The 57,671-nt window shown below is 75.2% G+C and carries 51 protein-coding genes and 1 tRNA gene (1 of these 52 running past the window's edge); 22 read left to right on the top strand and 30 right to left on the bottom strand.

Annotation, left to right across the window (positions count from 1 at the left end):
• From ACK586_RS05870 to ACK586_RS05850, 5 genes are all read right to left on the bottom strand, one after another.
• A protein-coding gene (locus ACK586_RS05870) for a hypothetical protein (protein ID WP_409329520.1) crosses the window boundary here: on the bottom strand, positions 1-351 show its 5' portion. Its footprint begins 279 nt before the window's first position; the window shows 351 of its 630 coding nt (coding positions 1-351); the start codon lies at positions 349-351; its stop codon lies off the left edge, out of view.
• Positions 344-2,104: a hypothetical protein gene (locus ACK586_RS05865; protein ID WP_409329519.1), complete on the bottom strand. Its 1,761-nt coding sequence runs from the start codon at positions 2,102-2,104 to the stop codon at positions 344-346. The genes ACK586_RS05870 and ACK586_RS05865 overlap by 8 nt, the downstream gene beginning before the upstream one ends.
• Positions 2,105-2,422: 318 nt before the next feature.
• Positions 2,423-3,577 (bottom strand): acyl-CoA dehydrogenase family protein, encoded by a 1,155-nt coding sequence (locus tag ACK586_RS05860; RefSeq protein WP_409329518.1) that lies wholly within the window; start codon positions 3,575-3,577, stop codon positions 2,423-2,425.
• Positions 3,578-3,582: 5 nt separating this feature from the next.
• A complete protein-coding gene (locus tag ACK586_RS05855; protein WP_409329517.1) occupies positions 3,583-5,595 on the bottom strand; it encodes an ATP-binding protein in 2,013 nt (670 codons plus the stop codon).
• A gap of 93 nt (positions 5,596-5,688) precedes the next feature.
• Entirely contained in the window at positions 5,689-7,302 is a 1,614-nt protein-coding gene (locus ACK586_RS05850; RefSeq protein WP_409329516.1) for a carboxyl transferase domain-containing protein, read from the bottom strand.
• A gap of 57 nt (positions 7,303-7,359) precedes the next feature.
• Here ACK586_RS05850 and ACK586_RS05845 point away from each other — a divergent pair, with 57 nt between their 5' ends.
• Complete coding sequence (locus ACK586_RS05845) at positions 7,360-8,010, top strand: SACE_7040 family transcriptional regulator (protein WP_409329515.1); 651 nt, start codon at positions 7,360-7,362, stop codon at positions 8,008-8,010.
• A 13-nt stretch (positions 8,011-8,023) separates the two neighbouring features.
• Here ACK586_RS05845 and ACK586_RS05840 read toward each other — a convergent pair whose 3' ends face one another.
• Together ACK586_RS05840 and ACK586_RS05835 are read right to left on the bottom strand one after the other, a co-directional pair.
• Positions 8,024-9,919 carry a hypothetical protein gene (locus ACK586_RS05840; RefSeq protein WP_409329514.1) on the bottom strand — a complete coding sequence of 632 codons (1,896 nt, stop codon included), beginning with the start codon at positions 9,917-9,919 and terminating at the stop codon, positions 8,024-8,026.
• Between the two features lie 122 nt (positions 9,920-10,041).
• Entirely contained in the window at positions 10,042-11,241 is a 1,200-nt protein-coding gene (locus tag ACK586_RS05835) for a hypothetical protein (protein ID WP_409329513.1), read from the bottom strand.
• Positions 11,242-11,393: 152 nt separating this feature from the next.
• Between ACK586_RS05835 and orn the strand changes: the two genes are divergently transcribed.
• The 6 genes from orn to ACK586_RS05805 all read left to right on the top strand — a co-directional run bounded on the left by orn (position 11,394) and on the right by ACK586_RS05805 (position 17,200).
• Positions 11,394-12,059, top strand: a complete 666-nt coding sequence (gene orn, locus ACK586_RS05830) for an oligoribonuclease (protein ID WP_409329512.1) — start codon at positions 11,394-11,396, stop codon at positions 12,057-12,059.
• Positions 12,060-12,115: 56 nt separating this feature from the next.
• Positions 12,116-12,191: transfer RNA gene (locus ACK586_RS05825), tRNA-His, on the top strand.
• 430 nt (positions 12,192-12,621) lie between these two features.
• Positions 12,622-14,892 carry a heavy metal translocating P-type ATPase gene (locus ACK586_RS05820; RefSeq protein ID WP_409329511.1) on the top strand — a complete coding sequence of 757 codons (2,271 nt, stop codon included), beginning with the start codon at positions 12,622-12,624 and terminating at the stop codon, positions 14,890-14,892.
• Between the two features lie 78 nt (positions 14,893-14,970).
• The gene (locus ACK586_RS05815; RefSeq protein ID WP_409329510.1) at positions 14,971-15,468 is read left to right on the top strand and encodes a hypothetical protein; all 498 of its coding nucleotides are present in this window, start codon (positions 14,971-14,973) and stop codon (positions 15,466-15,468) included.
• Positions 15,469-15,567: 99 nt separating this feature from the next.
• Entirely contained in the window at positions 15,568-16,230 is a 663-nt protein-coding gene (locus tag ACK586_RS05810) for a DUF305 domain-containing protein (protein ID WP_409329509.1), read from the top strand.
• Positions 16,231-16,312: 82 nt separating this feature from the next.
• The gene (locus tag ACK586_RS05805) at positions 16,313-17,200 is read left to right on the top strand and encodes a F510_1955 family glycosylhydrolase (RefSeq protein ID WP_409329508.1); all 888 of its coding nucleotides are present in this window, start codon (positions 16,313-16,315) and stop codon (positions 17,198-17,200) included.
• Between the two features lie 71 nt (positions 17,201-17,271).
• On the opposite strand, the gene ACK586_RS05800 is transcribed toward ACK586_RS05805, so the two are convergent.
• The 11 genes from ACK586_RS05800 to ACK586_RS05750 form a co-directional block, all read right to left on the bottom strand.
• Entirely contained in the window at positions 17,272-17,910 is a 639-nt protein-coding gene (locus ACK586_RS05800) for a DUF305 domain-containing protein (RefSeq protein WP_409329507.1), read from the bottom strand.
• A gap of 130 nt (positions 17,911-18,040) precedes the next feature.
• On the bottom strand, positions 18,041-18,448 hold the full coding sequence (locus ACK586_RS05795; protein WP_409329506.1) for a four-helix bundle copper-binding protein: 408 nt from the start codon (positions 18,446-18,448) through the stop codon (positions 18,041-18,043).
• A 743-nt stretch (positions 18,449-19,191) separates the two neighbouring features.
• Positions 19,192-20,286 (bottom strand): ArsO family NAD(P)H-dependent flavin-containing monooxygenase, encoded by a 1,095-nt coding sequence (locus ACK586_RS05790; RefSeq protein WP_409329505.1) that lies wholly within the window; start codon positions 20,284-20,286, stop codon positions 19,192-19,194.
• Positions 20,287-20,323: 37 nt separating this feature from the next.
• The gene (locus tag ACK586_RS05785; protein ID WP_409329504.1) at positions 20,324-20,536 is read right to left on the bottom strand and encodes a hypothetical protein; all 213 of its coding nucleotides are present in this window, start codon (positions 20,534-20,536) and stop codon (positions 20,324-20,326) included.
• A gap of 153 nt (positions 20,537-20,689) precedes the next feature.
• A complete protein-coding gene (locus ACK586_RS05780; protein ID WP_409329503.1) occupies positions 20,690-21,169 on the bottom strand; it encodes an arsenate-mycothiol transferase ArsC in 480 nt (159 codons plus the stop codon).
• Between the two features lie 5 nt (positions 21,170-21,174).
• Entirely contained in the window at positions 21,175-22,626 is a 1,452-nt protein-coding gene (locus tag ACK586_RS05775; RefSeq protein ID WP_409329502.1) for an FAD-dependent oxidoreductase, read from the bottom strand.
• Positions 22,623-23,312, bottom strand: coding sequence for an arsenate reductase ArsC (locus tag ACK586_RS05770; protein WP_409329501.1), 690 nt, complete (start codon positions 23,310-23,312; stop codon positions 22,623-22,625). The genes ACK586_RS05775 and ACK586_RS05770 overlap by 4 nt, the downstream gene beginning before the upstream one ends.
• Positions 23,309-24,115 carry an aquaporin gene (locus tag ACK586_RS05765; protein ID WP_409329500.1) on the bottom strand — a complete coding sequence of 269 codons (807 nt, stop codon included), beginning with the start codon at positions 24,113-24,115 and terminating at the stop codon, positions 23,309-23,311. The genes ACK586_RS05770 and ACK586_RS05765 overlap by 4 nt, the downstream gene beginning before the upstream one ends.
• On the bottom strand, positions 24,106-24,402 hold the full coding sequence (locus tag ACK586_RS05760) for an ArsR/SmtB family transcription factor (protein ID WP_409329499.1): 297 nt from the start codon (positions 24,400-24,402) through the stop codon (positions 24,106-24,108). Before ACK586_RS05760 ends, ACK586_RS05765 begins: the two co-directional genes overlap by 10 nt.
• A gap of 403 nt (positions 24,403-24,805) precedes the next feature.
• Complete coding sequence (locus tag ACK586_RS05755) at positions 24,806-26,473, bottom strand: potassium/proton antiporter (protein ID WP_409329498.1); 1,668 nt, start codon at positions 26,471-26,473, stop codon at positions 24,806-24,808.
• A gap of 413 nt (positions 26,474-26,886) precedes the next feature.
• A complete protein-coding gene (locus ACK586_RS05750) occupies positions 26,887-27,354 on the bottom strand; it encodes a winged helix-turn-helix transcriptional regulator (RefSeq protein WP_409329497.1) in 468 nt (155 codons plus the stop codon).
• Positions 27,355-27,459: 105 nt separating this feature from the next.
• On the opposite strand from ACK586_RS05750, the gene ACK586_RS05745 reads away from it, so the two are divergent.
• The 4 genes from ACK586_RS05745 (at position 27,460) to ACK586_RS05730 (ending at position 33,856) form a co-directional block, all read left to right on the top strand.
• On the top strand, positions 27,460-28,998 hold the full coding sequence (locus ACK586_RS05745; protein WP_409329496.1) for an MFS transporter: 1,539 nt from the start codon (positions 27,460-27,462) through the stop codon (positions 28,996-28,998).
• Positions 28,995-29,852 (top strand): SDR family NAD(P)-dependent oxidoreductase, encoded by an 858-nt coding sequence (locus ACK586_RS05740; protein WP_409329495.1) that lies wholly within the window; start codon positions 28,995-28,997, stop codon positions 29,850-29,852. Before ACK586_RS05745 ends, ACK586_RS05740 begins: the two co-directional genes overlap by 4 nt.
• A gap of 128 nt (positions 29,853-29,980) precedes the next feature.
• Entirely contained in the window at positions 29,981-31,882 is a 1,902-nt protein-coding gene (locus ACK586_RS05735) for a GAF domain-containing SpoIIE family protein phosphatase (RefSeq protein WP_409329494.1), read from the top strand.
• Between the two features lie 174 nt (positions 31,883-32,056).
• Entirely contained in the window at positions 32,057-33,856 is a 1,800-nt protein-coding gene (locus tag ACK586_RS05730; RefSeq protein ID WP_409329493.1) for a BCCT family transporter, read from the top strand.
• A gap of 93 nt (positions 33,857-33,949) precedes the next feature.
• Here the strand turns inward: ACK586_RS05730 and ACK586_RS05725 are convergent, their stop codons facing one another.
• From ACK586_RS05725 to ACK586_RS05710, 4 genes are read right to left on the bottom strand one after another with little or no spacing between them, the layout of a single operon-like run.
• Positions 33,950-34,756: a cysteine hydrolase family protein gene (locus tag ACK586_RS05725; protein ID WP_409329492.1), complete on the bottom strand. Its 807-nt coding sequence runs from the start codon at positions 34,754-34,756 to the stop codon at positions 33,950-33,952.
• A gap of 14 nt (positions 34,757-34,770) precedes the next feature.
• Positions 34,771-36,420 (bottom strand): gamma-glutamyltransferase, encoded by a 1,650-nt coding sequence (gene ggt, locus ACK586_RS05720; protein ID WP_409329491.1) that lies wholly within the window; start codon positions 36,418-36,420, stop codon positions 34,771-34,773.
• A complete protein-coding gene (locus ACK586_RS05715) occupies positions 36,420-36,596 on the bottom strand; it encodes a hypothetical protein (protein ID WP_409329490.1) in 177 nt (58 codons plus the stop codon). The genes ggt and ACK586_RS05715 overlap by 1 nt, the downstream gene beginning before the upstream one ends.
• Positions 36,597-36,605: 9 nt before the next feature.
• Positions 36,606-38,249 (bottom strand): L-lactate permease, encoded by a 1,644-nt coding sequence (locus ACK586_RS05710; RefSeq protein WP_409329489.1) that lies wholly within the window; start codon positions 38,247-38,249, stop codon positions 36,606-36,608.
• A 153-nt stretch (positions 38,250-38,402) separates the two neighbouring features.
• On the opposite strand from ACK586_RS05710, the gene ACK586_RS05705 reads away from it, so the two are divergent.
• Positions 38,403-38,585 carry a PspC domain-containing protein gene (locus ACK586_RS05705; RefSeq protein WP_409329488.1) on the top strand — a complete coding sequence of 61 codons (183 nt, stop codon included), beginning with the start codon at positions 38,403-38,405 and terminating at the stop codon, positions 38,583-38,585.
• 7 nt (positions 38,586-38,592) lie between these two features.
• Here the strand turns inward: ACK586_RS05705 and ACK586_RS05700 are convergent, their stop codons facing one another.
• Positions 38,593-39,519, bottom strand: a complete 927-nt coding sequence (locus ACK586_RS05700) for a glutaminase (RefSeq protein WP_409329487.1) — start codon at positions 39,517-39,519, stop codon at positions 38,593-38,595.
• Positions 39,516-41,060 (bottom strand): DUF885 family protein, encoded by a 1,545-nt coding sequence (locus tag ACK586_RS05695; RefSeq protein ID WP_409329486.1) that lies wholly within the window; start codon positions 41,058-41,060, stop codon positions 39,516-39,518. The genes ACK586_RS05700 and ACK586_RS05695 overlap by 4 nt, the downstream gene beginning before the upstream one ends.
• Positions 41,061-41,135: 75 nt before the next feature.
• Between ACK586_RS05695 and ACK586_RS05690 the strand changes: the two genes are divergently transcribed.
• Positions 41,136-42,035, top strand: a complete 900-nt coding sequence (locus ACK586_RS05690) for a DUF1028 domain-containing protein (RefSeq protein WP_409329485.1) — start codon at positions 41,136-41,138, stop codon at positions 42,033-42,035.
• Between the two features lie 360 nt (positions 42,036-42,395).
• On the top strand, positions 42,396-43,757 hold the full coding sequence (gene mgtE, locus ACK586_RS05685; protein ID WP_409329484.1) for a magnesium transporter: 1,362 nt from the start codon (positions 42,396-42,398) through the stop codon (positions 43,755-43,757).
• Positions 43,758-43,795: 38 nt separating this feature from the next.
• On the opposite strand, the gene ACK586_RS05680 is transcribed toward mgtE, so the two are convergent.
• The gene (locus ACK586_RS05680; RefSeq protein WP_409329483.1) at positions 43,796-45,133 is read right to left on the bottom strand and encodes a cytochrome P450; all 1,338 of its coding nucleotides are present in this window, start codon (positions 45,131-45,133) and stop codon (positions 43,796-43,798) included.
• Positions 45,130-45,309, bottom strand: a complete 180-nt coding sequence (locus ACK586_RS05675; protein WP_409329482.1) for a hypothetical protein — start codon at positions 45,307-45,309, stop codon at positions 45,130-45,132. Before ACK586_RS05675 ends, ACK586_RS05680 begins: the two co-directional genes overlap by 4 nt.
• A gap of 467 nt (positions 45,310-45,776) precedes the next feature.
• Here ACK586_RS05675 and ACK586_RS05670 point away from each other — a divergent pair, with 467 nt between their 5' ends.
• Entirely contained in the window at positions 45,777-46,256 is a 480-nt protein-coding gene (locus ACK586_RS05670; RefSeq protein ID WP_409329481.1) for an SRPBCC family protein, read from the top strand.
• A 150-nt stretch (positions 46,257-46,406) separates the two neighbouring features.
• Here the strand turns inward: ACK586_RS05670 and ACK586_RS05665 are convergent, their stop codons facing one another.
• Positions 46,407-47,729: a ferredoxin reductase family protein gene (locus ACK586_RS05665; RefSeq protein WP_409329480.1), complete on the bottom strand. Its 1,323-nt coding sequence runs from the start codon at positions 47,727-47,729 to the stop codon at positions 46,407-46,409.
• Between the two features lie 207 nt (positions 47,730-47,936).
• Between ACK586_RS05665 and ACK586_RS05660 the strand changes: the two genes are divergently transcribed.
• From ACK586_RS05660 to ACK586_RS05635, 6 genes are all read left to right on the top strand, one after another.
• A complete protein-coding gene (locus tag ACK586_RS05660) occupies positions 47,937-48,467 on the top strand; it encodes a DUF421 domain-containing protein (RefSeq protein WP_409329479.1) in 531 nt (176 codons plus the stop codon).
• Between the two features lie 101 nt (positions 48,468-48,568).
• On the top strand, positions 48,569-49,876 hold the full coding sequence (locus tag ACK586_RS05655; protein WP_409329478.1) for an AI-2E family transporter: 1,308 nt from the start codon (positions 48,569-48,571) through the stop codon (positions 49,874-49,876).
• Positions 49,877-50,009: 133 nt separating this feature from the next.
• A complete protein-coding gene (locus tag ACK586_RS05650; RefSeq protein ID WP_409329477.1) occupies positions 50,010-50,285 on the top strand; it encodes a GlsB/YeaQ/YmgE family stress response membrane protein in 276 nt (91 codons plus the stop codon).
• Between the two features lie 8 nt (positions 50,286-50,293).
• Positions 50,294-52,147 carry a glycoside hydrolase family 15 protein gene (locus ACK586_RS05645; RefSeq protein ID WP_409329476.1) on the top strand — a complete coding sequence of 618 codons (1,854 nt, stop codon included), beginning with the start codon at positions 50,294-50,296 and terminating at the stop codon, positions 52,145-52,147.
• Positions 52,144-53,523 carry a glucose-6-phosphate dehydrogenase gene (locus ACK586_RS05640; protein WP_409329475.1) on the top strand — a complete coding sequence of 460 codons (1,380 nt, stop codon included), beginning with the start codon at positions 52,144-52,146 and terminating at the stop codon, positions 53,521-53,523. Before ACK586_RS05645 ends, ACK586_RS05640 begins: the two co-directional genes overlap by 4 nt.
• 155 nt (positions 53,524-53,678) lie before the next feature.
• Positions 53,679-55,301: a peptide chain release factor 3 gene (locus tag ACK586_RS05635; RefSeq protein WP_409329474.1), complete on the top strand. Its 1,623-nt coding sequence runs from the start codon at positions 53,679-53,681 to the stop codon at positions 55,299-55,301.
• Between the two features lie 37 nt (positions 55,302-55,338).
• Here the strand turns inward: ACK586_RS05635 and ACK586_RS05630 are convergent, their stop codons facing one another.
• Complete coding sequence (locus tag ACK586_RS05630; protein ID WP_409329473.1) at positions 55,339-55,725, bottom strand: hypothetical protein; 387 nt, start codon at positions 55,723-55,725, stop codon at positions 55,339-55,341.
• A 209-nt stretch (positions 55,726-55,934) separates the two neighbouring features.
• On the opposite strand from ACK586_RS05630, the gene ACK586_RS05625 reads away from it, so the two are divergent.
• Positions 55,935-56,180, top strand: coding sequence for a hypothetical protein (locus ACK586_RS05625; protein WP_409329472.1), 246 nt, complete (start codon positions 55,935-55,937; stop codon positions 56,178-56,180).
• A gap of 7 nt (positions 56,181-56,187) precedes the next feature.
• On the opposite strand, the gene ACK586_RS05620 is transcribed toward ACK586_RS05625, so the two are convergent.
• Positions 56,188-56,466, bottom strand: coding sequence for a MoaD/ThiS family protein (locus ACK586_RS05620; RefSeq protein ID WP_409329471.1), 279 nt, complete (start codon positions 56,464-56,466; stop codon positions 56,188-56,190).
• Complete coding sequence (locus ACK586_RS05615) at positions 56,463-57,545, bottom strand: WD40/YVTN/BNR-like repeat-containing protein (RefSeq protein WP_409329470.1); 1,083 nt, start codon at positions 57,543-57,545, stop codon at positions 56,463-56,465. Before ACK586_RS05615 ends, ACK586_RS05620 begins: the two co-directional genes overlap by 4 nt.
• Positions 57,546-57,671 lie beyond the last annotated feature (126 nt).

Raw genomic sequence — 57,671 nt, 5'->3', positions numbered from 1 at the left:
GGCGGCCCGGGCCTCGGCGGCCGTCAGCACGGTCCCCTCCGGGAAGCGGTGGTCCGAGAAGGCGACCAGGGTGGTCGCCGGGAGTGCGGCGGTGGGCTCGGGGAGCTCGACGTACCAGAGCAGCGGGACGCCGGGCAGCGCCGCCTCGGCCGCGTGCACCCGGCCCCCGTCGGCGCCGGCCTGCACCGCGAGCACCCAGCCGGCCGGTCGGGGACCCGGCGGGTGGTCGACGACGCTGCCGGCCGGGAACCCGTCCCCCAGCGAGGCGACCCACCACCGCCGCGGCGGCAGGCCCGGCTCCTCCTCGACGGGGAACCGGGCCCACCAGCCGGTCAGCGGGCCGTCAGCCACGCTGCTCGCGGGACCGGCGGCGCAGCAGCAGGACCAGGAAGAACACCAGCGCGGTGAACAGGACGCCGAAGCCGACCAGCCCGACCTGCAGGTAGTTCGTGCTGCTCTGCGGCTCCAGGTCCGGTCCCGCCTCGAGGGCCGGGGCGGCGATCGCCGTCGGTCGCGCGGAGGTGGGACCGGTCGACGCCGTGGACGGCGCCGGGGCGGCCGCGGAGCTCGGCGCCGCGGTCGGCTCGGCGACGGGTGCGGCGGCGGGAGCACCGGCCCCACCGGTCACCGGCCGCGCCACGCCGGTGCCGGTGCCGGTGCCGGTGCCGGTGCCCGTGCCGGTGCCGGTGCCGGTGCCGGTGCCGGTGCCGGTGCCGGAGCCGGTCCCGCCGGTGCCGGCGGGCGCAGGGGCGGGGGCCGGGGCCGACGAGGGCGGGGCCGGCGCCACGGCGGTCGGCGGCACGGTGGTCGGCGGGGTCGTGCCGGTGCCCGTGGTCGGCGGGGTGCTCGTCGGCGGGGTGCTCGTCGGCGGGGTGCTCGTCGGCGGGGTGGCGGGGCTCAGCGCCAGCTCGACCGTGGTCTCGGCGATCCGGTCCCAGGTCCCGGTCCCGGCATCCCACGGGCTGCCCAGCTCGACGTCGGCCGTCGCGGGCTCGTAGCCCGCCGGCGCGGTCACCGGCTCGAGCGTCCAGGTGCCGGGCAGCAGGCAGCCGGTGTGCGTCAGGACGCCGTCCTCGCCGCTGGTCGCGACCGCCAGGCTCTCCGGGTCCACGTCGCCGGGCCCGGAGCCCTCCGCCGGCAGCGGGACGTCCGCGGCCGGGAGCGAGGCGGCGGGGTCGGGCTCGGCGACCGTCTGCTCCCCGCCGTCGCGGGCCACGATCGTCGGCGGGGTCTCGACGCCCAGCAGCAGCAGGACCGGGGGGAGCTCGAACGGCGGCAGCTCCAGGGGGCCCTCGCCGTCCTCCCCGCCGTCGGCCGGCTCGCCGGCCTGGCAGTCGTCGGTCGTCACCGAGTCCGGCCGGTGGCGGTAGTCCGGCCCGTTCAGGGTGTACGCCGCGCCGGCGAGCGGGTCCCCGGTCCCCTCGTCGACGACCGTGGTGACGACGGCCGTGGAGAACAGCGAGTCGTTCGCGATGACGAAGTGCTGGGGCGGCGGGCAACCGCGGAAGATGCAGAAGAAGTCGCCGTCCATGGTGAACGTGCCGAGGACGCCGCCGGCGGGCGCGAGCCCCGGCACGGTCGTGACCTGCTCGATGACGTAGGTGCCGTCGGGGAGGGCGACCTGCGACGTGCCCTCGGGGACCTCGGAGACCTCGCCCGCCTCGGCCGTGGTCACGGTGCACCGGCCGGTCGGGTCGGTCACGCAGACGGCGGCGAGGTCGTCCCCGCCCTCCGCGGCGACGTCGCGGAAGGCGACGAGCGCACCGCTCAGGTCCAGGTCGGCGGGGGCCGTCCCGGCGGGGACGACGGAGACGGTCAGCGGGTCGCCGCCCAGGGTCTTGCCGACCCCGAAGTCCGCCACCAGGTCCTCGGCCGAGAGCTCGGTCGGGACCCAGCGCTCGAGCGCCTCGCCGGGCGTCACCTGGTCGACGGCGTCGGGGACGTGCAGGACGGCGTTCCCGGTCGCCGGGGCCTCGTCGGCGAGCGCGGCGGGCGCCGTCACGCCGGAGGCCACCAGCAGACCCATCCCGAGGGCCGAGCCGCGGGCCGTCCTCCGCTGCAGCAGGCGGGGGACGCGGGGTGCGGTGCTCGTGGGCGCCGGCATGGGGGAACTCCTCGGGAGGTCTCCCGTCGACCGTCGGCGGGAGCCGGCGGCAGCCTCCCCAGGGACGGCCGCCGGGAGGGCCGCGGACGGCCGGACACGCCGTCCCCACCTCGGCGGACGCCTCGGGTCCCCCGGCAGTCACAGCAGTCGAACGTGACCGTCCGGTATCCGCGGAGGGGGGGGGGGGGGGGGGCGGGCCCCCGCCGGGCGCCCCCCCCCCCCCCCCCCCCCCCCCCGGGGGCGGGGCCCGCGCGCCCCGCCCGGCCGTAACCCGGGGCGGGTACCGGGGCGCCACCCCCCACCGGATCACCTCCGCACTCAGCCGACGCCGAGGTCGCGGGCGATGAGCATCCGCTGCACCTCGCTGGTGCCCTCGCCGATCTCGAGGATCTTGGCGTCGCGGTAGAAGCGGCCGACCGGGAACTCGTTCATGAACCCGTAGCCGCCGTGCACCTGGGCGGCGTAGCGGGCGTTCTCCATCGCGACCTCGGAGCTGTAGAGCTTGGCGACCGACGCCTCGCGCTTGAACGGCTCGCCGCGCAGCATCTTCTCCGCCGCCCGGTAGTAGGCCAGCCGCGCGGTGGAGGCCCGCACCTCCATGTCGGCGATCATGAACTGGATGGCCTGGTTGGCCCCGATCGGCCGGCCGAACGCCTCGCGCTCGCCCGCGTACTTCACCGACTCGTCGACGCACCCCTGGGCGAGCCCCACCGACAGCGCGGAGATGGCGATCCGGCCCTCGTCGAGGATCGACAGGAACTGCGCGTAGCCGCGGCCCCGCTCCCCCACCAGGTTCCCGGCCGGCACGCGGACGTCGGTGAAGGACAGCTCGCGGGTGTCGGACGCGTTCCAGCCGACCTTGGAGTACCGCTTGCCGACGACGAACCCGGGAGTGCCCGACGGGATCGCGATCGCCGAGATCTCCTTGCCGCCGTCGGGGCGGGTGCCGGTCACCGCGGTCACGGTGACCAGCTCGGTCAGCTCGGTGCCGGAGTTGGTGATGAACGACTTGCTGCCGTTCACCACCCACTCGTCGCCGTCGAGGCGGGCGGTGGTGCGCGTGGCGCCGGCGTCCGACCCGCCGCCGGCCTCGGTCAGCCCGAAGGCGGCCAGCGCCTCCCCCGAGCACAGCCGGGGCAGCCAGGCCCGCTTCTGCTCCTCGGTGCCGAACCGGTGGATCGGCATCGCGCCGAGGGAGACCCCGGCCTCCAGCGTGATCGCGACCGAGCTGTCGACGCGCGCGAGCTCCTCCAACGCCACGCACAGGTCGAAGTAGGTGCCGCCACCCCCGCCGTACTCCTCGGGGAAGGGCAGGCCGAACAGCCCGAGCTCGCCCATCTGCCGCACGATGGCGGTGGGGAACTGGTCGCGCTCGTAGAACTCCCCGATCTGCGGGGCGACCACGTCCCGGGCGAACTCCCGGACGGTCGTCCGCAGCGCCTCGGTCTCCTCGTCGAGCCGGTAGTCCAGCACCGATCTCACTCCCCCTCGGTGGGCGCCGAGGCGGTGGCCGGGGTCTCCGGCACCACCACGGCCACCCGCTCGTCCAGCCGGACCGGTCGGCCCGCCGTCACCGGGAGCTCGGTGACCGTCCCCGCGATCGGGGCGGTCAGCACGTGCTCCATCTTCATCGCCTCGACCACCAGCAGCGGGGTCCCGGCCTCGACCACGTCCCCGACCGCGGCGCGGACGACGGTCACCGTGCCGGGCATCGGGGCCGTCACCACCCCACCCCCGCCGCCGCCCTCGACGGCCGCGTGCAGCCGCTCGTGCTCCCGCAGTGCCACGGTGTGCCCGCCGCGGGCGAGCCACACCGTGCCGCCGTCGTGCGCGACCAGCCAGCGGGTCGTGGTCCCGTCCAGGCCGACGGTGAGCTCGTCCCCGTCGCGCGCGGCGGAGGCGCGCACCGGATCGGCGTCCCCGACGCGGACCTCCGCGTCCGCCGCGCGACCGCGCACGCGCACCTCGACCGGCTCGCCCCCGGTCGCCTGCAGCCGGCGCGGGGTCCAGGCGGGCTCCCCCAGCCGCCAGCCGCCGGGCACCTCCCAGGGGTCGACGACGGCACCGCGCGGCTCGGCCTCCAGCTGCAGGGCCAGCGCGGCCGCGGCGTGCACCCCGGCCGGCGGCTCCCCGCCGTCGGTCAGCGCCGCGCCGCGCCGCTCGATCAGCCCGGTGTCGAGCCGGCCCGCGGCGACGTCGGGGTCGGCGAGCAGCGCGCGCAAGAAGGCGGTGTTGGTGGGGACGCCGAGCACCTGGGTGCCCTCCAGCGCCGCGAGCAGCCGCGTGCGGGCGGTCTCCCGGTCCGGGCCCCAGGCGACGACCTTCGCCAGCATCGGGTCGTAGTCGGTGCCGACGACCGAGCCCGGCACGAGCGACCCGTCCACCCGCACCCCGGGGCCGGCCGGCTCGCGCAGCCCCAGCACGGTGCCGCTCTGCGGCAGGAAGCCGCGCGCCGGGTCCTCGGCGTAGACCCGCGCCTCGATGGCGTGCCCGGTCAAGCGGACGCCGTCCTGGTCGAAGGGCAGCGGTTCCCCGGCGGCCACCCGCACCTGCAGCTCGACCAGGTCCAGCCCGGTGACGGCCTCGGTGACCGGGTGCTCGACCTGCAGCCGGGTGTTCATCTCGAGGAAGAAGAAGTCGTCCGGGCACTCGGCGTCCACGATGAACTCGACGGTGCCCGCCCCCGTGTAGCCGACGGCCCGGGCGGCCTCGACCGCCGCCGCGCCCATGCTCGCGCGCCGGGCCGGGGACAGCAGCGGCGACGGCGCCTCCTCGATCACCTTCTGGTGCCGGCGCTGCAGGCTGCACTCGCGCTCGCCGAGGTGGACGACGGTGCCGTGGGTGTCGCCGAGCACCTGCACCTCGACGTGCCGGGCGGCGCCGACGTAGCGCTCCACCAGCAGGGTGTCGTCGCCGAACGAGCCCCGGGCCTCGCGGCGGGCGGCGGAGATCTGCTCGGCCAGCTCGGCCTCGCCGCGGACCACCCGCATGCCCTTGCCGCCGCCGCCGGCCGAGGGCTTGAGCAGCACCGGGAAGCCGATCTCGACCGCGGCCGCGGCGACCGCGTCGTCGTCCATCCCGGGCTCCGTGCGGCCGGGCACCACCGGCACGCCGGCGGCCACGACGGTCTGCTTGGCCCGGATCTTGTCGGCCATCGCCTCGATCGCGTCGACCGGCGGGCCGATGAACACCAGCCCCGCCGCGGCGCAGGCCCGCGCGAACTCGACGTTCTCGGACAGGAACCCGTAGCCGGGGTGGACCGCCTGCGCGCCGGTGCGGCGGGCGGCGTCGAGCACCCGCTCGATCGACAGGTAGCTCTCCGCGGCCGGGGCGGGGCCGAGCCGGACGGCGACGTCGGCGACCCGGGTGTGCAGCGCCCCGGCGTCGGCGTCGCTGTGCACGGCGACCGAGCGGATGCCCATCGCGCGCAGCGTGCGGATCACCCGGACGGCGATCTCGCCCCGGTTGGCCACGAGGACGGTCTGGAACACCGCGCTCACCCCTTCCCGCCGAAGTGGCCACTCCGGCGGATCGGCCGGCGGCACCACCCGCCGAAGTGGCCACTTCGGCGGGACGAGCGGCGGTCACATGCGGAAGACGCCATAGCCGACCTCCTCCAGGGGCGCGTTCGCGCACGCCGACAGGGCCAGTCCGAGCACGGTGCGGGTCTGCGATGGGTCGATGACGCCGTCGTCCCACAGCCGGGCGGTGGCGTAGTAGGGGTGCCCCTGGGTCTCGTACTGCTCCCGGATCGGCGCCGTGAACGCCTCCTCCGCCTCGGCCGGCCACTCCTCGCCGCGGGCCTCGAGGCCCTCCCGGCGCACGGTGGCCAGCACCGAGGCCGCCTGCTCGCCGCCCATGACCGAGATGCGGGCGTTGGGCCAGGTGAACAGGAACCGGGGCGAGTAGGCCCGGCCGCACATCGAGTAGTTCCCGGCCCCGAACGACCCGCCGATCACCACGGTCAGCTTCGGCACCCGGGCGCAGGCCACGGCGGTGACCATCTTCGCGCCGTGCTTGGCGATGCCGGCGGCCTCGTAGTCGCGGCCGACCATGAACCCGGTGATGTTCTGCAGGAACAGCAGCGGGATCGACCGGCGGTCGCACAGCTCGATGAAGTGCGCGCCCTTGAGCGCCGACTCGCCGAACAGGACGCCGTTGTTGGCGACGATCCCGACCGGGTGCCCGTGCAGCCGGGCGAAGCCGGTGACCAGCGTGGGCCCGTACAGCGGCTTGAACTCGGCGAAGCGGCTGCCGTCGACCAGCCGGGCGATCACCTCGCGCACGTCGTAGGGGGTGCGCGGGTCCGGCGGCACCACCTCGTACAGCGACTCCGGCGGGTGCACCGGCTCGCAGACCGGCTCGACGTCCCACGGCCGCGGCGCGCGCGGGCCCAGGGTGCCGACGATCTGGCGCAGCAGCTGCAGGGCGTGCGCGTCGTCCTCGGCCAGGTGGTCGGTCACCCCGCTGACCCGGGAGTGCAGGTCGCCGCCGCCCAGCTCCTCGGCGGTGACGACCTCGCCGGTCGCCGCCTTCACCAGTGGCGGCCCGCCGAGGAAGATCGTGCCCTGCTCGCGGACGATCACCGCCTCGTCGCTCATCGCCGGCACGTACGCGCCGCCGGCGGTGCACGACCCGAGGACGGCGGCCAGCTGCGGGATGCCGGCCTTCGACATCGTCGCCTGGTTGTAGAAGATCCGGCCGAAGTGCTCCCGGTCGGGGAACACCTCGTCCTGCAGCGGCAGGAACGCCCCGCCGGAGTCGACGAGGTACAGGCAGGGCAGCCGGTTGTGCAGCGCCACCTCCTGTGCACGCAGGTGCTTCTTCACCGTCATCGGGTAGTAGGTGCCGCCCTTGACGGTGGCGTCGTTGGCCACCACCACGCACTCGCGGCCGGCCACCCGCCCGATGCCGGTGACGATGCCGGCCCCGGGCGCGTCGCCGTCGTACATGCCGTGCGCGGCCAGCGGCGACAGCTCCAGGAACGGGCTGCCCGGGTCGAGCAGGGCGTCGACCCGCTCCCTCGGCAGCAGCTTCCCGCGCTCGACGTGCCGGGCCCGCGCCCGCTCACCGCCGCCCCCGGCGGCGCGCGCGAGCTGCGCCCGCAGGTCCTCGGCGAGCGCGCGGTGCGCCGCAGCGAAGCGGGAGGCGGCCTCGGGATCGGGCGGTGCGGTGCGGCTCAGCACGGGGGCGTCCACGGCCGCGATGTTAACGACGGTTCACCGCAGGGGTCAACGGCGGTTAACATCTGCGCCGTGACGGGGTCCGACACGCAGGCCGACACCGCGCTGCACGGCGACGCCACCCGGCCCTCGCGCCGGGAGCAGATCCTGCGGGCGGCCGCCCAGCTGTTCGCCGAGCGCGGCTCGCGCGCCGTCGGCGTGGACGACGTCGGGGCCGCGGTCGGCGTGACCGGCCCGGCGATCTACCGCCACTTCGCCAGCAAGGACGCGATGCTGGCCGAGATGCTGCTGCGGATCAGCGAGCGGCTGCTGGCCGGCGGCACGGCGGAGGTCGCCGCGGCCGGGCCCGACCCGCTGGCGCAACTGCGGGCGCTGATCGCCTTCCAGGTGGACTTCGCGCTGGACAACCCTGCGCTCATCACGGTGCAGGACCGCGACCTGCCGAACCTGCCCGCGGCCGACGCGCACGAGGTCCGCCGGCTGCAGCGCCGCTACGTCGAGGTGTGGGTCGGCGTGCTGGCCGCCCTCCACCCGGACGCCGGCGCCGAGGCGTGCCGGGCGCGGGCACACGCGGTGTTCGGGCTGGTGAACTCCACCCCGCACAGCGGCGGGCGGGTGCGCCGGCCCGCGATGGCCGCGCTGCTCACCGCGATGGCCGAGGCCGCCGCGACGTCCCCGGCACAGGAAGCACTACGCACGTCCTGGCGTCCCGGACGTGCGTAGAGCTTCCTGTGCCTCAGGGGGTCGGGTCGGGCATCTCCAAGGCCAGCGCGGTGGCGGCGACGCGGTCCAGGTCCGGCGCGGAGCCCTCCGCCTCCACCCAGTCGGTCTCCACGATCCGCACGGTGGTGCCCCCGACGGCGCTGGCGTACTGGCGCGAGCGCGTGAACCCGTCGGGCCCGCCGGGATAGCCCACGCCCTCGAGGAGCAGGTCGTTGACGTTGCCGCTCCCGCTGGTGTCGGCCAGCGCCCGCAGCGCGTCGGCCAGGCCCTCCTGCCCCATGTCCACGACCGCGATGGAGACGACGACGTCGCGGCCGTCGACCTGTGTGGACCACAGCGCCCGCGTCATCCCGGCGCAGTCGGTGCGCGCGAAGAAGTCGGCCACCGACCCGTAGGCGTGGTCGGCGCAGCCGTCGTCGGCCTGCAGGTGCTCCAGCGTGAAGGGGATGCCGTCCAGGGTGGCCTGCGCGCCGACGGCGGGACCGGCGTCGTCGCCGGGGGCCGCGCTCGACGGGAGCGGCGTGGTGTCGGCCTGCTCGTCGCCGGCGTCCTCGCCGCCGCCGCCCAGGACGACGACCAGGCCCAGCACGACGAGCAGCACCACCAGCGCCGCCCCGCCGCCGAGCAGGGCCAGCCGCCGGGTGCGGTCGGGCCGGCGGCGCGCCACCACCCGCGGCGTCCCGGGCGGCCGCGCCGCCGGCGGGTGCTCCACCGCGGCGCCCGGCCCGGCCGGCCACTCGCTCTGCGGCCGGTCCAGCAGCGGCGTCCCGCGGTGCGGTGCGGTCACGGTCGGGCCGACCAGCGTCGCCGGCTGGGCAGCCGGCGCGGACCGGGCACTGGAATCGGTGTGCTCGGCTCCGGCGAACAGCCCGCCGATGCCGCCGGTCTCGTCGGTGGTCGGGTGCTCCGCGGGCTCGGCGGCCGGCGGGGCCTGTCCGGTCACCGGGCCGGGTGCGTACGCCGCCGCCCGGTGTGCCGCGGCGGCCTCGTCCGCGCGGATGGCGGCCACCGCGACCGCGGCCGCCGCGGCCGGATCGACCCGGGGCCCGCCGGGCGTGGGCGCCACGAAGCCGCCGGTGACCGGCGCGGCGGGGACCGGAGCGGCCGTGGCGACCGGGACGGCCGCGACCGGGACGGCCGCGACCGGGACGGCGGCGACCGGCACGACCGCCGGAGCCGCGGGCAGGGCCGGTGGCGCGGGCGGCGCGACGGAGGCCGCGTTCATCGCCGCCGGGGTGAGCAGTTCCCGCTTGCGCAGGACGTACGGCGAGTAGGGGAAACCCTCGCCGTTGAGCTCCTCGACCGACGGGCCGCGGCCGGGGACGCCGAGGACCTCCAGGGCCGCGCGCACGTCGGCGGTCGTCCAGAGGCGGGGGTTGCCGACGCCGGCGTAGCGGGCCGCCCGGGCCACACCCAGCAGCAGCGACCGCGGCTCCAGGAGCGCGACCTGGTCGCCCTCGCCCAGGTCGCCGTCGGCCGGGACCAGCCCGGTGAGGTCGCCGACGAGCACGGTCAGCCGGGCGATGCGGCCCGGTTCGAGGCCGGCGGACCGGAGCCGGACGGCGGCCTCCATGCCCGCGCGCATCAACCCGTCCAGCGGCGAGGAGCCGCCGCCGGCGATCTGCAGCACCTCGCCGGGCCGGGCGTCGGGCGCGATGCTCCAGGCTCCCTCGGGCACCGCCGTCACGACGCCGTGCTGCTTGGGGACCTCGGCGATCCGGACCACGGCCAGACCCTCGGGGACGAACAGCACCGCGTCGGAGATGCGGCGGTCCATCGGCCCGTCGACCAGGGGCAGGGACGCCACGACCGCCGAGCGGACGGCCCCGCCGGTGTCCCAGCGGGTCAGCTCGGCGAACAGGGCACGCTCCCCCGCCGTCTGCAGCGGCTCGGGGGTGAGGGCCAGCACGTCGTCGTCCTCCGGGGCGGTTCGGATTCGGGGCGCCGCTTCCGGGCGCCGCGGGCACGGGGGGCTCGGCCGCCCGGCGGGGTCGGACCGACGCTACGTCACGTGACGGGCCGGTCCGGTACTCAGCGCAGCGACGCGCCGCTCACCGGAACGGCCGACTCGCTGTCCGTGCCGGCCGGCTCGACCGGTCGCCGCCACCCCGCGAACCAGGCGCTGCGGGTGACGACGTCCAGCGCGCTCCACAGCGCCGTGAAGGAGGCGACCACCAGCGTGACCGACTCCCAGGACCAGTTCCACGGCGGCAGCAGGCCGGCGGCGTCCTGCAGCCACCCGGCCCCGTAGACCGCCACCGCGGTGACCGGCCCGGCGCTCCAGCCCGGCAGCCGGTGGGTGACCGCCAGGTCGACGCACACGGCGCCGACCAGCAGCACCAGCGGCAGCACCGAGGCGGGGAAGCCCATCCCGACCAGCGCCAGCCACATGACCGCGCGGTAGGCGAGGTAGGTGCCGACGATGGTCGTGGCGGTGAACCGCAGGCCCACCACCTTGCGCGCGGCGACCAGGGAGAGCAGGCCGGCGCACAGCAACCACGCCGGGTGCACCCAGGAGGGCACCGGCAGCATGAACATGGTCGGGGTCTGGCCCTGCGAGGCGGCGAAGTCCAGCAGCTGCTGCTCGGCCGTGGTGTTCCCCGCCTCGTAGGCGCGCAGCGACAGGACGCCGTACTCCTGGTGCTGGTTGGGGAAGACGACGTTCTCGACGAAGAACAGCCACAGCCCCAGCGACACCAGGTCGCGCACCCGGCCCGGCGCCGCGTACAGCCACCAGCCGCGGATGGCACCGGCCAGCATGATCGCCGTCCCGATGTAGAGCAGGGCATGGCTGGGACTCCAGCTCGTGATGTCCAGCCCGTTGATGCGGTGGTTGACGATGTCGATCGGGACGGCGACCAGGAAGGTCGCGATGCCGGCCTGCATCAGGCGCAGCGCGCGGCGGTCCACGCCGTGGCCGGTGTAGCTGTGGAACACCACCAGCGCGACGACGACGGCGGTGCCGGCGGAGTTGAGCAGGTGCGGCGGCGCGAGGTCGTCGCGCAGCCACTTGAAGTGCCAGGAGACGTCCCACGACGACCCGAGCATCTTGAGCAGGAAGGCGCCCAGCCACGCGCTGTAGATCCAGCGCAGCTCCTGCTCGCCGGTCGGCCGGCCCGGGCGGCCCGGGGTCGTGTAGGCCGACCACAGCCACCGCAGCGTCGCCACCGGGCGGCGGGTGGCGGCGGACAGCGAGCCGGGGGCCGCGGGCGCGGTCGTCGGGCTGGGCACGGAGGTGCTCCCTGCAGATCGGGGTGGGGGCACGGCGGAGCCTAACGGCGGGGGACCGACGATCCGACCCTCCGAGTGGCCCGGGAGCGGCGCATGCGGTAGGCGCGGCCGGGCGAGGCGGGCGGGACGGACGGGACGTAGGGTTCGCGTCCGTGGCGGAGAGCGCGGGGCACCTGGTCTGGATCGACTGCGAGATGACCGGGCTGGACCTCGGCACGGACAAGCTCATCGAGGTCGCCGTCCTGGTCACCGACTCCGACCTGAACGTGCTCGACCCGGGGCTGGACCTGGTGATCCACGCCGACGACGACGCGCTCGCCGGGATGGTCGACGTCGTCACCGAGATGCACGCCAAGTCGGGGCTGACCGAGGCCGTCCGCGCCTCCACGCTGACCGTGGCCGAGGCCGAGCAGCAGGTGCTGGCCTACGTGAAGCGCTTCGTGCCCGAACGGCGGACGGCGCCGCTGTGCGGCAACTCGATCGGCACCGACCGCGGGTTCCTGGCCCGCGACATGCCCGAGCTCGACGACCACCTGCACTACCGGATGGTCGACGTCTCCTCGGTCAAGGAGCTGGCCCGGCGGTGGTTCCCCCGGGTCTACTTCGCCCAGCCGCCCAAGGGCCTGGCCCACCGCGCGCTGGCCGACATCATCGAGTCGGTGCGCGAGCTCGCCTACTACCGGAAGACGCTGTTCGTCGACGGCTCCGGCCCGTCCTCGGCGCGGGCCCAGGCCGCGGCCGGCGAGGTCACCGAGGCCTTCGCCGCCGTCCTCGCCGCCGGGGACGCCACCGCTCCGCCCGCCGCGTCGGAGGGCTGAGCGGCTCGGGTATCGTTGCTCCGGTTCCCGGGGCGCGCGTGCCGCGGGGGCGCACGGTGGGTGTAGCTCAGCTGGTAGAGCACCAGGTTGTGATCCTGGGTGTCGCGGGTTCGAGCCCCGTCACTCACCCCACGTGGTGGAGGCCCTGGTCGGTTCGCCGACCAGGGCCTTCGTCCGTTCCGGCGCCGGCTGCGGCGTGCGTCGTCCTCTGGTTGTCGCCGGTGGCGGGCGGCCGGACCCGGCCGGCGCCCCCCGCCGCCGTGGCTACCGGGGTGCAGGCCGCGAGCCCTGCCGGCCCGGCACGGCCTGTCGGGCCAGCTCCCGTCCTCACGGCCGTGGACCACCGCGTCGTGCGCCGCCAGGCGGTCGCGGCCGGGAACGTCCACGCCGCAGCCATCGGTGAGCACTGCCCGGCAGAGCCCCCGACCGGTCCAGCCGGTCGACCCTGGCGCTATACCCCATGGGGGTATAAGTTCGGCGACGTCGGAGCCTCCGTACCGCCACACCGTTCCTCGCGTGGTGAGGGCAGCGGCCGGGAGAGATGCAGGCAGAGGAGATCGTCATGCGAGATCCGATGGACCGCCCGATCCGTCCAGCCGGACGGCCGGACACGGCAGGGCCGGGTCACGACCCCGGCCACGACGTTGGCGACGGGCCGACGCACGGGCAGGGACTGCCGGTCGTCGTCGGCGACCGCGCCCCGGATGTCGAGGGCCCGTTGGCCGCCGCTGCCTCGGACCTCGAGGGCGCGGCGTCCTCCCACAGCGACCACGCCGGCCATGGGCAGCACGGCGGGCACGCGGGGCACGGCGGCGACCACGTGGCGATGTTCCGCCGGCTGTTCTGGCTGATGCTGGCGCTGGCGGTGCCGACGGTCCTGCTCAGCGACATGTTCGCCGACATCGTCGGCTACACGCTGCCCGACGTCCCCGGCCTGGAGTGGGTGTCCCCGGTGCTGGGCACGGTCATTTACGTCTGGGGCGGCCGGCCGTTCCTCACCGGTGCGATCGGCGAGATCCGGGCCCGCAAGCCCGGGATGATGCTGCTCATCGGCATGGCCATCACCGTCGCTTTCGTCGCCTCCTGGGGCTCCACCGTCGGCGTGCTCGCCCACGACGTGGACTTCTGGTGGGAGCTGGCGCTGCTGATCGTGATCATGCTGCTCGGGCACTGGCTGGAGATGCGCTCGCTGGCGCAGACCTCCTCCGCGCTGGACTCCCTCGCGGCGCTGCTGCCCGACGAGGCGCAGAAGGTCGTCGGCGACCAGGTGGTCACCGTGCCGCCGGCGCAGCTGGTCGTCGGCGACGTGGTCATCGTCCGCCCCGGCGGGCGGGTGCCCGCCGACGGGCAGGTCGTCGACGGCACCGCCGACGTCGACGAGTCGATGATCACCGGCGAGTCCAAGCCCGTCCGCCGCGGCGTCGGCGATCCCGTCGTGGCCGGCACGGTCGCCACCGACACCGCGATCCGGGTACGGGTGGCCGCGGTCGGCGAGGACACCGCACTGGCCGGCATCCAGCGGCTGGTCGCCGAGGCGCAGTCCTCCACCACCCGCGCGCAACTGCTGGCCGACCGGGCCGCCGGCTGGCTGTTCTGGTTCGCCGTCGCCGCTGCGATCGTCACCGCCGTCGTCTGGACCGTCTACGGCACGCCGGAGTCCGCGCTGACCCGGGTGGTGACCGTCCTGGTGATCGCGTGCCCCCACGCGCTCGGCCTGGCCATCCCGCTGGTCGTGTCGATCTCCACCGAGCGGGCCGCCCGCGGCGGGGTGCTGGTCAAGGACCGCGGCGCGATGGAGCGGATGCGCACCGTGGACACAGTCCTGTTCGATAAGACAGGGACGCTCACCCGCGGCGAGCCGGCGGTCAACCACGTGGTCGGCGTCGGCCGCACCGAGGACGAGGTGCTGGCCCTGGCCGCCGCCGCCGAGGCCGACAGCGAGCACCCGTTGGCCCGGGCGATCGTCACCGCCGCCCGGCAGCGGAACCTGCCGGTCTCCCCGGCCACCGAGTTCCGCGCGTCGGCCGCCGTCGGGGTGACCGCCGTCGTCGGCGGGCACACCGTCGCCGTCGGCGGCCCGAACCTGCTCACCGAGCACGGCCTGGCGCCGCTGCCGGACACCGCGCCATGGGCCGAGGCCGGGGCGACGGTGCTGCACGTGCTCGTCGACGGGCAGGCCGCCGGCGCTCTGGCGCTGGCCGATGAGATCCGGCCGGAGTCCCGGCAGGCGGTCGACGCGCTGCACGCCCTCGGCATCGACGTCGTGATGATCACCGGCGACGCCGAGCCGGTCGCCCGCGCGGTCGCCGCGGAGCTGGGCATCGACCAGGTCTTCGCCGGGGTCCGCCCGGAGCACAAGGCCGAGAAGGTGGCGCTCCTGCAGCAGCAGGGCCGGGCCGTGGCGTTCACGGGCGACGGTGTCAACGACGCACCCGCCCTGGCCCAGGCCGATGTGGGCATCGCGATCGGCGCCGGCACCGACGTCGCCATCGCGTCGGCGGGGATCATCCTGGCCTCCTCCGACCCGCGCGCGGTGGTGTCGGTGATCCGGCTGTCGACGGCCAGCTACCGCAAGATGCAGCAGAACCTGTGGGCCGGTGCGGGCTACAACCTGATCGCGGTCCCGCTCGCCGCCGGTGTGCTGGCCCCGGTCGGGTTCGTCCTGCCGATGGAGGTCGGGGCGCTGCTGATGAGCCTGTCCACAGTCGTCGTGGCGTCCAACGCCCAGCTGCTGCGGCGGCTGGACCTGAGCCCGGAAGCCAGCGTCGCCGAGGTCACCGCCGGCCGGACCACCCCGGCGCCCGCCGAGCCGACCACCGCCGGCGGGCACTGACCGCCCTCCGCCCGCCGGGCACCATTCCCGGCGGGCGAAGGCGCCCGGCGTCGTAGCCTCGCTGAGGAGGGGGTGGGCATGGCGACACGAGCATGGACGGCGCTGCTGCTGCTGGCCGCCGTCTTCGCGATGCACGGCCTGCAGTGCACCGCCGCCGGCACCGACCATCTGGCCGGTCACGGCGCCGCCCCGATCGCCGTGACCCTCGCCGCGCCGGGCGACGGCGGTCCACACCCCGGCGGTCTGTCCTCCGGCGCCACGAGTGCCGGCCTCGAGGCGCACGGCGGGCACCACGGCAGCCTCTCCGACGCCACCGCAATGGCCACCGTGGCCGCTCCGCTGGTCGGAGCGCTCACCGCCGGGCACGGCAGCGCGCCAGCCGGACCGGCCGGGCACCTGTGGACGCTGTGCCTGGCGGTGCTCGCCGTCGGCCTCGCGGTCCTGCTCGCCCTGCTGCTGCCCCGGCTGCAGACGCTGCCGCCGGCGGCGTGGGCGCGGCTGCGCACCCACGCGCACACCGGCCTGGCGCCGCTGCGCCCGCCGGACCTGCACTCCCTCTGCCTGCTGCGGATCTAGGCCGACCGCCTCCACCGCCTTCGCCCCAGCCCCGCGCTGGCCCGGCGGCGGTGCCCGCGCACGCCACCCCATCCGCTTCCGCAACATCCGGAGAACGCCATGACCCGCACCACCGCACGCACCCGTACCACCGCACGCCTGACCGGCCTCGGCGCCGCCCTGCTCGCCGGCGGCCTCGTCCTGGCCGGCTGCGCCGACGATGACACCGACGCCGGCGGGCACGGCTCGATGATGAACGGCAGCAGCTCCTCGGCCAGCTCGTCGGCCGAGCAGGCCGACTTCAACGACGCCGACGTCGCCTTCGCCCGCGACATGATCCCGCACCACCGTCAGGCGATCGCCATGGCCGAGCTGGCTTCCGGGCGCGCCGCCGATCCGCGGGTGCTGGACCTGGCCGCCCGCATCCAGGCCGCGCAGGACCCGGAGATCGAGACGATGACCGGCTGGCTGGCCGACTGGGACGCCGACGGCGGCCACATGGACGACGGCATGGACGACGGCATGGGCGGCATGGGCCACGGCGAGGGCGGGATGATGTCCGAGGGCGACATGGCCGCGCTGATGGCCGCCACCGGCGCGGAGTTCGACCGCCTGTTTCTCGAGCAGATGATCGTGCACCACCAGGGTGCGGTGCGGATGGCGGCCGAGGAAGCGGCGAACGGCCGCAACACCGACGCGCTCGCGCTGGCCCAGTCCATCCGCGACAGCCAGAACGCCGAGATCGCCGAGATGCAGCAGCTGCTCACCGAGCTCGGCGGCTGACCCGACGCGGCGGGGCGGGTCCACCGGCCCGCCCCGCCGCATCCCGGCCCGATCCGCCCCTGCACTGCCCTGGAGTTCCCGCATGCCCACGTCCCGCAGCGCCCGATCCGCCCACGCCCACCGGCCCCTCGCCGGCGCCACTCTGCTCCTCCTGCTGACCGGCTGCGCGGCCACCGACGGCCCCGCTGCCACCGGACCGTCCACCTCGGGCGCCGCCGGCGCGCTGCCCGCTGCACATGTGCACGCCGTCGCCGTCGATCCCGGCGACGGTGCGCTGCTGCTGGCCACCCACGAGGGCCTGGTCGAGGTCGACGACGACGGCCGGCTGTCCCCGGTCGGCCCGGTCATCGACCTGATGGGCTTCGCCGTCGCCGGCCCCGAGCACTACCTGGCGTCGGGGCACCCCGGGCTGCGCACCGATCTGCCCAACCCGGTCGGGCTCATCGAGAGCACCGACGGTGGCGAGACCTGGACGCCGCTGTCCCGGGCCGGCGAGTCGGACTTCCACGCCCTCACCGCCCTGCCCGGCGGCGGCGCGATCGGCTACGACGGGGCACTGCGCCGCACCGCAGACGGCTCCACCTGGGAGCAGCTGGCCGTCCCCGCCGAGCCGCACACCCTCACCGCCGCCCCCGACGGGGCCGGGGTGCTGGCCACCACCGCCGCCGGACTGATGCACTCGGCCGACGCCGGCACCACGTGGGCGCCGGTGGACGGCGCCCAGCTGCTGCAGGTGGTCACCTGGTCCGAGGACGGCAGCGCCGCGGTCGGCATCACCCCCGACGGTGCGGTGTGGACCAGCACCGACCCCGCCAGGAGCTGGCAGCCACAGGAGCAGCTGGACGCGGCCCCGCACGCCGTCGCCGCGACGACTACCAACAGCCGACTGCGGGTCGTCGCGGTGACCGACGACGGCCTGCTGGAGTCCACCGACGGTGGCGTCACCTTCACCACGCTGCTGTCGACCTGAAGCATCCGGGCCGCGGACGGCGATCGGGCCGTGGGATGGGAGTTCCCCTGCCCCGGCCGCGGGTCCGCTGGTCAGCCGGTCGGGCAGTCGCGCAGTGCCGAGCCCTCGAACTCGGGCACCGGCCGGGACTGCGCCTCCTCGGCGGTCTCGGCCTCCCCGTTCTCCTCGATGTCCCGAATCAGCCACTCCATCTCGGCGATCTCACGCTGCTGGGCCCGGATGATCTCGACGGCCAACTGGCACACGCGGACGTCGTCGATGTCGGCGCGCTCGGACCGGGTGATGGCCAGGGAGTGGTGCGGGATCATCGCGCTCATCCAGCTGCGGTCGTCGACGGTGGCCTGGCTGCGGTCCAGGGCGATGCCCCCGCCCAACAGCAGCAGGCTCACGGCCACGATGGCGATGTTGCCCTTCATGTTCTTGTACATGTTGAGCATCCAGGCCAACATGACCAGCCCCATGGTGCCGCCCATGGTGAGCGCCATGAAGACGCGGCTCTCGCTGAAGCGGACGTGGCTCCACTCCCACGTGCCCGCGAACATCGTCCAGTACATGACCACCATGGACGTGGCGATCATCGCCGCGAAGCGCAGGTACATCTTCCGCTGCATCTTCTTCTGCATCGCACCGTCGCCGGAGGCGTCGTGGTTGTCCTCCCCCTCGCCGCCGTGCCCGCGGGCGTGGCCCTCGCTGCTGCTCTTGGTCGCCATGAGGTGGTACTCCGTTCGCCCGCCGCCGCCTCCTCCGGAGGCCGGCGGCGATGGTCATGTCGTGGCGTCCCGGCGCCCGTTCGGCTGGTCCTGATGCGCCGGGACGAGGCTGCCCGGATCGGGCGTGTGGTCAGCCCAGCGAGGTGATCAGGTCGCGGCACGCCTGCTCGCAGCGGCGGCATGCCTCGGCGCACACCCGGCAGTGCTCGTGCATCTCGGCGTGGGACTCGCATTCGTCCCCGCACGCTTTGCACGCCGCCGCGCACGCCTCCAGCACCGCCCGCGAGAGGTTCGCGTCGTATCCGGTGTGCCGGGACAGCACCCGGCCAGTCGCCTCGCACAGGTCGGTGCAGTCGAGGTTGGTGCGGATGCACTTGATCAGCTCGGCGACCATGTCCTCGGACAAGCAGGCGTCGGCGCACGCGGTGCACGCCTGCGCGCACTCGACACACGCCTCCAGGCAGGTGACCAGCTTGTCCATGTCCACTCCGCCGAGGTCCTTGGGGTACGTGTCGAGCATCTGAGCGGCGACGGCCATGGGATCTCCTTCGTTCGCCCCGGCGCCCGCGGCGGCTCGGCTGCCGCCGGCGACTCACGTCGGGCCCGCTGCCCCTACCCGCTGCTGGGCGACCCGCACGGCCGTCACCAAGTCGTCATCTGCGGCGAGCCCGTTTCCTGCGCCGACCGTCGGCGCCCCGGTCCTGACCCGCGCGCTGGGCCTCGACTGGCACGAGCAACTGGCGCGCCTTTCCGTGCGTGGTCGACCGGCTCGGCGCGGGCGTGGAAGTCGGATGCGCGCCGCACGGCCGCCACCTCGGCTCGCTTGTAGCGACGGACGGTGGCGAGCTGCTCGTTCATCACCGTCGGACCTGTCCGGCGGCCGGCGGCCGGCGGCAATCCCCGCAGGGCTCTCCTAAGCGTCGGCGTATGGACGGGCCTGCTTCGGGTCTGCTGCCGGTCACCGCAGGCGTCCCGGAGCTGGGGGCAGATGGGGGGCAACTGACCGCGCAGGACCGCACAGAACCGCTCAGGACCGCTCCGGGACGTCCGAGGAGGCCGCTATCCTGCGCATTCGCCGGGCCACCAGGCCCGGGACCGGCCTCACTCGCGTGTTCGAGCCTCGTCACTCACCCTAGCGGTGGAGGCCCTGGTCGGTTCGCCGACCAAAGCCTCTCCCGGTCCCGGCCCGGTCCCGGTCCCGGTCCGTCGAGACCAGGGTCTGCCTGCCTGCTCGCGCTGCTGCCGTAGCGACGACCGGACGTCGTCCACGACTAACCGTGGCTAGCGTTCGGCTCGACTCGGCGGCCGGTGCCCGAGGGCACCGGCGAGCTCGGTGACGGTGTCGCGGGCGGTGCGGCCGACGCCGACGAGCGTGGCCGAGGCGTCGCCGGTCCAGTCGCCGTAGCCGACCAGCCACAGCCGCGGTTCGGCGACGGCGCGGGTGCCGGCGACGCCGATCAGGCCGGTCGCCTCGCGCAGCCCGAGCGGGCGCAGGTGGTCCAGCGCCGGGCGGAAGCCGGTGCACCAGATGACCGCGTCCAGGCGGTGCTCACGGCCATCCGGGCCGACGGCGCCACCGGCGGCGAGGCGGGAGAACATCGGCCGCGGGGTCAGGGCGCCGCGGTCGCGGGCGGCGCGGACGGGGCCGGTGACGACGATGTCGCCGAGGCCACCGACGCCGCCGGGATCGGGCCGCCCGGCCTGCCGGGCCCGCCAGCGGGCAGTCGCCAGGTCGAACAGCGCCCGTCCGTCGACGTCGTCGGGGAGGAACCGGGGCGGCCGGCGGAGGTACCAGGTGGTCTCGGCGGCCGGGTGCAGGTCGGCGACGATCTGCGCGGCGCTGTTGCCGCCGCCGACCACGCCCACCCGCTGCCCGGCGAACGGCGCCGGGCAGTCGTAGTCGGCGGCGTGCAGTTGCCGGCCGGGAAAGGTGCCCTGGCCGCGGGGGTGCGGCCAGAACGGCCGGGCCCAGGTGCCGGTGGCCGAGACGACCGCCCGGGCGGACCAGGTCCCGTTGTCGGTGGTGACTCCGAGTCGGGCTCCGTCGCGGTGCACGGCCGTGACCCGGACCGGGCGGTGCACCGGCAGGGCGTACCGGTCGGCGTAGGCGCCCAGGTAGGTCACGACCTCGTCGCGGGTGGGGTAGCCGGCCGTCGGCGGCATGGGCCAGCCGGGCAGGCTGCTGTACGCCGCCGGGGAGAAGGCGCGCAGGGAGGCCCACATGTGCCGCCACGCCCCGCCGGGGCCGGGGTCGGCCTCGAGCAGGACGAAGCTCAGCGAGGTGCGCCGGGTCAGGTAGAAGCCGGTGGCCAGCCCGGCCTGCCCCGCTCCGATGACGACCACGTCGACGTCGACCGCCGGCTCCGGTGGGGGCACTGACCTGGAGGTGTCGGGCACCACGCGGCGGCCGTCGTCAGGTACCGGCCGGGGCGGTGTCGAACACCGACGGCGGCAGATCCAGCTCCGGGGCGAGCTCGCCGAGCAGCGCGCGGACGCGGGTGTCGAGGTCGGCGACGATGCGCCCCCCGCAGCCGAGGATGATCGCCACGTCGGCGGCGTCGACCAGGTCGTGGTCCAGCGTCGTCGGGGTGTGGTCGGTCACCGGCAGGCCGACCTCGGCGAGCACCTGCGCGACTGCGGGGTTCGACCGCGGTGCCGGGCTCGGAGCCGGCGCTGCGCACGTCGACGGCGTTGCCGGCGTAGTGCCGGGCCAGCGCCGCCGAGGCGACGGACCGGCCGCTGTTGTGCGCGCAGGCGAAGAGGATGGACGGCGTGTCGGTCACGGGGCCTCCGGGGCGGGCGGGATGTCGGTGAGGTCGGTGACGAGGGCCTGGACGCGGCGGTCGATCTCGTCGCGCAGCGGGCGGATGCCCTCGGTGTCCCAGCCGGCCGGGTCGGGCAGGCTCCACGTCTCGTACCGCACCCCGTCGACGTGCGGCAGGTCCAGGCCGGGCTTCATCGCGACGACGACGTCGGCGGCGACGATGCGTTCCGCGGTGAGGGCGGTGGGCCGGTGGGTCGAGGCGTCGATGCCGAGCTCGGCGAGGGTGGCGATGGTGGATGCGCTCGGCTCGGGGTCGGGGGTCGTGCCGGCCGACTCGGCCTCGATGCGGTCGTCGGCGCGGTGGCGGGCCAGCGCGACGGCCAGGGCGGAGCGGCCGGCGTTGTGCGCGCAGACGAACAGCACCCGGGGCCGCCGGTCCGCGGGGGCGCCCGCGGTGGCGTGGGTGGTGGTGCCGGCTGTCCCGGGCGCGGTCATGCCGGTCACGGTGCCGCGCCCGCCCCCGACGACAGCCGGGTCGGGGCGTGGTCGCGCACCCAGGCCTGCGCGGCGAGCTGGACGGCGTCCCACGGAGAGCCCAGCGGCGGGGTGTAGGACAGGTCGAGCGCGCTGACGGCGTCGACGGTCATGCCGTGGAACAGGGCGGTGGCGTAGGTGTCCACCCGCTTGGCGGTCTCGGTGCCGCGGGCGCCGACCAGTTGGGCGCCGAGCAGCCGGCCGGTGTCCGCATCACCGGTGACGCGGATGGTGATCGGCCGGGCGCCGGGGTAGTAGGCCTTGTGGTCGTCGGCGACCGTCGTCGTGGAGACCGGCCGGTACCCGGCGACGACGGCCTCGTGCTCCCGCAGCCCGGTGCGGGCGGCGACGAGGTCGAAGACCTTGACCACCTGGGTGCCCAGGCTGCCGGCGAAGCGGGCAGCGCCGCCGACGGCGTTCTCCCCGGCGACCCGGCCCTGCTTGTGCGCGGTGGTGCCGAGCGGCAGGTAGGTCACCCCGGCGAGGCGGTGGTGGGTGACCACGCAGTCCCCGGCGGCCCACACGTCGGGCAGGCCGGTGGCCATGCCCTCGTCGACGGTGACCGCGCCGCGGGCGCCGGTGGCCGCGCCGGCGCCGAGGAGCAGCTCGGTGTCCGGTTGCACGCTGACGGTGATCAGCACCAGGTCCACGTCCCAGCTCCGCGCGGACCCGTTGCCCTCGGCGTCGACGGGATGCCCTTCGACGCGCAGCCGGCCGGCGGCGCCCTCGGGCGCCGGCCCGATCCGGTGCGCCACCACCCCGGCGTCCAGCTGCACACCGTGCCCGGTCAGCTCGGCGCGGACCAGCGCACCGAGCTCGGGGTCCACGGTGGCCAGCACCTCGGGCAGCATCTCCACCTGGTGCACCGTCAGCCCGCGGGTGGTCAGCGCCTCGGCCATCTCCAGGCCCACGTAGCCGGCGCCGACGATCAGCGCCGATCGGGCGCCCGTCCGCTCGAGGGTGCGGGTGAGGGCGAAGGTGTCGTCCATCGTGTGCAGCAGGTGCACCCCGTCCTCCGGGCCGAGGGCCTGCGGGCCGGTCAGGCCCTCGATGGGCGGGCGCACCGGCTGCGCGCCGGTGCCGACGACCAGCCGGTCGTAGCTCAGCGTCTCGGTGCCGCCGTCGGTGTCGCGGACGGCGAGCCGGTGGCCGTCGACGTCGATGGCGGTGGCCCGGGTGTTCAGCCGCAGCCGCATGCCGGTCGCCTTCAGGTCGGCCGCGGTCCGGTGGGCCAGGTTCGACCAGTGCCCGACCTCGCCGGAGACGTAGTAGGGGATGCCGCAGACGGAGAAGTTCGGGTAGCCGTCGGCGACGACGACGGTGACGTCGGTGTCCGGGTCGAGCTCGCGGGCGCGCAGGGCGGCGGAGATGCCGGCGTCCGAGCCGCCGACGACGACCAGCCGAGGGCCGCCGCTCACCGGCTCGCCGCGGCAGCCGGCGGGGACAGCGGGGCCGGCAGCTCCAGGTCGGGCAGCAGGGAGGAGATGAGCTCGCGGACACGGGTGTCGAGGTCGGCGCGGATGGCGGCGACCTGCGGCGCGGTGGCGCCGGCGGGGTCGGCCACCGGCCAGTCCTCGTAGCGGCGGCCCGGCACGACCGGGCACTCGTCACCGCAGCCGAGGGTGACCACGACGTCGGCGGCCGACAGCACGTCGGAGGTCAGCGGCTTGGGGAACTCCCGGCCGAGGTCCAGCCCGACCTCGGTCATCGCCGCGGTCACCTCGGGGTGGATCGTCTCGGCCGGGTCCGAGCCGGCGGTGTAGACGTGCACGCAGTCGCCCGCGTAGGACCGCAGCATCGCCGCCGCCATCTGGCTGCGCCCGGCGTTGTGCACGCAGACGAAGAGCACGGCCGGGGCGCGGCGTGCCCGCTTGCCCTCGGCCACCGCACGGGCGTCGAGCCGCTCGCAGGCGAACCGGCCGGCGAGCACCGGCAGGAAGGCGGTCACCCGGGCGGTTCCGGCGAGGCGGTCGTAGCTGTCCCGGTAGACGGCCTCCACCTCCTCGCGGGAGAACCGGTCGGCGTAGTCGCGGGCCAGGTCGTGGACGATCCGTCGCGCCTGCGGGTCGTGGGCGACCTGATCGCCCGGCGTGTGCGCGGTCATGGCCGTGCTCCTTCCTGCGCCGACGTCGGCGCCGGGTGGGGGACGGCGCCGCCGGTGGCGGCGCCGGAAGGCTCCGGAGCGGCGGAGTCGGAGGGTTGCCCGTCGTGGGGTACGACGGCCGCGCCGGCGCTCTCGCGGATCCGCGGGTAGAGCAGCACCACGACGGCGACCGCCGCGGCGGCACCGACCAGCTGCCCGAGCAGGAACAGCGGGACCGAGGACGGGGCGATGCCGGCGAAGGTGTCCGACAGCGTCCGGGCCAGGGTCACCTGGGGATTGGCGAACGAGGTGCTCGACGACCAGAAGTAGGCCGCGGCGATGTAGGCGCCCACCGCGAAGGGAGCCAGTCCACCGCGGCCGGCGCGGACGAGGCCGAAGATCAGGACGACCAGGCCGAAGGTGGCCAGCACCTCCGACAGCAGCAGCCCGGCGCCGGAGCGCTCGGTGGCGGCGATGCTCACCGCCGGCAGTTCGAACATGAGGTTGGCCGCGATCGCGCCGACGGCGCCGCCGGCGAACTGCGCGGGCAGGTACACCGCGACCTGCCGTGAGCTCACCCCGCCGAGGGCGCGGTCGGCCAGGGTGACGACCGGGTTGAAGTGGCCGCCAGAGACCGGGCCGAAGGCCAGGATGAGCGCGACGAGGCCTGCGCCGGTGACCAGGGCGTTCTCCAGCAGCTGCAGGCCGGTGTCCTCCGGTGAGAGCCGGGAGGCCGCGATGCCCGAGCCGATGACGACGGCGACCAGCCCGGCCGAGCCGAGGAACTCCGCGACCGCCTGACGGGCCAGCAGGCTCACTCGCACGGCCGCTTCACCGCCAGGGCCAGGCGGGAGCGGGACGCCAGCTGGGCGTAGTGCGACGCCACCGACTCGAGGACCTCGGTGCGCAGCCGGTAGTAGGTGAACCGGCCCGCGGGTTCCGCCTCGACCACGCCCAGTTCCCGCAGTACCCGCAGGTGGTTGCTGAGGTTGGTCTGCTTCGCGCCGATCTCCGCCACCAGGTGGCAGACGCACAGCTGCTCACCGGCCAGCAGCTCGACGATCCGGGCGCGCGTGGGATCGGCCAGCGCCCGGAGCAACTCGTCAGTCACCGGTGATGTCAGCACGTACTGATGTGACGTCGGGTGGGTCCACGGGTCAAGCGAACAGTCGGTGACGGCCCCCCGAACAGCCGCCGCCGGGGTGGGGCGTCAGCCGGTGGCCAGCGCCGCCCGCAGGGCATCCCGAGCCGACGGGTTCACCGAGTACCACACGGTGCGGCCCCGCTTCTCGCTCCCGCACACTCCCGCGGCGACCAGCTCGGCCAGGTGCGAGCCGAGGTGCCCTGGCTGCGCCGGCCGGCTCGACCAGATCGCACACGCACACCGCGCCCCCTTGGCGGGCCGCTGGCGGCCGGTCCGCATCCGGGGGTCACGAGCCCCGGCCTCGAGGCATGCGGTAGCGGCCCCCCGGCAGTCCCCCGGTGGTGTGACCGGGTCAGCGCCGGAGAGCGGGTCACCGCGAGCGCTGCGACGTGGCCGCGCGCAGCCGCCGGAGAACACGCCGCCACCCGTCCGCGGGGCCAGGAGGCTGCGAGTCCCCGGTCCGGCCGTCGGTCGGCTGCTCCGCGCCGAGCCAGCGGGCGAGACGACCGGCCCGGTGAACGGCCTGGAGACGGCGCTCCGCCTCGCGCCGCCCTCGACTGGGAACGATCAGCAGGAGTTGGTCGCCCAGGCGAAGGGTCGTGTTCCGGTCAGGCACCAGGGTGTGCCCGTCCCGCACGACGAGCGACACCACCGCTCCCGGAGGCAGGCGCAGCTCCCACATCGCCACCCCGTGGAGCTTCGAGCCCGGCGGCACGGTGAACTCCACCAGGTCGGCGTCGATGGACTCCAGCGGAGCGGACTCGATCGCCACGTCGGTCGCGTCACCGTCGTCGCCGACCCGGAGCCACCGAGCCAGAGGCGGCAGCGTGGGCGCCTGCAGCAAGGTGAAGACGACCACCAGCACGAAGACGACGTCGAAGACCTGTCCGGCAGCCGGCATGCCGGCGCTCAACGGGATGGTCGTCAGCACGATCGGCACCGCGCCGCGCAGGCCGGCCCAGGACATGAAGGCCTGCTCCCGCCAGGGGATCCGGAACGGCGTGACGCTCACGACCACCGAGATCGGACGCGCGAGCAGCAACAGCGCGCCCCCGACGATGAGCGCGGGCACGAGGGCCTCCGGGAGGCGCCCGGGGTTGGCGAGCAGCCCGAGCATCACGAACAGCGCGATCTGGGACAGCCAGGCCAGGCCCTCGGCGAACCCGAGGGTGGCGTTGCGGTGCGGCAGGCGCGCATTGCCCAGCCACAGGCCGGCCACGTAGATGGCCATGAACGACGACGCGCCGGCCACGCCGGCGACGGCGAAGGCCAGGAGGGCGATCGCGATGGTCGCGATCGGGTAGAGCCCCACCGACGGCAACGCGCTGCGGCGCTGCACGACCTCACCGACCCGAGCCACCAGGAGACCGATGGCCGCACCGGCGACCAACTGGTAGACGACCTGGGCAAGAGCCAGCAGGGGGTTCGCCTGCTCCCAGCCGTCGGAGACCACCAGGGTGACCAGGATGATCACGAGGGGGTCGTTGAAGCCGGACTCCGCTTCCAGGGTGGCGCCCAGCCGTCGCCGCAGCGGCAGTCGGCGCAGCACGGAGAACACGGCCGCAGCGTCGGTGGAGGACACCACCGCCCCGAGCAGGACGGCGGTGCGCAGGTCGATGGGCAGGACCAGGTAGCTCACTGCGGCGGTGACCGCCACGCTGACGGCCACGCCGAGAGTCGCCAGCACCAGGGACGGTCCGAGCACCGGACGGACGACCGCCCAGCGGGTGGTCAGCCCACCTTCGGCCAGGATGACGCCGAGCAGCACCAGTCCGACCACCTGGGTGAGCTCGGCGTCCTCGAACTCGAGCCCCAGCCCCGCCTCGCCGACGAGGAGCCCCATACCGAGGTAGATGAGCAGCGTCGGCAACCCCGCCCGCGTCGACAGCCGGACGGCCGCAACCGCGACGAGCAGCAAGCCGGTCACCGCGAGAACCACGAGGTTGAGGTCGGCGACCGACACGATCTCCTCCCTCCCGATGCTCCTCGGCGCCTCCTCGGCCCGGCCTGCGACCAGGTCGCCGCTGTCGGCCGGCATCGCGGGGATGAGCCCGGCCGCTGCCGGTGCTCGCCCTGCAGGCCCAGCGCCGGGTGACGGCCGGTCGCGACCCAGGGCGCGACGGTGGCGTGGAGCCTTCGGCCGGGGATGCGGCCCGATCCTTTCACGGACGCCCCGGCAGGCTGGGTGGCGTGCCGGCAGCGGCCCGTCACCCACGGTGTCCGCCGCGGAGGCGTGGATGCCCTCCGGATCGGCAACGGCGCCCGGGGGGACGCTCTTCGCGCGGCTGACCTGAGCATCCTCCGGGCCACCAGGCCCGGGACCGGTCTCGCTCGCGGGTTCGAGCCCCGTCACCCACCCCGACGAGAGGCCCTGGTCGGGTTCGCCGGCCAGTGCCTGCCTGGTTTCTCGCGGCCCGGACGGGGACGACGTGTCCGGCGCCGCCCGCACCGTCACACGTCGAGGGTGAGCGCCTCGCCCTGCCTCGTCCGCGCGGTCAGCGGCGTTCCGCCGAGGTCGTGCCCGCAGGTGGCGCAGGCGACGTGCGCCTGGACCGGGTGCGCCGGCCCGCCGTCGGGCGCGTGCTCCAGCACCACCGGCACCTGGTCGTTGGCCCAGCGGTCACCCCAGCCGAGCAGTAGCACGAGCACCGGCGCGAGCTCCCGGCCGGCCGCCGTGAGGTGGTACTCGAACCGGGGTGGCCGCTCGCTGTAGGGCCGCCGCTCGACGACGCCGGCATCGACCAGGCGCCGGAGCCGGGCGGCGAGCACGTCGGTGGCCGCGCCGGTGCCGGCCGCGATCTCCCCGTAGCGATGGGCGCCGTAGAGCAGCTCGCGCACGACCAGCAGCGTCCAGCGGTCACCCAGCACGCCCAGGGCGGCGGCGATGGAGCAGCCGGCGCGCGGCCCGGTCGACGTCATGCCCTTCAGTATGCCGCCCTGACTTGGCAGAACCAAGTGACCGTGGCTACAGTCCTCGGCAGTCACTTGGAACATCCAAGTCACTGCCGTCCGCGGAGGTCGCCCGTGTCCCGTCCACCCGCGCGGGGGCTCGCCCTCGCCGTCCTGTGCCTGTCCGCCTTCGTCGTCAACGTCGACACCACGATCGTCAACGTCACCCTCCCGACCCTGGTCACCGAGCTGGGCGCCGGCACCCGGGACCTCCAGTGGGTCGTCGACGCCTACCTGCTGGTCTTCGCCGCACTGGTCCTGGCCGGTGGCGCGCTGTCCGACCGGCTCGGCCGGCGGCGCGTGCTCCTCGTCGGGCTCCTGCTCTTCGGCCTGGGCAACGCGCTGGCCGGCCTCTCGGGGACGACCGGGCAGCTGGTCGCCGCCCGGGCGTTCACCGGGCTGGGCGCCGCCGCCGTCTTCCCCACGACGCTGTCGCTGATCACCACGCTGTTCGTCGAGCGCCGGGAGCGCGCGGCCGCCATCGGGATCTGGGGCGCCTCGACCGGCCTGGCCGTGGCGCTGGGCCCGATCGCCGGTGGAGCGCTGCTCGAGGCCTACTGGTGGGGGTCGACCTTCTGGGTCAAGGTGCCGGTGGCGGTGCTCGCCGTCGTGCTGGTGGTCGCCGTCGTGCCGGAGTCCCGGCGCGCAGCGGCCAGCCGGTTCGACACCCCGGGCCTGCTGCTGTCCTCGGCCGCGCTCACGGTCCTCGTCTTCAGCATCATCGAGGCGCCCGTGCACGGCTGGACCTCCGGGCGGACGCTCGCCGGGCTGGCGCTGGCCGCGGTCCTCGCGGCCGCGTTCGTCACCGCCGAGCGGCGCGCCGCCGACCCGCTGCTGGAGGTCGGGCTCTTCCGCGAGCGCCGGTTCACCGCCGCCAGCGCGTCGATCACCATCGCCTTCTTCGCGCTGTTCGGGTTCATCTTCCTCATCACCCAGTACTTCCAGTTCCTCCGCGGCTACAGCGCCCTGGAGTCGGGGCTGCGCATCGTGCCGGTGGCGGTCTGCGTCGCCGCCGGGTCGCTGCTCGGCGCCCGCCTGGTCACGCGGCTGGGCAACAAGGCCGTCGTGGGCACCGGGCTGCTGGCGCTGGGCGCGGCCTACGCGTGGATCTCCACCGTCAGCCTGGCCACCGGCTACCCCGAGATCGTCGGCCAGATGGTGCTGCTCGGGCTGGGCATGGGCCTCACCTCGGCACCGGCCACCGAGTCGGTGATGGGGGCGGTCGCCGACGCCCGCGCCGGCGTGGGCTCGGCGGTCAACGACGCCGCCCGGGAGGTGGGCGGCACCCTCGGGGTCGCGGTGATCGGCAGCGTCTTCGCCTCGCTCTACGCCGCCCGCCTCGACCAGGCGGCCCTGCCCGGCCCGCTCCGCACCGCGGTCGGCGACTCGGTCGGCGCGGCGCTCGCCGCGGCGGGAGACCTGCCCGACGCGGCGCTGGCCGGCACGCTGCAGGCGGCCGCGGCGGACGGCTTCCTCGCCGGCCTGCAGGCCGGGTGCCTGGTGGCGGCCGGTGTCGCGCTGGCCGGCGCCGTGCTCGCCCTGGCCCTGCTGCCGGCCCGCCCCTCGGTCCCGGCGGCCCCGGCCGGGGCGCCCGTCGCGGCGGCCGCGCGATGAGCACCCGGACCCGGGCCCGTGGCCGCACCGGCACGGCGGCCGGGCAGCGCCCCCGCGGGGTGGCGCGGCTCCCCCGCTACGGCCCGTGGGCCGTGGTCACCGGTGCGACCTCGGGCATCGGACGCGCGGTGGCCGGGGAGCTGGCGACCGCCGGGCTGGCGCTGGTGCTGGTCGCCCGGGACGCCGCCGCGCTGGCGGCGGTGCGCGACGAGCTCCGCGGCGCGGCCGACATCGAGCTCGTGCCGGTCGACCTGTCCACCGCGGAGGGCGTCACGGCGCTGGTGGCGGCGACCGCCGAGCGCGACGTCGGGCTGCTGGTGTCCGCCGCCGGCTTCGGCACGTCCGGGCCCTGCGTCGACGGGGACCCGGCGACCGAGTCGGCGATGCTGGACCTCAACTGCCGGGCGACCTACCTGCTCGGCCGCGAGTTCGGCGCCCGCTTCGCCCGGCGGGGGCGCGGAGGCCTGGTGCTGTTCGGGTCGATCGTCGGCTACCAGGGCACGCCGGGCGCCGCCCACTACGCGGCGACGAAGGCCTACGTGCAGACCCTCGGGGAGGGCCTGCACCACGAGCTGGCCCCGGCCGGGGTCGACGTGCTGGTGTCCTCCCCCGGGCCGGTGCACACCGGCTTCGCGGCCCGGGCCGGGCTGACGACGACCCGCGCGGCGGAGCCGGGCACCGTCGCCGCCGCGACCCTGGCCGCGCTGGGGCGGCGCACCACGGTGACCCCGGGCGGGCTGTCGAAGCTGCTGCGCTGGTCGCTCGCCACCCTCCCCCGCACCGCCCGCACCAAGGTGATGGCCCGGGTCATGGCCGCCATGGTCGCCGGCGACGGCGGGGCCGCCGCACCCTGACGCACGGCGACCTCCCGGCCCCTGCCGGGCGTTCCCGCGATGGTCGGCCGTCGCCCGGCGGCTCCGCCGGGGACGCCGTCGGGAGGGGAACGGCCGGCGGGGAGTTGCCGGCCGGGCAGGATGGGAGCGTGCGCACCCGCCCCGCCGTCGACGCCCTCCCCGGCGAGCGCGGGCCGGCGGGCGCCCCGGGCCGGCTGGCCGCCGTGCGCGCCACGCGCCTGCTCGACGCCGCGGCGGAGGAGTCCTTCGACCGGCTCACCCGGATCGCGCAGCGGCTGACGGGGGCGCCGTTGGCCTTCATGACCGTCGTCGACGAGGCCCGCTCCTTCTGGCTGAGCAGCCAGGGCCTGCCGGAGGGCAGTCCGCGGCAGAACACCGTCGAGGAGTCGTTCTGCCAGTACGTGCTGCGCGGCGACCCGCTGGTGCTGGCCGACGTGACCGCCGACGAGCGCACCGCCGCCAACCCCTCCGTCGAGGCCATGGGGGTGCGCGCGTGGGCCGGGTTCCCCGTCCACACTCCCGACGGGCAGGTGCTCGGCAGCTTCTGCGTCGTCGACACCACGGTGCACCCGTGGACAGCTGACGACGTGCAGCTGTTGGAGGAGCTGGCCGCGATCGCCTCCCGCGAGGTCGCGCTGCGGATGGCCACCCTGGAGGCGGAGGGGGCCCGTGCCCTCGCCGCCGCCGAGGCCGAGCGGGCGCGGCTGCTGGCCCGCATCAGCGACCTGCTGACCGCCGACCTCGAGCCGGGTGACGTCTGGCGGGCGCTGGTCGCCCTCGCCGTGCCCGACCTGGGCGACCTCGCCTACGTCAGCACCGTCGGGCCCGACGGCGGTCTGCTGCCCGCCGCCGCCGAGCACCGCGATGCCGCGCAGCTGCCCGCGCTGCAGCAGTGGGTCCACCGCGCCGGGCGGCGCACCGGCGAGGCCGCCGGGCCCGGGCACGTCGCCCTGACCGGCCGGGTCGAGCTGATCGACCTGGCCCGGGCGCCGGGCCTGACGGCCGCCCAGCGCGAGGCCGTGGACCTGCTGTCGCTGCGCAGCGCGCTGGTCGCTCCGGTGCTCAGCCGCGGCGACGTGGTCGCGGTGCTGACCATCGCCCGCGTGCGGGGCTCGGCGCCCTACACCGAGCTCGACCGCGACCTGGTGGACGCGCTGATGACCCGCGCGGGCCTGGTGGTCGAGGCCGCGCGGGCCTCGTTCCTCGACCGGACGGTGTCGGAGACGATGCAGCGGGCGCTGCTGCCCGTGCTGCTGCCGCAGCCCGACCACCTGCAGCTGGCCTCCCGGTACTCCCCGGCCGAGAACACCCAGCTGGTCGGCGGGGACTGGTACGACGCCTACCTCGACACGACCGGTACCACCAGCCTCGTGGTCGGCGACGTCGCCGGCCACGACATCACCGCGGCGGTCACGATGGGCCAGCTGCGCACCGAGCTGCGGATGGCCGGGCTGGACGGCACCGTCGGGCCCGCCGGGGTGCTGAGCACCGTCGACGTCGCCTGCGCCACCTTCGGCCAGGACGTGTTCGCCACCGCGCTGGTGGCACGGGTCGAACGCTTCCGCCCCGATCAGCCCGCGCGGGACCGGCAGCTGGTGTGGAGCTCGGCGGGGCACCCACCTCCCGTGCTGCTGCACGCCGACGGCACCGTCGACGTCCTCACCGACCGGGTCGGGCTGCCGCTCGGGGTGGACCCGTCCCGGTCCCGCCCCGAGCACCGCCACGTGCTGCCGGCGAACTCCACCCTGCTGCTCTACACCGACGGCCTGCTCGAGCAGCAGGACGTCCCCGGTGGCGACCCTCGGCGCCCGGGCGGCTCGGGAGCCCGCGACCTCGACACCGGCCTCCGACGCCTGCTCGACCTGCTCGCCGACTGCGTCGGGCTGGACCTCGAGGAGCTCTGCGACCGGATCGTGACCGAGCTGCTCCCCCCGGGCGGCGCAGCCGACGACGTCGCGCTGCTCGCCGTCCGGCCGTTCGCCGAGGACCGGCCGCGGCCGCCGGAGGCCGGCCCCGGCACCGTGCCGTAACCGGCCCCACGCGGTGGAGACGTCGCCCGAGCAGCCGACCAGGGCCTCCGCCGAGGATTGCCGCCGACCCGGAGCGGGCACAGCCCGGGCTCGGCCGCGCAGCCGCGGGCACCGGACGTCCGCCCAGCGCGTCGCACTCCGAGAGGAGGGGCGCCGGATCCGGTGTCACGCCCGATGAGCGGAGCGCACGACCCCTCCGGACGACGATGGCGGCCTCCCCCTCTGCCCAGGGTCCGACGGCACCCGCTGCTCGCCGAGCCGCCCGCGCAGATCGCGGAGGACGATCGGGGGCTGGACAAGCTGGTGTTCGGCGTCGCCGCTCTCCTGGCGCTCGGTCTGGTCGCCTGGGGCTTCGCCTCGCCGTCCGAGCTCGGCGCTGCCTCCGGCGCCGGCCTGGAGTGGGTCGTGGGCAACATCGGCTGGTTCTTCGTGCTGCTCGCCACGACCATCGTGGTCTTCGTGCTGTGGCTGGGCGCCAGCAAGTACGGCCGCATCCCCCTCGGGCGCGACGACGAGCGTCCGGAGTTCCGCACGGTCAGCTGGATCGCGATGATGTTCAGCGCCGGCATGGGCATCGGGCTCATGTTCTTCGGGGTCGCGGAGCCGCTGGCCCACTTCGTGGAGCCGCCGCCGGGCACCGTCGAGGGCGGGACGGACGACGCGGTGCGCGTCGCGATGGCCACGACGCTGTTCCACTGGACCCTGCACCCGTGGGCGATCTACGCGTTCGTCGGCCTGTCGGTGGGCTACGGGGTGTACCGCCGGGGCCGTCCGCAACTGCTGTCGTCGGCGTTCGCCCCGCTGTTCGGCCGGCAGGTGTCGGAGCGGCCCATCGGCAAGCTCATCGACACGCTGGCCGTCGTCGCGACTCTCCTCGGCACCGCCGCCTCACTGGGATTCGGCGCCCTGCAGATCGGCAGTGGCGTCGAGCTCATCGGGTGGGTCGGCGAAGCCGGGAACACGGCGATCCTCGTGATCCTCGCGGTCCTGACCGCGGCGTTCGTCGTCTCCGCCTTCTCGGGCATCGCCCGGGGGATCCAGTACCTGGCCAACACCAACGTGGTGCTGGCCTTCGCCCTGGCGCTGTTCGTGTTCGTCGTCGGGCCGACGGTCCTCATCCTGAACATGGTGCCCACGGCGATCGGCGCGTACTTCGACCAGCTCGCCGGGATGGCGGCGCGGACCGAGGCCGTGGGGGGCGACGCGATGGCCACCTGGTTGTCCGGGTGGACCGTCTTCTACTGGGCGTGGTGGATCTCCTGGACACCGTTCGTCGGCATCTTCATCGCACGCATCAGCCGGGGTCGCACCATCCGCCAGTTCGTCGGCGGCGTGCTGCTGGTGCCGACGATGGTCAGCGTCGTGTGGTTCTCGGTCTTCGGCGGCTCGGCGATCCAGGCGCAGCGCGGCGGCGAGGACCTCGCGGGGCAGTCGTCGACGGAGGCGCAGCTGTTCGCTCTGCTGGACGGTCTGCCGCTCACCGGCGTGACGACCGTCGTCGTGATGCTGCTCGTCTCGATCTTCTTCGTGACCGGGGCCGACTCCGCCTCCGTGGTCATGGCATCGCTGTCCGAGCGGGGGAACCGGGAGCCCCGCTCGAGCATCGTCGTCTTCTGGGGCGTGGCGACCGGCTCGGTCGCGGCCGTGATGGTGCTCGCGGGGAGCGACGAGGCGATCCAGGGACTCCAGAACCTGACGGTCATCGGGGCCCTGCCCTTCGCGACGGCCATCGCCGTGCTCATGGTCGCGCTCACCAAGGACGTGCGGTCCGACCCTGCGATGCTGCGCCGGACGGTGGCGGTCGAAGCGATCCAGCAGGCCGTGGTGGACGGGCTCACCCGGCACGGGGACGACTTCGCCCTCGCCGTCCGGTCCGCTGCCGACGAGGGAGGGACGGGTGAGGAACCGGACGACCCGGACCCGCGCGACGACGACTCCCCTCCGCCCGACCGGCAGGCCACCGAGCCGCAGTAGGCACCGCCGGGACGGTCGCCTCCCCTCCCCGAGCCGTTCGCCGCCGCCCGGCCGCCGGAGGCCGGCCCCGGCGTCGTGCCGTGACGGGCGCGGTCAGCCCTCGAACGGGGTCGGGCTCGCGAACTGGTCGAGGGTCATGGTGAAGCCCCAGCAGTGCGCGGCGTTGAAGACGACCGCCTGCTTGCAGTAGTCGGGGCTGGAGGTGGCGCAGGCGTCCTCGAGCAGCACGGCGTTGTAGTCGCGGAAGTACGCGTCCTCCATGGTCGTGGTCACGCACTGGTCGACGTTGACCCCGGTGAAGAACAGCGTCTGGATGCCCTGGGTGCGCAGCACCTGGTCCAGGTGCGTGCCGTAGAAGCCGCTCATCCGCACCTTCTCGACGTGGATGTCGTCGTCCTGCATCAGCGGCCGCAACTCGTCGACCGTCTCCGCGCCCCACTCGCCGCCGACGAGCACCCGTCCGTGGTCGAGGTCCTCCCCGATGCCGCGCTGGTCGAGCTCGTGCTTGAAGGAGTACAGCGTGGGGGCGCCGAGATTGCGCAGGTCGGACCGGTTGTGCCAGTAGACCCAGATGACCCACGTGTCCCGTTCCCGCGCCACCTCGAGGGCCCGCTGGACGCCGGGGATGGCCTGGCGGCAGGCCTTCCAGTCCAGGCCGGAGCGGTGGGTCCAACCGCCCTCCGCGCAGAAGTCGTTCTGCATGTCGATGACGACCAGCGCCTGCCGGTCGGGGCTGTCCACGATCGGCTTGAGCTGGGCGTCCCAGCGCAGCAGCCCGCCGCGGGTGTGGTGCGGCGAGAGGTGCACGTGGTCCTCGGTCAGGTGCCAGCGGTCGGCGCTGGACGCGAACTGCACACCGCCCTCGCTGCTCTCGGCGTAGATCTCGCGGAACCTCGGCACGGGTCTCCTCCTCCTCAGAAGCCGAGGGCGGCGCCGTCCCCGCGCGGGTCGGCACCTCCCTCGAGCCAGCCCTGGTCGGTGAACCGGATGGCCTGGGCGTGGCCGACGTTGTCGTCCCAGGCGGGCAGCATCTTCACCGGCTGCCCGCGCCGTTCCAGCTCGTGCACGACGGGATCGGGCCAGCGGCCCTCCAGCCACAGGTCCTGCGACGCCGCGCCCCACGTGCGGCCCATCAGCCAGCGCGGCGCCTCGATGGCCTGCTGGACGTCGTAGCCGAAGTCGACCATCCGGGTGAGCATCGCCGCCTGCGTCTGCGGCTGCCCCTCCCCGCCCATGGTCCCCATCACCGCGTAGGGCGAGCCGTCGTCGCGCAGGACCATCGCCGGGATGAGCGTGTGGAACGTCCGCTTCCCCGGCTCCAGCCGGTTGTGGTGCTCCCCGTCCAGCGAGAAGAACGACCCGCGGTTCTGCAGCAGCACGCCGGTGCCCTCGGCGACCACGCCGGCCCCGAAGTCGTGGTAGATCGACTGGATCAGCGACACGGCGAGGCCGTCGCCGTCGACCGCGCACAGGTAGACGGTGTCCCCCTCCGGCTGCGGGCGCGGGCCGGTCCACCCGCCGGGCACCCCGCTCTCCACGGCGTCCATGTCCATCGCACGCTCGGGGTCGACCAGCTCCCGGCGCTCGTCGGCGTAGCCGGCGGCCAGCAGCCGGTCGAGCGGGATGTCGTGGTGGTCCGGGTCGGTCAGCCAGGCGTCGCGATCGGCGAAGGCCAGCTTCACCGCCTCGGCGGCGTGGTGGACGTAGTCGACGGTGAGGTCGCCGAAGCCGGCGACGTCCCAGCCGTCGAGCAGCCGGAGCACCTGCAGCGCGGCGAAGCCCTGGGTGTTCGGCGGGAACTCGACGACGGTCAGGCCGCGGTAGGTCGTGCTGATCGGCTCGACCCACTCGGCGCGGAAGGCGGCGAGGTCGTCGGGACGAAGCGGGGAACCGGTCAGGCCGGCGCACAGCCGCTCGGCCGGCTCGCCCTCGTAGAAGCCCGCGCGCGGGCCCCGGGCCGCCAGCACCTCGAAGGTCCGCGCCAGGTCGGGGTTGACCAGCCGGTCCCCCTCCCGCAGCAGCCGGCCGCCGGGCAGGAAGACCGCCCGGGCCGCGTCGTCCTCCTCGAGGACCGGGACGTCCTGCGGCAGCCACTGGGCCATCGACCGGGCCACCGGCACCCCCGAGCGGGCCAGCGCGATCGCGTCCTCGAAGAGGTCGGCCCACGGCAGCCGGCCGTGCCGCTCGTGGGCCTCCCGCCAGCCGTCCACCGCGCCGGGGACGGTGAGGGCGGCCAGCGCCCCCCGGCTGGGGATCTCGTCGGTGTGCCCCTGCTCGGCGTAGAAGTCGCGCGTGGCCAGGGCTGCGGCCGGGCCGCTGGCGTTGAGCGCGCGGACCTGCTCGCCCGGCGGCTTGACGAGGAAGAAGGCGTCCCCGCCGAGACCGGCCATGTGCGGGTAGGCCACGCACAGCACCGCGTTCGCGGCGATGGCGGCGTCCACCGCGGTGCCGCCCCGGCGGAGCGCGTGCACGCCGGCCTCCGAGGCGAGCGCGTGCGAGGTCGCCACCATGCCGCGCTCGGCGCGGGCGGGTGGCCGGCCGGTGTGCGGTCCGTCCGGGTTCATCAGTCCTCCTCGGGTCCGAGCCAGCGCAGGGCCGGCGGGATCGCTCCCCCGACCACCACGGCGGCGATGCCGGCGACGGAGAGGGCGACGATGTCGGCGTTGGCGCCGACGACGAGCAGCGGCAGGGCGGCGAGCATCAGCACCAGGGCGACGCCCAGCGCGACGGTGGGGTTCACGGCACCTCCTCAGGCCAGGAACACGGTCACGATGCCGGTGAGTGCAGTGGCGACGGCTGCCCACGGCAGGGCCTTGCGCAGCACCTCGCCCTCCTTGCCCTGGGCTCCGGTGGTGGAGGTGCCGAGCACGATGTTCGCCGGGGCGATCGCGTTGCCGATGGCGCCACCGGTCGACTGCGCGGCCAGGATGGAGCTCTGCCGGAGGCCCTCCGCGCCGGCGACGGTGTCCTGCAGGTCGGCGAACAGGACGTTCGAGGCGGTGTTGCTCGACGTCATGAAGGCACCGATGACCCCGATGAACACCGACAGGAACGCGTACACGGGGGCAGGGGCGACGTCCGAGATGCCCTGCGCGAGCACGTCCGTCTGGCCGGAGTGGTCCAGCAGCGACGACAGCACGAGGAAGCCGACGACGGCGAACGCGGCCGGGACGGCGTCCTCCGCGGTGCCCCTCCAGACGCCGGGCTCCTCCTCCGCCTCCTCCCCGGCGCCGGCCTCGCCGGAGGCGACCTCGGCCTTGCGGGAGAAGGCCCCGATCCGGCGGTACAGCAGCCAGGCGACGGCGACGGCGAAGAGCAGGAAGGTGCCGGGGTGCACCAACGGCTCGAACTCCTGGTACGCCTGCTCGGCCTCGTTCTCGACGCCGTACCCGGTGGTGACCTCCGGGAAGGGCAGCCCCACGGCCAGCCGGGACAGGAAGTCCTCCACCGGGCCGATCACCAGCAGGCCGATCGCCACCGCGGTGAGCGCGCCGTACGGTGCAGCGGCCTGCAGGAGCGACATGGTGGGCTCGCCCTCCTCCTCCGCGGTGAGGTCGGCGTCCTCCTTCATCGCCGGGCGCTCGTCGAGCTCGGCCGGCTCGGAGTACCGCGACCACCGGGCCAGCGGGAAGAGCGCCACCATCGCCACGGAGGCGGCGACGAAGGTGGACAGCACCGGGCTCACCGGCATCAGCGCGAGTTGGCCGCCCCCGTGGATGAGGCTGATGATCAGCACCATCGGGGTGGCGAGCCGGACGGCCTGCCACTTGCCCACCAGCCAGGCGATGTAGAAGGCGCCGAGGATGTTGGGGATCCACAGCAGGATCGCGGTCTCCACGGCGGTGGCCGTCTCGTTCTCGACGTCGACGACCTGCAGCGTGGCCAGCCAGCCGACGGCCAGGGTGCCGAACATGTTGGCCCAGGCGTGCCCGATCAGCGGGATGAGCACCGCGTAGATCGGCCGGACCCCGATGGCGACCAGCAGCGGCGCGACGACGGCGATGGGCGCGCCGAAGCCGGCGATGCCCTGCATGAAGGAGGCGAACACCCAGCCGAAGGCCAGCACGATGAAGACGTCGTTCTTGCTGTACCGGGAGATGCCGCGCCGGAGTGCGTCGAAGGCGCCGGAGGCCTTGCCGACGTGGTACAGCAGCAGCGCCGGGAAGACGACGTAGAGGATCGGCACCGCGTCCCAGATCCCCTTGGCGACGGCCACCACGACGGTGTCGAAGGGCGTCTGGAAGAAGATCAGCGCGACCGCCGCGGCGTAGAACATCCCGACGGCGGCCGCCTGGGGCGCGCTCCAGCGCAGCACCGCGAGCAGGACGAGCAGGACGACGATCGGCGAGAGGGCCAGCGCCCAGTGGAGGACGTCGACGGGCAGGTCCTCCACGGGCGCACCTCCGGGCATCGAGCGACAGGCCGTACAAGGCATGCCCCGGGCCCGCGAGCTCAACATGACGAGTGCGTGACGGCGGGCGCACCGGGTGACCCGGCAGGGCGCGGTCGGTGTTGACCGGAGCGCCGGACGGGTAAGGCGGGCGCCATGACCCCCGCACTGATCAGGCCGCGGAAACAGCGGATCCTCGCCGGCGTCTGCGCCGGGTTGGCCCAGCGGTTCGGCATCTCCCGCGCGCTGGTGCGGGTGGCGTTCGTGCTGTTCGGCCTCTTCGGCGTCGGCGAGATCGCCTACATCGCGCTGTGGCTCATCATCCCGAAGGAGCGGTGAGCCGCCGCTAGAAGATCGACAGCTCCCGGCGCTCGGCGAGCAGGTGCAGCGCCTCCCGCCCCGCCCGCGAGTTCCCCGACGCGTCGAGCGGCGGTGACCACACGCAGACCCCCAGCCGGCCGGGCACGTCCCCGGCGATCGCGCCGGCCACGCCGCTCTTGCACGGGATGCCGACCTCGTAGGCGAACTGGCCGGCGGAGTCGTAGGTGCCGCTGGTCAGCATGATCGCGTTGATCCGCCGGGCCAGCGGCTCGGCGACGATCCGCTGCCCGCTGCCGGGATCCACGCCGTCGTTGGCCAGGAAGCGCATCGCCCGGGCCAGCTGGCGCGTGCTCATGAGGACCGCGCACTGGTGGACGTACACCGACAGGACGTCGCCGACCGGGGAGTGGACGTTGCCGAAGGCCGCCATCAGGTTGGCCATCGCGGTGTTGCGCGAGGCGGTGCGGCCCTCGTCGCCGAGGACCGTCCGGTCCACCTCGACGTCGTCCCCGACCAGCCGGCCGAGCAGGTCGCAGACGGCGGCCTTCGGGTCGTCGAGGGTCTCCAGCAGCACGTCGCAGACCACCAGCGCGCCGGCGTTGATCATCGGGTTGCGCGGCTTGCCGTGCTCGTGCTCGAGCTGCACCAGCGAGTTGAACGGGTCGCCGGACGGTTCCCGGCCCACCCGCTCCCACAGGTCCTCCCCCACCGCCTGCAGCGCCAGGGTCAGCGCGAACACCTTCGCGATGCTCTGGATGCAGAACGGCCGGTCGGCGTCCCCGGCCGTGTGCTCGACCCCGTCGAGGTCGCTGGTGGCCAGGGCGAACGCGCCCGGGTCCTCGGCGGCGAGCGCCGGGATGTAGTCGGCGACGTCGCCCTCGCGGGCCAGCGGCCGCACCTCCTCGGCGATGCGCTCCAGCTCGGCGCCCAGGTCGTCGGTCGTCGGGGTCATGCCCGGTCCTCCTCGAGTGCGGTGTCCACGAGTGCGGTGTCCAGCAGTGCGGGTGGCGGCGCGCCCAGGGCCAGGACCGCGCGGTGGAAGCGACGCGGCGAGAAGCCCGGTCCCCACCGCTCGCGCGCCCGCTCGCGCAGCGCGCGCAGCGCCAGCTTGCCGGTGGTGTACCGGCCGTAGGTGGGGTCGATGACCGCGCGCAGCGCCTCGCCGCGCGCCGCCGGTCCCTGGAGGAACGCCTCCCGCGCGAACAGCCCGGCGGCCTCGTCCACGGTCAGCTGCCGGGTGTGGACGCCGATCGCCGCCCGCACCCGGGTGACCCGCAGCAGGGCCTTCATCGCCACCCCGATCGCGAACCGCGGGTCCTCGCCGCGGAAGCCCTCCTCCACCATGAGCTCCTCCGCGTAGTGCGCCCAGCCCTCGACGAAGGCCGGCGAGTGCAGGGTCCGGCGGACGTCGCCACGCACCCGCCGCAGCGCCCGGCCGTGCGCGAAGTGGCCGGGGGCGACCTCGTGCGCCGTGGTGGCGGGCAGCGTCGTCCGGCTGAAGGCGGTGAGCCACTGGTCCTGCCGCTGCGGCGGCCAGGAGGGGTCCGGGGGCGTGATGCCGTAGGTGGAGGGCGCGTCCGGCTCGTAGGGCCCGGCCCACGACAGCATCGCCGTGGCCCACCGCCGCGACGGCGGGCTGGCCTCGACCCGGCACTCCCCGTCCAGGTGCTCGAGCAGGCCGCGCTCGCGGACGAAGGCCACCACCTCGCCGGTGAGGCGGCGGGCCTCGTCGAGCACACCGGCTGGTCCGGGGTGGTCCCGGACGAGCCGTGCCACCACGTCGTCGGCCGCCGTACCCGGGGCGATCCGGTCGGCGGCGGCGTCGAGCAGATCCCGCAGGCGACGCCGCTCGGCGTCCGCGGCGGCGGCGACCGAGGGCAGGTCGACGTCGCCGCCCTCGACGGCCTCCAGCAGGGCCGTGAGCCCCGGCGCGCCCAGCGCGGGATCCGGATCGCCGGTCCCGGTGCACCGCTCGAGGTGGGTCAGCAGCCGGGCGTGCGCGGCCAGCGCGGCACCCCCGTGCGGCTCGCCGGCCCGGACCACGGCCGCGGCTCCGCGCACCGCCGGCAGCAGCGCCTCGGCGGCCGCGGCCGGCACGAGGTCGAGCGAGGTCAGCGCCGCGTCGATGGCGGCCGGCCAGCCCGCCAGGTGCCGGGCGCGGGCCTCCGCCCGCTCGCCGGGCGGCGCGTACGGCCGGTCGTACACCGACAGGTCGAGGGCGGCGAGGAGCGGGCGCGGGCTGCGCCGGTGCAGCTGCACCTCGCCCAGTTCCAGCCGCAGGCGCCGCTCCGCGGCTGCGAGGTGCCGCTCGTCGTGGGCGTCGGGCAGCTCGGCGCCGCCCAGCCGGGCCAGCCCGGCGCGCACGGCTCCGGGCGACAGGTCGGGGACGACGCCGTCGTACTCGTGCCGCCCGGCGCCGTCGCGCACCTCGGCGACCAGCACGTCGGTGACCGCCCGCAGGCGCTCCTGAGCAGCGGCGGTCGGCGAGGTCATGACCTCGCCGTACCCCCGGCGGGGGACTGCCCATGCGGCGTGTCCGCCCACGTGCTCCTGGGTATTCGGCACGAGGTGACCTACTCGATCGTCGCCCTCGACCGGATCACCGGCGAGATGGGCGTCGCCACCCAGTCGCAGGCCTTCGCCGTCGGCAGCAGCGTGCCCTTCGCCCTCCCCGGCCACGGCGTCATCGCCACCCAGTCGATGGGCGAGCCGATGTACGGCGAGATCGGCCTGGACCTGCTCCGCGGCGGTTTCACCGCGCAGGAGTCGCTCACCGCGCTGCAGAGCGTCGATCCGCATCCCGAGCGGCGCCAGGTCGCCGTCCTCAAGGCGGCCGAGGGCACCGCCCTCTACACCGGCGACGGCTGCGTGGCCGCGGCCGGGCAGGCCGTCGGGGAGGACTGCGCGGCGCTGGCGAACATGGTCGTCGGACCGCAGGTGTGGCAGGCCATGGTGGACTCCTTCGAGTCCGGCTCCGGGCCGCTGGCGCAGCGGCTGCTGCGGTCCCTGCACGCGGCCGAGGACGCCGGCGGTGACTTCCGCGGGCGGCGGTCGGCCGCGGTCATGGTCGTCCGCGCGCACCCCACCGGCCGCCCCTGGCACGACCGGGTGATCGACCTGCGGGTCGACGACGACCCCGACCCGGTGGGCGAGCTCGACCGGCTCGTGGCCAAGCGGCTGCGCTACCAGCGCGTGGTGGCCGCTTTCCAGCTCGCGCTGGACGGCGACCCCGCGACCGCCGACCGGCAGCTGGAGGACATGCGCCCGCAGGACCCGGAGACCGAGCCAGACCAGGTGCTCTGGCGCGCCGTCGTCGCCGCCCTGGCCGGCCGCGAGGACGCCGCCCGGGAGCTGCTGGCCGACCTCGCCGCCACGGCACCGCAGTTCGTCGAGGCGGCCCGCCGGTTCGGCCCGGCGGGCCTGCTGCCGCAGGACGTGCTGGCACGTCTCCTTCCCGGCGGCACGTGACCGGGCGTCCTCCTGCCCGAAGGGGTGCCGTGATCGGGGCAGGGCCTCACGCGGCGGTCGAGTAGAGTCGAGCGCGCTGCTCACCGCCGCCCCGGGGTCTCCCGCGCCGGCCCGAGCGCCCGTTCCGATCCCGGGAGGAGGCCGCCGCATGGACGACGTCCCCAGTCCGCTGCCGCGCGGATCCTCCCCCGCCGGCGCCCGCTAGCGCTCCGCTCCGGGCTCCGCCCCGCACGTGCGCCCGGCAGCGGGCGTCGCGGGAGGTCCTCCGCGCGGCTCCTCCGCTCGCCGACGCCGGCGGACCCCGGTCCCGCCCGGTGTCGCCAGCTCGTGCCCTGACGACGCCGAAGCCCGAGGTGCCCCATGGACGACAACCGCACGGCCACCACGCCCGAGCAGGTCTCCGCCGCCCTGGAGCGGCTGCTCGACGACGACGACCTCGCGACCGCGACGGCCACGATCACGACCCTGGACGCCCCCGAGGCGGTCGACGTCATGGAACGCCTGGACGCGAAGGACCGCGCCCTGGTGTTCCGCCTGCTGCCCAAGGACATCGCCCTGGAGGTCTTCGAGGGCCTCGACGCCACCCTGCAGGGCGACCTCGTCCGGGCGCTCCGGGACGAGGAGGTCACCTCGGTGTTCGCCCTGCTCGACCCGGACGACCGGGTGACCCTCCTCGACGAGCTGCCCGCGACCGTCGCCACCCGGCTGCTGCAGGGCCTGCCCCCGCACGAGCGTGACCTGACCGCCGAGGTCCTCGGCTACCCGCAGGGGTCGATCGGGCGGCGGATGAGCCCCGAGTACGTCTCGACCCACCCCGGCCTGACCGCGGCGCAGACCCTCGACCGCGTCCGGGCGCGCCTGACCGACGCCGAGACCGTCTACACCCTCCCGGTCCTCGACGGGCAGCGCCGCCTCGTGGGCATCGTGAGCCTGCGCGACCTCATGGGTGCCGCACCCGACGCGCCGGTCAGCGACCTGCAGCGGGAACCGCACGCCGTCCCGGCCACCGCCGAGGCCGAGACCGCCGCCCGCCGGTGCGCGGACCTCAAGCTCCTCGCCCTGCCCGTGGTGGACGCGGAGGGCCGGCTCGTCGGCATCCTCACGGTGGACGACGCCCTGTCGATCCTCGAGGAGGAGGAGTCCGAGGACCAGGCGCGGATCGGCGGGGCGGAGCCCCTGCGCCGTCCCTACCTGTCGACCCCGGTGCGGTCGATCGTCCGCTCCCGTGTCGTGTGGCTGCTGGTCCTCGCCGTCGGCGCCACGCTGACGGTCCAGGTGCTGGGGGCGTTCGAGGAGACCCTGGAGCAGATGGTGGTCCTGTCGCTGTTCATCCCGCTGCTCATCGGCACCGGCGGGAACACCGGCAATCAGGCCGCCACGACCGTGACCCGGGCGCTCGCCCTCGGCGACGTCCGGCCCAGGGACGTCACCCGGGTCCTGGCCCGGGAGGTGCGGGTCGGTTTCAGCCTCGGGCTGCTGCTCGGGACGGTGGGCTACGCCGCCGCCTCGCTCGCCTTCGACACGTCGATCGGCACGGTCATCGGCCTCACCCTGCTCGGCATCTGCACCATGGCGGCCACCGTGGGCGGCGTCATGCCGCTCATCGGGCGCACGATCCGCGTCGACCCGGCCGTGTTCTCCAACCCGTTCATCACGACGTTCGTCGACGCCACCGGGCTGATCGTCTACTTCCTCATCGCCAGGGCGGTCCTCGGCATCTGAGCGGCGGTCGCCGGCACCGGTCGGCGGGTCCGGCCGGCCTACCCCGAGCTCCCGGGCGTGCGCCGCGGCTCGAAGCGCAGCCGGAACGGCGACAGGGTGCCGGGCATCGGCCGGTCCGGGTCGAGGGCGTCGCCGGCCGGCCGCCAGTCGGTGTCCTCGACGAGGGCGGCGAGGAACACGCTGGCGGTGAGCAGGACCGTGTTGCGGCCCGGGCACATGCCGGGACCGGCGCTGAAGGGCACCAGCGGCCAGTCGTCGGCGGTGCGCTCGCGCTCCCACAGCCCGGGGGTGAACCGGTGGGCCTCGGGCAACCGGGTCTCGTCCCGGTGGAAGAAGGGGGCGAAGACGAGCACCGAGGCCCCGGCCGGCAGCACCCCCGCCTCCCACGAGGTCTCCTCCGTGGTGTCGCGCAGGATGGCCGGGGTGGTCGGCCACAGCCGCAGCGACTCCAGCAGGGTGGCCCGCAGGAACGGCAGGTCCGGCGCACCGGGCAGCTCGGCCCGGGCACGGTCCGCGGCGTCCGGGTGGGCCGCCAGCAGGGCCAGTGCCCGGGCCGACGCCCAGCTCATCGCGTCGAAGGCGAACAGCCACTGGGGGATCTGCTGGTGCGGCACGGTGTTCGGATGGGCGGGCGTGCCGGCCACCAGCGCGGCGAGGCTGCCCGGTTCCGCCGCCTCCACGTAGCCGGCCAGCCGGCGCAGGAAGCGACGCCGGACCCGCGGCGCGGACGGGGCGAGGAAGCTGTAGTTCGCCCGGCGGCGCAGGTGGAGCAGGTCGTCGGTGACCGCCTCGTCGTCGCGCGCCGCGTCGCCGAGGACGACGCGGCGGACCGTGCGCCACCACGCCGCCGCGTAGGCGTCCCAGGTGAGCGCCCCGGTCCGGTCCGCCTCGGCCAGCAGCGCCCCGGCCTCCTCGCGCGCCGCCCGGCTCATCGGGCCGGCCAGCCGGTGCAGCGGCGCGCCGGCGTCCAGCACAGCCTCGTTGAACGGCCGCCGGTGCGCCCGTTCCTCCGGCGCCGAGATGAGCAGGCCCTCGGGCTGGAAGTGCGCCAGCGCGGCGCGCTTCTCCCGCGTGGCGGCGCTGAACGGCCGGGGCGTCTCCGCCAGCACGCGGTGCACGTGGTCGGGCGAGAGGACGACGGTGAGCTGCCGCCCGGGCACGCGGATGCGCACCGGCCCGGGGCCGTAGCGGTCGCGCAGCCGCTGCATCCACCGCACCGCCCGGGTGTCGGCATCCATCCGTTCGGCCAGCGCGACGGCCCGCGGGCGGCGCACGATCGCGCCGCGCACAGCCACGGGCAGGAGCACCGTGGCCAGCGTCCGGGCCCCGTCGAGGACGCCGGTCGCCGGGACGAGCGTCGTCTCCCGGGCCGTCACGGGCGCCTCCTCCCGCCGCCCGCACCGGTGCGGGCCGTGACCGCGCGCCAGGCGAGCACTCCGGCCGCCAGGATCCCCACCACCACGAGGAGGACCGCCCAGAGCGCGAACTCCAGCAGCGCCCCCAGGAAGCCGCCGGCCAGGGCCAGCAGCAGGATCAGCACGATCCACAACACGGGAACTCCTCTCTCCGACGTCGTCCCGTGTCCTGCCACCCGGGGGCGGGGAGCACCCGGCCGTTCCGGGACGACGCCGGTGCCCTCCGCTGCCGGACCCCGGCACCGTGCGGGCGCCGACGGGAGCCCGCACCGCCATGTGGTGCCGGTGCTGCAGCGACTCGAGCGAGGGTCGGTCGTCCACGGGCATCTCTCGTGCCGGCACCGGGCCGACGGACCCGCCGTGTCCCGCGGACGTGCGCGTCAGGCCGGGCTCTCGACCTGGGACGACCGTAGCGCCGCGCACGACGGCGTGCCCGGCGGCCGAGGAGCTGCCCGGCCCGGGCAGGACCGCGCCGGGATCGTTGCCCGGATGCCCGGTGGTGCCCGGCCGGGACCGCGACGACGATGGGCGGGATGTCAGCACCGACCGACCGCCCCGGGCAGCCCGACCTCGTGCACGGACCGGAGACGACAGGGAGACGAGCATGTCCTGGGCAGTGACCCACGCGGTCATCGAGGCCGCTCCGCACGATGTCTTCGCCGTGCTCCAGGACCCCGCCACGTACCCGCTGTGGGTGATCGGCGCGCGCCGGCTGCGCCGGACGGAGGGGAACTGGCCGTCCGTGGGCGCCACCCTGCACCACGAGCTGGGCGCCCTCGGGGTGACGGTGATCAGGGATGTGACCGTCGTCCGCGCCGCGGAGCCGGACACCCTGCTCGAGCTGGAGGCGAAGCTGCGCCCGGTCGGGGTCGTCGTCGTCCGCCTGCGCCTGACGCCGATCGACGTCGGCACCGTCGTCACCATGGAGGAGCGGCCCGTCGACGGCCCGGTCGACCAGGTCCACAACCCCCTCATCACCTGGGGGCTGCAGCTGCGCAACCGGTGGGCCCTGCACCGTCTCGCCCGGCTGGCCCGGGGGCGGGCTGCCGAGAGCTCCAGCGGCCCGGGCGCTGCCCGTCCCTGATCCGCGACCGCCGGTGAGCCGCCGGCGCCGTGCCGGCGGCTCACGGTCACCTACGCCGCGAGGGCGAACAGGACGGTCGCCGCGACGAGCAGCAGCCCGAGGACGATCGCGACGCGGGTGGCCAGGACGTGACGCACGGGCGGACTCCTGTCAGTCGACGAACGCGAAGCGCTCCATGACGACGCGCTCGGAGGGCACGCCGAGGGGGCCCACCAGCGCCTCGTGCACCGCATCCATCATCGGGTCGGGGCCGCACACGAAGACGTGCCCCCGGCTGGTGTGCGGCGGCAGGTGCCGCCGCAGGAGATCGGCGTCGACCAGCCCCGTCTCGCCGGTCCACCCCTCGGGCGGGTCGTCGAGCACGTGGACCACGGTCAGGTCGAGCCGCTGCTGCAGTTCCTGGAGCTCGTCGCGGAAGATCACCTCGTCCGCCGACGGGTTGGCGTAGACGAGGAGGACGGGGCGCCGGTCTCCCCGGTCGGCGAGCGTCCGCAGGATGCTCATGACCGGTGTGATCCCGATGCCGCCGGCGACCAGGACGACGTGCGGTCCCTCGTGCCGCTCGGTGGTGAAGACGCCGTAGGGACCGTCCACGTAGGCCCGCGCGCCGACCTCCGTGCGCGCCACCTCGCCGCTGCCGTCCCCGACCGCCTTGACGGTGAAGGCGACCGAGCCGTCGGGGCTGTCGGCACTCGACGAGAAGGAGTAGGGGTGCTCCTCCAGCTGGTACGGCGTGCCGCCGAGGGTGAGCCAGGCGAACTGGCCGGCACGGAAGCGCAACCCGTCGTGTCCGTCGGGACGCAACCTCACGGTGGTGACGTCGTTGCCCTCCGGCACGACGTCGTCGACCACCCAGGGCCGGCGCAGCACGCGGAACGGGCGGACGACCCGGGTCCACACCAGGAGGCCGACGAAGGCCAGCGACGTCGCCGCCCACAGGCCCTGCTTCCACAGGGTGTCGACGTAGTGGCCGACCAGGTAGATGTGCGCGAGCGCCGCGACGACGACCACGGTGGCCAGCACACCGTGGGTCAGGCGCCACCACTCGTAGCGCAGGCCCAGCCGCTTCTTCCAGACGGTCAGCGCGATCAGCGCCAGCAGCGCGACCACCGCCAGCACGCCGGCGCGGGCCCGCCACGGCGCGCCCACCGGGTTCAGCAGTGCCGCCGTCGCCGGATCGGTCGCCACCAGGATGGCCGGGTGGGCCAGGACGAAGGCCGTCGCCACCCAGCTGATCTGCCGGTGGAACTGGATGACGACGTCGATGCCGTACGGGGCGGCGACGGCACGGCTGCGCGCGACGACGGCGAACTGCAGCCCGAGCATCGCCAGGCCGACGAAGCCGAGGCCGACGGAGAAGTCCGTCCAGAAGTCGCGGCCGCGGGGGGCCGGGCCCAGCAGCGCGAAGACCAGCGGTACGACGGCCACGGCCAGGTAGAGGCCGAGCCAGAACAGCCCGGTGACGGCGCGCACGTCCTCTCACTACCCGGCGCACCGCGGTGCCCGAACCGCCGGATCTGCGTCGGGCCCCGGATGCGTCCGTCCCGGGGAAGGGGACGACGATCGGGACGGACGCCGGACGGTCCGCCGCCGTCCCGGCTGGCGGGGACCGGGCTCCCGGGCTGAGGTGGGTGTGCCGGCGCCGCCCGTCCGCGGCGCCCGAGTGGACGGAGGTTCCCCGTGGACGAGACCCAGTTCCTCTGGGACTCCTGGGATCCGATCCTGCGCATCCTGCTGATCGGCACCCTGGGCTACACCTGGCTGGCGCTGCTGCTGCGCGGCAGCGGTCCCCGCACCATGTCGAAGATGACGCCGTTCGACTTCGTCATCACGGTGACGCTCGGTTCGGCCTTCGGCCGGGTGCTCACCGCCACCGAGGTCTCCCTCGCCGAGGCCCTCGTGACCTTCACGCTGCTGGTCCTCCTGCAGTGGGTCTTCGCCGTGGCCCGAGCCCGCTGGTCGGCGGTGAACCGGTTGCTGGACCCCGGCCCCACCCTGCTGTTCCACGACGGGGAGCCGGTGCAGCGGGCCCTGCGCCGGCACCGGATGGTCGAGTCGGACCTGCACTCGGCGGCGCGGGAGAACGGCCTGGGCTCGCTGGACGACGTCGCGGCGGTGATCCTGCAGGCCGACGGCACGTTCGCGGTCATCGAGAAGGACGCGATGGGCGACGGCGCGTCCGTCCGCCCCTTCACCGCCGACCCGTCGTGACCCCGCACGGGCGGGCCGGACGCACGCCCACCGGGAGATGACGAGCATCCGAGGCCGTCCCCGACGCGTCGCCGGCGTCCGCAGCGGGCACTGACCGGGCCATGGGCGCACCACGAGAGACCGGATCGAACGACGCCCTGCTGATGCGGACCGGACGGCGGGCCTGGGCGGCGCTGGGCGTCGCCGGCGTCCTCGTGCTGCTCTTCCTGCTGCTGCGGCAGGTGAGCATCCTGGCGGCCGCGCTGGTGGTCGCGGCGTTCCCCGCGGCGGTGCTGTCGCCGGCGTCGACCTGGCTCAAGCGCAAAGGGGCCCCGGGCGCGGTCGCCTCGCTGGCCCTCATCCTGGCCACGGCCGGCGTCATCGGCCTGGCCCTGTGGTTCGTCGTGCCGCAGTTCCTCGACCAGCTGCCGGCCCTGGCCGAGAGCATCGAGGACGCCTTCGCCGACCTCGAGGAGTTCCTCGCCGACTCCCCCGTCCCCCTGCCGTTCGACATCGGCGAGGGCGGGCTGAGCGCCGCCGTCCAGCAGGCCGTCGACTCCTTCGACGGAGGCGCGACCGGGGTGGTGGGGCAGGGGCTCGACCTGCTGCAGCGGGTGGTCGACTTCGGCACCGCGCTGCTGATCTTCCTCGTGGCGCTGTTCTTCTACCTGCGCGACGGGGACCGCATCTGGGCCGGCGTGACCAGCCTGCTCCCGCGGACCGCCCGGCGGCACGTGCGGCAGGTGTCCGGCCAGCTCTGGTGGACGGTGGGTGCCTACTTCCGGGCGCAGGTGCTCGTCGCGCTCGTCGACGCGGTCGCGATCGGGATCGGGCTCGTGCTGCTCGGCGTCCCCCTGGCGTTCCCGCTGGCGCTGCTGGTCTTCTTCGGCGGCTTCTTCCCCATCGTGGGAGCCTTCGCGTCCGGCCTCCTGGCCGTCCTCGTGGCCCTCGCCGACCAGGGACTGGGTACCGCGCTGCTGGTGCTCGGACTGGTCGTGCTCGTGCAGCAGGCCGAGGGCAACCTGCTGGAGCCGCTGATCATCAGCCCGGTCCTGCGGCTGCACCCCTTCGCGATCATCCTGGCCGTCACGGCCGGGGCCGTCACCTTCGGCATCCTCGGCGCGTTCCTGGCCGTGCCGGTGGCGGCGTGCTTCGGCCGGGTCGTCGACTACGTCCGCGGTCGCCGGCCGGCAGCAGGGCCGGGATCCGACCCCGACGACGACGAGCCCGCCTGGGCCGACCCGACCGGCGAGGAGGACGGGCACCAGGACGAGGGACACCGGGACGACGGACCTCAGGTCGACGGACACCGGGACGACGGGCACCGGGACGACGCCGCCGCGTCCACCGGCGACACCGGTCGGGGTGCCACCCGAGCCACCGGCGGAACACGGCCGGCCTCCGACCGGCACCGGCCGCCGGACGGCTGAGGCCCATCGCGACCTCGCGTCGCGGGCCCGAGGAGGATCGTCACCGATTCGTCATGTTCAAGATCGCGGCATCGGGGCACAGCGTTCCCGTCGCCCCCAGAGCGGGGGCCTGAGGACACACGAGGAGCCCCTCATGATCTGGAACATCATCGTCCTGATCGTCATCGGACTGGTGGCCGGGCTCATCGCCCGGGCCGTCATCCCCGGCAAGCAGGACCTGAGCATCCTCGGCACGATCGTGCTGGGGATCATCGGCTCGCTGGTCGGCAACCTGCTGGGCAACGTCATCAGCGGGAACGGCTTCGAGATCGGGACGGCCGGCTTCATCGGCTCGACGATCGGCGCGATCATCGTGCTCGGCATCTACGTCGCCGTCACGGGCCGGCGCAGCAGCAGCCGGGCCCTCTGAGCACCGCGGTGGCGCCGGACCCGCTGGAGCCCGTCGACGGTCATCTGCCCATCGAGGACCACGGGCTCATCGGGGACGGCGCCACCTGCGCGCTGGTCGCCCGGGACGGGTCGATCCCGTGGCTGTGCCTGCCCGAGTTCGACAGCCCGCCGTTCCTGGCCGGCCTCCTCGACCCCCGGCGCGGGGGCTCCTTCACCATGGCGCCCCGCGGCCTGCGCGGCGGTGACCAGCGCTACCTCGACGAGAGCAACGTGCTGATCACCCAGCTCGCCGGGCCGGACGGCGTCGTCGAGCTCACCGACTGCCTGGCGCTGCGCTCGGGGGCCGACCTCGAGGAGCTGGTCCCGGCCGGTCGCAGCGAGCTGCTGCGGGTGGCGCGGGTGGTCTCGGGCAGCGCGGACCTGCACGTGCGGCTCGCCCCCCGCGACGACGTGCGCGTCACCCGGGAGAGCGGGGCCTGGCGGATCCACTGGCCCACCCGCCCCGACCTCGTGCTCGTGCTGTGGTGCTCGCACGACCTCGACGTCGCCCCGGACGGGTCGATCGGCGCGACCGTCCCGTTGCGCGCCGGAGAGCGCCTGACCGTCTCGCTGCACTGGTCGGGCACCACCCGGTTGCTGGACCGCGTCGATCCCGGCGCAGTCGTGCACCAGACGGCCCAGGCCTGGCGGGCCTGGGCGGGGAAGCTCCGGTACGAGGGCCCCCACCGCGGTCTGGTGCTCCGCTCCGCGATGGCCCTGAAACTCCTCGACCACGTGCCCAGCGGGGCGATCATGGCCGCGGCGACGTCCTCGCTGCCCGAGGAGATCGGCGGCGTGCGGAACTGGGACTACCGCTTCACCTGGGTGCGCGACGCCGCGTTCTCCACCTACGCCCTGCGCCAGGTCGGCATGCCGGCCGAGTCGCGGGCGTTCCTCGCGTGGACGCTGACCAACGTCGAGCGCGACGGGCAGCCGCACCTGATGTACGCCCTCGACGGCGGGCAGCCCCCGCCCGAGACCGAGGACGCCGCCCTCTCGGGGTACCGGGGCTCCGCGCCGGTGCGCTGGGGCAACGGCGCCGCCGGGCAGACCCAGCACGACGTCTACGGCGAGCTGCTCGACGTCGCCTGGGGATGGGTCGACGGCGGCGGGCGGGTGGACGAGCACCTCTGGCGGGTCCTGTGCGACCTCACCGAGGGCGCGATCGAGAACTGGTCGACCCCCGACCACGGCATCTGGGAGGTCCGCAGCGCGGGCCGGCCCTTCACCTACTCCGTGGCCATGTGCGCCGTGGCGGTCGAGCGCGCGCTGCGGATCGCCGAGGCCCGGCGCCTGGACCACCCGCGCGACCGGTGGCGCACGGAGCTCGACCGGATCCGCACCGCCGTGCTCGACCGGGCGTGGGACCCCGACCGGCAGTCGTTCACCGAGCAGCTCGCCGCCGACGACGGCACCGGTCGCGGCGGGCTGGACGCCGCCCTGCTCACCCTGCCGCTGCGCGGCCTGGTGCCCTTCGACGACCCGCGGATGGTGTCCACGACCGAGGCGGTCCGCCGGCACCTGGACGCCGGCGACGGGCTGCTCTACCGCTACCTGCACGAGGAGTCCGACGACGGGCTGCCCGGCGGCGAGGGGGCCTTCGTGCTGTGCAGCTTCTGGCTGACCGACAACCTGACCGGCCAGGGGCGGCTGGACGAGGCCCACGAGCTGTTCGACTCCCTGTGCGGCCGGACCAACCGGCTCGGGCTGCTGTCGGAGGAGATCGACCCGGGCAGCGGCGCGTTCCTCGGCAACTTCCCGCAGGCGTTCAGCCACCTCGGCCTGATCGCCAGCGGGGTCAAGCTGGCGCGCGCCGAGGCCGGCGGGCGGGGCGCGGGATGACCCGCTCGTTCGTCGTCCTGGGCGGCACGGGAGACCTCACCGGCCGGCTCCTCCTCCCCTCGCTCGCCCGCCTGTACGAAACCGGCGCCCTCCCCGACGGCACCGGACTGCTCGCGGTGGCGCGCGAGGACTGGGACGACGACGCCTACCGCGACTGGGCCCGCGACCGGCTGGCCGCGCACGCCGGCGACCTGCCGGACGACGCGCACCGACGGCTCCTCGACCGGCTGCACTACGCCCGGGCCGACGTCACCGACCCGGCCGACCTGCGCGCGGCGCTCGCCGGCGTGGACACCGAGCCCGTGGTCTACCTGGCCCTGCCGCACACCCTGTTCCACCCGGTCGTGACCGCGCTGACCGACATCGGGCTGCCCGAGGGCGCGCGGCTGGTCGTGGAGAAGCCGTTCGGCGCCGACCTGACCGAGGCCCGGGCGCTCAACGAGCTGCTGCACGGGCTGCTGCCCGAGGAGGCGGTCTTCCGGGTCGACCACTTCCTGGCCAAGCAGACGGTGCTCAACGTCCTCGGCCTGCGCTTCGCCAACCGGGTCTTCGAGCCGATCTGGAACGCCGCGCACATCGAGCGGGTGGAGATCGTCGCCGACGAGACGCTCGGGCTGGAGGGCCGGGCCGGCTACTACGACTCGGCCGGGGCCCTGCGCGACATGGTGCAGAACCACCTGCTGCAGCTCCTCGCGATCGTGGCGATGGAGCCCCCGCTGGCCCTGGACGCGACCTCCCTGCCCGCCCGCAAGGCCGACGTGCTGCGCGCAGTCCGGCCGGCCGACCCCCGGACCGGCAGCGTCCGCGGCCGGTACACCGCGGGACGCGCCGGCGGCCGCGAGCTGCCCGACTACGCCGCCGAGGACGGCGTCGACCCGGCCCGGCAGACCGAGACCTTCGCCGAGCTCACCGTGACCGTGGACAACTGGCGGTGGGCGGGCGTGCCGTTCCACCTGCGCACCGGCAAGGCCCTGGGCGCCGACCGGCAGGAGATCGTCGTCCGGTTCCGGCCGGTCCCGCACCTGCCGTTCCTGGACGCCGAACCCGAGCCGGACGTGCTGCGCCTGACGCTGTCCCCGGACGCCATCGCGCTGGAGCTCAACCTCAACGGCGCGGGCGACCCGTTCGACCTCGAGCGGGAGGTGCTCGGCGCGCGGCTGGCGCCGCACGACCTGCCTGCCTACGGGCTCCTGCTGCGGGAGCTCCTGGACGGGGACACCACGCTGTCCATCAGCGACGTCGAGGCCGAGGAGGGCTGGCGGATCGTCGAGCCGGTGCTGGCGGCCTGGGCAGCCGGCGAGGTCCCCCTGCTGGAGTACCCGGCGGGTTCGGACGGGCCCGGGGACCGGACCGGGGTGCAGGCCGGCAGCCGGTAACCTGAGGAGTCGCCGGGCCACGGGTCCGGCCACGTCCGCGGCGCCGGGACCCGCCCGCAGGCGACGAGAGGCCCCGGTCGGAACCGGCCGGGGCCTCTCGCCTGTCCGCGTCGGACCCGCCCCCGGACGATCCGCACCCCCAGGGAGAGCCACTCGTGAGCACCGCCGCCCCGACCGCCGCCGGCCCGTCAGGGGCCTTCCGGGTGGACGTGGCCGCCGAGGCGGCCCGGCGGCGGACCTTCGCCGTCATCAGCCACCCCGACGCGGGCAAGTCCACGCTGACCGAGGCCCTGGCGTTGCACGCCCGCGTGATCGGGCAGGCCGGCGCCGTGCACGGAAAGGCCGGCCGCCGCGGCACGGTCAGCGACTGGATGGAGATGGAGCGCGACCGCGGCATCTCCATCACCTCCGCGGCCCTGCAGTTCTCCTACCGGGACGCCGTGGTGAACCTGCTGGACACCCCGGGTCACGCCGACTTCTCCGAGGACACCTACCGGGTGCTCACGGCGGTCGACGCCGCGGTGATGCTGGTCGACGCGGCCAAGGGCCTGGAGACCCAGACCATGAAGCTGTTCGCGGTCTGCAAGCACCGCGGCATCCCGATCATCACGGTGGTCAACAAGTGGGACCGGCCCGGCCTCGACGCCCTCGCGCTGATGGACGAGATCACCGAGCGCACCGGCCTCACACCCACGCCGCTGACCTGGCCGGTGGGCATCGCCGGCGACTTCCGCGGCGTGCTCGACCGCCGCGACGGCACCTACCGGCACTTCACCCGGACCGCGGGCGGCGCCACGATCGCCCCGGAGGAGGTGGTCCCCGCCGAGGCCGCGGCCGCTCGCGAGGGCGACGCCTGGACGCAGGCCGTCGAGGAGTCCGAGCTGCTCGCCGAGACCGGCGCCGAGCACGACCAGGAGCTGTTCCTCTCCGGCGTCACGACACCGGTGCTGTTCGCCTCCGCCGTCTCCAACTTCGGCGTCGGCCAGCTGCTCGACGTCCTCGTGGACCTGGCGCCGCCGCCCGCGCCCCGGCCCGACGCCGACGGCCGGGCACACCCGCTCGACGCGCCGTTCAGCGCCTTCGTGTTCAAGGTGCAGGCCGGGATGGACACCGGTCACCGCGACCGGCTGGCCTACATCCGGGTCTGCTCCGGGGTGTTCGAGCGCGGCATGGTGGTCACCAACGCCGCCACCGGCCGGCCGTTCGCCACCAAGTACGCCCAGCAGGTGTTCGGCCGCGACCGGGAGACCATCGAGACGGCGTTCCCCGGGGACGTCGTCGGCCTGGTCAACGCCGCGGCGCTCGGTGTCGGCGACACCCTGTTCGTCGAGCGGCCGGTGCGCTATCCCCCCGTCACCACCTTCGCGCCCGAGCACTTCTCGGTCGCGCGGGTAGCCGACACCAGCCGGTACAAGCAGTTCCGCAAGGGCATCGAGACCCTCGCCGGCGAGGGCGTGGTGCAGGTGCTGACCTCCGAGCGCCGCGGGGACGGCGCCCCGGTGTTCGCCGTCGTCGGCCCCATGCAGTTCGAGGTGGCCGCCCACCGCATGGAGCACGAGTTCGGCGCCCGCATCAGCCTCGAGCCGCTGCCGTACTCCCTGGCCATGCGCACCGACGAGGCCTCGGTGCCGATCATCACCGCCTCCAGTGGCACGGAGGTCATGCGGCGTGCCGACGGCGAGCTGCTCGCCCTGTTCACCACCAAGTGGGTGATGGGTGTGCTCCGCGACAAGCCCGGGGTGACCCTCGAGCCGCTCGTCGCCGCCCAGCTGAGCTGACCCACCTCCGCCCACCCACCTCCGCGACTGGGGGGCGTCAGCCGATCCGGACGCTGGTGCGGCCCCGCACCACCCAGCGACCGCCGGAGCGCTCCACTGCCGGCGGCGGCGTGTCCGTGGGGCGGTCGCCGGCGATGCGCGAGAACGGCCGGGTCACGTCGGTGGTGAGCAGGTCGCGCCCTCGCGCGGTGAGCGCGAAGGTCTCGGTCACCTGGCCCGGCTCGCGCGGCAGCGAGTCGAGGTGGCCGGCCTCGTGGGCGCGGGTGAAGCACTCCAGCAGCTCGACCTGACGCTGCCGCCAGGCCGCGGCGTCACCGTGGGCCGGCCGCGGGTTCAGCCGCGCCAGCAGCGCGAACATCGTCACCGGCTGGTCGTCGGCCGCGAGGGCCTCGAGGACGGGGCGGACGTCGACTCGGGTCTGCATGCCGACGACGCTAGGCGGCCTGGCCCGGCGCGTTCGGGACGCTGACCTGCCGAAAGTCGCCGGAAACGGTGGGGAGAGCTGCCATGCGCGGCCGGCCTCCCCGGGCGGCGCACGCCGCTGCGTGCCGGCTGGGACGGGTGGGACGGGTGGAACGGACACGCCCCCCCGGGTGCTGGCCCGTCCCCCGGCGGGCTCGGACCCTGGCGGCCATGACGACGGCCTACGCCTACGGCACCGCGCACGCGGTGGTCATGGTCGGTGCGGTCGGGACCCCCGACGGCCTCCAGCCCCGCCGGATCGGTCCCCTGCACGCCACCATCGGCAAGGTGCACGGCCGCAGCCGCAAGTCGCTGTGCGGCGCCTACGTCGCGGTCGACGAGCAGACGCCGTGGCCACCGGAGGGCTACGCCGACGAGCAGCTGTGCCCGGAGTGCGCGGAGCTCGCCACCCTGTAGACCCCGGTCAGCCGCCCGCGACGGACGGGAGCACCTGCACGACCGCGCCGTCCGGGACGGGGGTGGCCAACCCCTGGCCGAAGCGGACGTCGTCCCCGTCGACGTAGAGGTTGACGAAGCGGCGCACCGCCCCGGTCTCGTCGCGGATGCGGCGGGCCAGCAGCGGATGCCGCGCGGCCAGCCCGTCGAGCAGGTCGGCGAGCGAGCCGCCCCCGTCGACCGTGAGGTGCTTGGCCCCGCCGGCCAGGTCGGCGAGGACGCCGGGGAGCACCACCTCCGCCGTCACGGCAGCCTCGCCGCCTTCACCGTCAGGACGTCGGGCAGGTGGACGGCGACCGGCCGGAAGGAGTCCCCCTCGTCGGCCGAGGCGTAGACGCAGCCGTCGCGGGTGCCCACGTAGACACCGGTCGGGTCGCCGTCGTCCACGCACATCGCGTCGCGCATGACCGCCGCCCAGCTGGCGTCGGGCAGCCCCTCCCCCAGCTCGGTCCAGGTCCCGCCGCCGTCCCGGGTGCGGTGCACCCGCAGCCGCCCGCCGGGCGGCAGCCGCTCCACGTCGGCGACCAGCGGGACCACCCACGCCGTTCCCGAGGCGTGCGGGGAGGCGGCGATCGGGAAGCCGAAGTCTGCCGGCAGCCCACCGGCGATCGACCGCCAGGAGACCCCGGCGTCGTCGGTGGCGAAGACGCCGAAGTGGTTCTGGGCGTACATCCGGTCGGGGCGGCCGGCGTCGACGGCCACCTTGTGCACGCACTGCCCGTACTCGGGCAGCTCGTCGGGCAGGAAGACCGCGCTGATGCCCTTGTTGCGCGGTTCCCACGAGCCGCCGCCGTCCTCGCTGAGGTACACCCCGCCGGTGCTCATCGCGACCAGCACGCGGTCCGAGGAGGGGTCGGGCAGCACGGTGTGCACGGCTCCCCCGCCGCCCCCGGGTTCCCAGGTGGGCCGGTGCGGGTGCTCCCACAGACCGCGGACCAGCTCGAAGCTGCCGCCGCCGTCCTCGCTGCGCCACAGCGAGTGCGGCTCGCAGCCGGCCCACACGACCCCGGGCCGGTCGGCGGAGTCCGGGCGCAGCTGCCACACCCGGGCCAGCGCGGCGCCCGTGTCCTCCGGGAAGCGGATGGCGCCGTCCCCGGTCTCCTGCCAGCTGCGGCCGAGGTCGTCCGAGCGCATCACGGTGGGCCCCCAGTGGCCGTACTGGATGCCGGCCAGCACGCGGGGCACCGGACCGCGGGTGTCGATCGAGACCGCGGCCACCTCCTGGGCCAGCAGGTGCGGGCCGTCGAGGGTCCAGCTGCGGCGGTCGTCCTCGCTGCGCGCGAGCCACAGCCCCTTGCGCGTGCCGATGGCGAGCAGGTCGGTCATGGCGCCTCCCCGGGTCAGGGGGCGCGGCCGCGGGGGGGGGGGGGGGGGGGGGGGGGGGGGGGGGGGGGGGGGGGGGGGGGGGGGGGGGGGGGGGGGGGGGGGGGGGGGGGGGGGGGGGGGGGGGGG

Source organism: Trujillonella humicola, assembly GCF_046233715.1.
GTDB classification, from domain to species: domain Bacteria; phylum Actinomycetota; class Actinomycetes; order Mycobacteriales; family Geodermatophilaceae; genus Trujillonella; species Trujillonella humicola.
The sequence above is the reverse complement of the archived record's forward strand: the minus strand, read 5'-3'. Positions and strand labels throughout refer to the sequence as shown.

What these genes read in the sequence shown, in the direction of transcription:
- ACK586_RS05625 (WP_409329472.1), top strand. Translation starts at nt 55,935, where the DNA reads ATGACGACGGCCTACGCCTACGGCACCGCGCACGCGGTGGTCATGGTC.
- ACK586_RS05740 (WP_409329495.1), top strand. Translation starts at nt 28,995, where the DNA reads ATGAGCACCCGGACCCGGGCCCGTGGCCGCACCGGCACGGCGGCCGGG.
- ACK586_RS05800 (WP_409329507.1), bottom strand. Translation starts at nt 17,910, where the DNA reads ATGGCGACCAAGAGCAGCAGCGAGGGCCACGCCCGCGGGCACGGCGGC.
- ACK586_RS05615 (WP_409329470.1), bottom strand. Translation starts at nt 57,545, where the DNA reads ATGACCGACCTGCTCGCCATCGGCACGCGCAAGGGGCTGTGGCTCGCG.
- ACK586_RS05805 (WP_409329508.1), top strand. Translation starts at nt 16,313, where the DNA reads ATGCCCACGTCCCGCAGCGCCCGATCCGCCCACGCCCACCGGCCCCTC.
- ACK586_RS05770 (WP_409329501.1), bottom strand. Translation starts at nt 23,312, where the DNA reads ATGACCGCGCACACGCCGGGCGATCAGGTCGCCCACGACCCGCAGGCG.
- ACK586_RS05670 (WP_409329481.1), top strand. Translation starts at nt 45,777, where the DNA reads ATGTCCTGGGCAGTGACCCACGCGGTCATCGAGGCCGCTCCGCACGAT.
- ggt (WP_409329491.1), bottom strand. Translation starts at nt 36,420, where the DNA reads ATGAACCCGGACGGACCGCACACCGGCCGGCCACCCGCCCGCGCCGAG.
- ACK586_RS05795 (WP_409329506.1), bottom strand. Translation starts at nt 18,448, where the DNA reads ATGGCCGTCGCCGCTCAGATGCTCGACACGTACCCCAAGGACCTCGGC.
- ACK586_RS05865 (WP_409329519.1), bottom strand. Translation starts at nt 2,104, where the DNA reads ATGCCGGCGCCCACGAGCACCGCACCCCGCGTCCCCCGCCTGCTGCAG.
- ACK586_RS05655 (WP_409329478.1), top strand. Translation starts at nt 48,569, where the DNA reads ATGGGCGCACCACGAGAGACCGGATCGAACGACGCCCTGCTGATGCGG.
- ACK586_RS05730 (WP_409329493.1), top strand. Translation starts at nt 32,057, where the DNA reads ATGAGCGGAGCGCACGACCCCTCCGGACGACGATGGCGGCCTCCCCCT.
- ACK586_RS05755 (WP_409329498.1), bottom strand. Translation starts at nt 26,473, where the DNA reads ATGCCGGCCGACAGCGGCGACCTGGTCGCAGGCCGGGCCGAGGAGGCG.
- ACK586_RS05750 (WP_409329497.1), bottom strand. Translation starts at nt 27,354, where the DNA reads ATGACGTCGACCGGGCCGCGCGCCGGCTGCTCCATCGCCGCCGCCCTG.
- ACK586_RS05780 (WP_409329503.1), bottom strand. Translation starts at nt 21,169, where the DNA reads ATGACCGCGCCCGGGACAGCCGGCACCACCACCCACGCCACCGCGGGC.
- ACK586_RS05705 (WP_409329488.1), top strand. Translation starts at nt 38,403, where the DNA reads ATGACCCCCGCACTGATCAGGCCGCGGAAACAGCGGATCCTCGCCGGC.
- ACK586_RS05640 (WP_409329475.1), top strand. Translation starts at nt 52,144, where the DNA reads ATGACCCGCTCGTTCGTCGTCCTGGGCGGCACGGGAGACCTCACCGGC.
- ACK586_RS05700 (WP_409329487.1), bottom strand. Translation starts at nt 39,519, where the DNA reads ATGACCCCGACGACCGACGACCTGGGCGCCGAGCTGGAGCGCATCGCC.
- ACK586_RS05695 (WP_409329486.1), bottom strand. Translation starts at nt 41,060, where the DNA reads ATGACCTCGCCGACCGCCGCTGCTCAGGAGCGCCTGCGGGCGGTCACC.
- ACK586_RS05815 (WP_409329510.1), top strand. Translation starts at nt 14,971, where the DNA reads ATGGCGACACGAGCATGGACGGCGCTGCTGCTGCTGGCCGCCGTCTTC.
- ACK586_RS05820 (WP_409329511.1), top strand. Translation starts at nt 12,622, where the DNA reads ATGCGAGATCCGATGGACCGCCCGATCCGTCCAGCCGGACGGCCGGAC.
- ACK586_RS05650 (WP_409329477.1), top strand. Translation starts at nt 50,010, where the DNA reads ATGATCTGGAACATCATCGTCCTGATCGTCATCGGACTGGTGGCCGGG.
- mgtE (WP_409329484.1), top strand. Translation starts at nt 42,396, where the DNA reads ATGGACGACAACCGCACGGCCACCACGCCCGAGCAGGTCTCCGCCGCC.
- ACK586_RS05630 (WP_409329473.1), bottom strand. Translation starts at nt 55,725, where the DNA reads ATGCAGACCCGAGTCGACGTCCGCCCCGTCCTCGAGGCCCTCGCGGCC.
- ACK586_RS05810 (WP_409329509.1), top strand. Translation starts at nt 15,568, where the DNA reads ATGACCCGCACCACCGCACGCACCCGTACCACCGCACGCCTGACCGGC.